Below are 57,671 nucleotides of genomic sequence, written 5' to 3'. Positions count from 1 at the left end.
TCTTTCTGTCCAAGTACACTATTGAAAAATCCGTGTTTTAAAGTTCCATAATAGTCATATAACTGCACAAGCATATCTGCGGAATATGCACGGTCTATCCATTCCGGCACTTCATCAATCGCATAGTCCACTGTCTCACCGGTGATCGCATTACAGAGAACAACACGTCCGATTGTCTCACCACCAAACAGACCGATGTTGAATTTCTTCACCGGACATACCCAGTATGGAACCCCGTCATCGTCAATTTCAAAACTTAAATCATTAAAAATATAGGTTGGATATTTAAAACGCAAATGTCTGTAAATATTTCTGTTGAAATACTCAGATGTGGAATACTTCATCCCTTCCTCTAATTTTACAAGTTCTGTTGTCTGTGTCGCCATATCAATTCGGATATATGCCGGAATTCCCTCTGACTGATTTGTCAGCCATTTGATTGGGTTCGCATAACGAAGCGGTGATACTCTCACCGGCTTATCCCGGTAGTTAATCTGGGTGTAAATATCGTCCACTTCAAACTGAGATACCATATCTACCATACTTCCCATCTTACGGTTTCCGAGAATCGTAGCAGAGTCTTTATCCAAAAGCGGAATCTGATCAAACGATAACTCTTCAATATCTTTCGTGAATTCTCCGTCTTTCACAGTTAAAAGCTTTTGATATTTCTTTGCATTGACAATCGGGGAGGACAGTAATGTTCCCACTCCATAAATCAACACAACGCCTAGCAGAACAAACAGAATTCCCTTCACAACCTTGGACTGCTTAATCTCATCTTTTCCAAGACGCCTTTTCCATATATAATACACCAAAAGCGCCACAATCAGTAAAATGATAAAAATCCAAAATTCTGATGAATGGATATTGATTGCCGGAATGGTTACGTAATAATAAATACATGCCAGCAAAATGACAATCAATATTCCGATAAGTTTCTTACTTGATTTTTTCATAATCTTCTCTCCCTTAAAATTTTCTTCTCCACAAGTTCGATGAAAACAACATTAAAAACGGGAAAATTTCCAATCTTCCGACCAGCATATCAAAACAGAATACAATTTTTGATAACACAGAAAATTTCGCAAAATTCTCAACCGGACCAACCGCAGCAATTCCTGGTCCCACATTATTCAATGTTGTGAGCACGCCGGTAAATGTTGTTGCAAAATCAAAATTGTTGATGGATACAACAAGAACAGATGCTATCACAATAAAAATGTATGCCATAAAATACACATATACCGCATGCATCGTCTCACCACTCACTCTTTTTCCATTGAGCTTTACAACACTGACTGACTTCGGATGCAGTGTTTTTTTCACTTCCTGCTTGATACTTTTTAACAAAATTAAAATTCTCGATACTTTCATACCACCACCGGTCGAACCTGCGCACGCCCCGACAATCATGACCATAAGCAGCAAACACTTCGACAGCTCCGGCCAAAGGTTATAATCTGCGGTCGCAAATCCGGTTGTTGTGATAATGGAAGCCACCTGAAATACCGCATAGCGGAATGATTTTAACGGTGTCTCATAAATGTGCATAATGTTGAACGTAATGATAATCGTCGTAGCTGCGATGATTCCCAAATAGGCCCGGACTTCTTCGTTTTTAAATACAGACTTTACATTCTTTAACAGCAACAGAAAATACATATTAAAATTGATTCCAAACAGAATCATAAATACTGTGATCACACCATCTATATATGCGCTGTCATAAAACGCAACACTGTTATTCCTGTTGTTAAACCCTCCGGTTCCAGCAGTACTGAATGCATGGATGACACTGTCATACAGATTCATTCCTCCCGCAAGCAAAAATCCAACTTCTATCAACGTCAGCGCAAGATACATTCCATATAAAATTTTTGCTGTTCCTCTCACCTTGGGAACCAGTTTGTCCGCTTCCGGTCCCGGAACCTCCGCGCGCATCAAGTGCATCGTATTCTTGTCATCTAAAGATGTCAGTACCAGCACAAAGACAAGCACTCCCATTCCGCCGATCCAATGCGTCAGACATCTCCAAAAATTCATGCCCATCGGCAAAGATGCAATATCCGTCAAAATAGTAGAACCTGTTGTTGTAAAACCGGACACAGTCTCAAACAGTGCATCGATATATTTCGGTATCGTTCCCGAAATATAAAACGGAAGTGCTCCGAATACGGACCATAGAATCCATGCCAGCGCCACAATCACAAATCCTTCCTTTGCATAGATCATCGCATTCTCCGGCTTTTTGCGCCCGAAAATCAAAAACAATACCATTAAGACAGCACTTGTGATTAAAAACGCACGCATCGTCTCTTCTCCGTATATCGCGGAAACAATCGCCGGAATCACCATCACAAGCGCCTCTACACCTAACATTCTTCCTAATATAAAACTCGTCATTCTATAGTTCATAATTGCCTCTTCCTCTAACTCAAAATATCTGTGATATCATGAATCTTTCTTTCCAAAGTTACAACTACGACACTATCCCCTACCTGAAGGCTGTCTTCACCATTCGGAATAATAATCTGTCTCTTTCTTCCAATACAGGCGATCAGATTATTCGGCTTGATCGTTATATTCTTAAGCGGTATATTCGTATAATTGTTCTCTTTTCTGATAATAAATTCTAACGCTTCCACCTGACCGTCAACCAGACGATACATCGTCTCCACGTTTGCACTGCGCAAAGAATTCTGTCTTGCACGCACATAACTTAAAATAACATCTGCTGTTGCACTTTTTGCAGATACAATACTATCGATTCCAAGACCTTCGACCATCTGCGCTCTTGTGTCCTCATTTACCTTTGCGATAATCTTATGCACGCCCTGCATCTTTGCAAACAATGCCATAATGATATTCTCCTCGTCCATACCAGTAAGTGAAATAAGTGCATCCGCCTCCCGAATACCTTCCTCGATCAAAAGATCATGATCTGCTGCATCTCCGTGAATAATGGTCGCCTTAGGCAGAGACTCACATAACGCTTCGCATTTTTTCAAATCCTGCTCAATAATCTTAACCTGCATTCCCAAAGACAGAAGCTGTTTTGCGAGGTAAAATCCTACACGTCCACCTCCGCAAATCAAAACTCTTCGGATCTTATTCTTACAATCTCCCAAAGATTTAAAGAAGAGCTCAATCTCCCGATGGGATGCTGCAATGTGAAGCTTATCGCCTTCCTGTGGAACAAACTCTCCGTCCGGAATATAAACTTTCTTTCCTCTTTGTACTGCGCAGACAAGTATCTTAATCTGATATTTCCTATAAATCTCCGCCAGACTGTGACCAATGATCGGATTCCCTGAGCGCAGCATAAATTCAACCAGTTCCACTCTTCCTTTCACAAATGTCTCAATCTTACTTGCCACCGGAAAAATCAACACTCTTGAAATCTCATTTGCAACTGCCAGTTCCGGATTGACCGCCATACTCAACCTCAAATCTTCTTTCAAAATATCTATCTGCTGATAGTAAATTGGGTTACGCACTCTGGCAATCGTATGTCTCGCTCCCAATCTTCTCGCGATCAGACAACTCAGCATATTGAGCTCATCTGTAGATGCGCATGCAATCACTAAATCTGCATGCGGTACATCTGCTTCTTTTTGCACTTCTGCACTTACACCATCCCCGGTAATACAAATGATATCCAGCTTATTAATCGCCGCCTTTAACTTTCCCGCATTATTGTCAATCAGCACTACATCATAATTGTCTTCAGAGAGTTGCTTTGCAAGTTTATATCCTACTTTTCCATCTCCAATAATTACAATCTTCATCGATATTCCCTCAACTTTTTATTTTCATTCCTCTCGGATTCCCATACAGAATCCAAACAGCATGGCAATTATAGCACCTTTATATCAAAAGTACAATACATTCCCAAAAGGTTGTCCCACACAGATAAAAAGGTAAGGACATCTAAAAATGATGCCCTTACCCGCCTTACTTATTCTTCTGCTGCACGTTTTGCAATCTCTTTTTCCTGCACATCAGAAGGAGCCTGTTCATAGCGTACAAATTCATATTCATAAGCCCCTCTTCCACCTGTCATAGACCGCAGCACGGTGCAGTATCCAAATACTCCTGTCATCGGAATATCCGCTTCGATAATCTGCGCTCCGCCCGCAACCGGCGTCATTCCAAGCACACGTCCACGACGTTTGTTCAGGTCTCCCATCACGTCTCCGGTATACTCATCCGGCACCATCACTTTAATCTTTGCGATTGGCTCCAATAACACAGGACTTGCTTCCATAAATCCTTTTTTGAACGCCTGCATTGTCGCTGTCTTAAATGCCATCTCAGAAGAATCCACCGGGTGATAAGATCCGTCATATAAAACTGCCTTCACACCTACAACCGGATATCCTGCCAAAGGTCCTTTCAGTACAGATTCCTGCAAACCTTTTTCTACTGCCGGGAAGTAATTCTTTGGAACTGCTCCGCCAACTACAATCTGTTCAAATACATATGGTGTCTCTAAATCTCCGGAAGGTTCAAATTTCATCTTTACATGACCGTATTGCCCATGCCCTCCAGATTGTTTTTTATATTTTGTATCTACATCTGAATTCTTTCGGATAGTCTCTCTGAAAGCAACTTTCGGTGTCTCCAAATCCACATCTACTTTGTAACGGCTTGCAAGCTTGCTCACAACAATCTCTAAATGTTGATCTCCCATACCATACAATAACGACTGACGATTCTCACTGTCATTTACCGCTCTCAACGTCACATCTTCTGCCATCATCTTTGCCAGTGCCTGAGATACCTTATCTTCATCTCCTTTTGCCTTTACAACATATTTCATATATGTATAAGGTGTGGAATATTCTGTCTTTCCGAACAGAACCGGCGTATTCTTTGTAGAAAGTGTATCGCCTGTCTTTACGCCAGAAAGTTTTGCGATCGCACCGATATCACCTGCGTGTAATTCTGAGACTTCCACCGGTTTATTTCCCTGCATCGTATATAATTTCCCAAGTTTCTGTTCCGTGTCATTCTCTGTGTCAAACAGTGTATCTTCGCCTTTTAAGACACCCGAACATACTTTTACAAATGAATATTTTCCAATAAACGGATCTACCATTGTCTTAAACACATATGCCGTCTTCGCTTTTGCGAAATCATAATTTGCTTCAAAAATATCATTTGTCTTGCGGTTGATCCCCACACAAGTTCTCTTATCCGGGCTAGGGAAGAAACGCACAATGTCAGACAACAAATTTGCCGCTCCCTGCGCCTCTATATTTGATCCCATCGCAACAGGTACGATATCCCCATCCATTACTTCCGTGCGCATCGCAGAACGAATCTCTTCAATTGAAAATTCTTCTCCTGCAAAATATCTTTCCATAAAGTCTTCACTCGTCTCGGCAACCGCCTCCATCAGTGAATCTCTTAAAAGCTGTAAGTTTGGCAAACAATATTCCGGAATCTCACACTCCTCTCTCTGCCCGATACCTGTATATCTTCTTCCGGCATTCTTGATGACGTTGATATACCCTACAAGCTTTTCATTCTCACGAATCGGCTGGAAATGCGGCGCAATCTTCTTTCCGTATCTTGCCGTCAAATCTTCCACAACCTGCCGGAAACTTGCATCATCCACATCCATCTCTGTCACATATACCATTCTCGGAAGATTATATTTGTCACATAACTCCCACGCTTTTTCCGTTCCTACTTCTACTCCTGCTTTTCCTGAAACAACAATTACGGCTGCATCCGCTGCACTTACCGCTTCTTCTACTTCTCCAACAAAATCAAAGTATCCCGGTGTATCCAAAATATTGATCTTTGCTTTTTCCCATTCAATCGGGATCAGACTTGTACTAATCGAAAACTCTCGTTTTTGTTCTTCTTTATCAAAATCACTAATCGTGTTATGGTCTGTTATCTTGCCCATTCGATTGGTTGCTCCTGATACATAAGCCATTGCTTCGACTAAACTAGTTTTTCCGCTGCCTCCGTGTCCTAAAAGTACCACATTTCTAATTTCGTCTGTTCTGTAAACTTTCATATTTTGCTGCCTCCTTATTTTTGTAGTTTCTCATGTGTATATTGTACTAAAATTTCCACAAAATTACAACTCTTTTATTAAATTTATACAATTTATTTGTCTTTTACTTTAGTGTACAATAATTGATAAGTGAAAATAAAGAAAGGACAGCAAATATTATGAACAAACCTTACAAAATCGGGTTTATCGGGCTTGGATTGATTGGCGGTTCCATCGCCCGTGCGATCCGTCAGTATTACCCTGATTCCGAGATTATCGCCTTTGACAAAAGCAGAGAGACACTCGCGCTCGCCACGCAGGAATCTGTAATCAACGTAGCCTGCACTTCCATCGATAACAACTTTTCCAACTGTCACTATATTTTCCTATGTGCACCGGTCTCATATAACACTGCGTATTTAAAGCAGATCAAACACTATGTTACCAAAGACTGTATTCTCACTGACGTAGGCAGTGTAAAGACTTCGATTCACGAGGAGATCATCGCTCTTGATATGGAAGAAAATTTTATCGGAGGACATCCAATGGCTGGTTCTGAGAAGTCCGGTTTTTTAAATTCCAAATCGATGCTGATTGAAAATGCGTACTTCATCCTGACTCCATCTTCGACCGTATCGCAAGATAAAGTGACTGCATACAGCACTTTTGTAGAATCGTTAAAAGCACTTCCGGTCATCTTGGATTACAAAGAGCACGATCTGATCACCGGAACAATCAGCCATCTGCCACATATCATTGCATCCACCTTAGTCAACTTTGTAAAGGATACGGATACAAAAGATGAGTTAATGAAACAGCTTGCTGCAGGAGGATTTAAGGATATCACAAGAATTGCCTCTTCTTCTCCGACAATGTGGCAGCATATCTGTCTGAAAAACGGAGACAATATTGTCAAAATTTTGGACGCTTACATTGACATGTTAAAAAATGCAAGAGATTCTGTCGCAGAAAGCTCCGAGCAAAAATTATATGATTTATTTGAGACATCTAAAAATTACCGGAATTCCATTCCGGAAGGTTCCTCCGGACCGATCAAAAAAGTGTTTGCGATCTACTGCGATATCATCGACGAAGCAGGGGGAATCGCAACAATTGCGACCATACTTGCATCAAACAATATCAGCATCAAAAATATCGGCATTATACATAACCGTGAATTTGAAGAAGGCGTTCTGCGTATTGAATTTTACGACGAATCTTCTTCCCATAATGCAACTGAATTGCTGCAAAAATACCGCTATATTGTATATGAACGTTAAAAAGACGGGATTCCCGTCTTTTTTTCTTGCACAATATACTAATCATAAAATTCCGTTAAACAGTTTTATCAATACCGGAACCGCTGCCGAACAGATAATTCCATTCAAAACTGCCATCATCACCACTTCTCCTGATGTATATTTCATCAGCATCGGAAGTGTCGTATCCTCACTCGTAGCTGCTGCCGGAGCAATCGCCGCATATCCGTTAAAATATTTTACTACAACCGGTATGATCATAAACGAGAAGATTTCCCGCAAAAGATTACATAGAAACGCAATCGTACCAATTTTTGCACCTGCAAGCTCCGTCACCAGAACTCCAGAAAGACTGTACCAGCCAAGCCCCGACACAATCATCAGACTGTCCCGTAAGCTTTCCCCTAAAAACAGACTGCACACAACACCTCCAAAAATGCTTCCCAAAATAACTCCTATTGGAATCAATAAGATTTTCACATGATGCTCTCTTAATTTCTGGAATACACCTTTGTTCGCTCCAACACTGATTCCGACAGAGAACATCAGCACATACAACACATGTTCTGAGTGTCCGGTCAGAAAATCAATTATATCCTTCGGAAGAATTCCATTTCCCAAAAGCACTCCCGCTGCCAGACAGCACACTGCGATCACAACCATCATATTTCCTTATCCTCCTTACTTTTCATAAATACTTTCGTAAGTCCATAGACGATCAAAGTAGATCCTGCCACCGCAGACAACATATAGAGCACACTCTTCCAGCCAAGTTCTGCCAGTTCATTAAAAAAGTTTTCTCTGCTTCCAAGCGAGACTCCCATAATAAAAATCAAAATCCCGGTTAAAACAATCTGAAGCACTCCATTTACCTTCAATGTTTTCTTCAAATTCAGTTTCATACCGATAATAACTCCAAGCATCATAATTACAAGTATTAACATATTTCCTCCAACTAGTAGTATTTTACGCACACCTGTTTTCCCATCTTCCTTGCCACCTCCTGAAGCTGTTCTACCAGATTCATTCGGATACTTAAGTCAAATGGAAGATTGGAATTTTGGTGCGCTTCATTCGTTGCCGTCCCCACAAATAAATGAATGTCCGTACATTCTTCGATTAACAGCCTTGCAAGTCTGGACGCTCCATTATCCGCATCCAACTCATCAAAAAATTCCACGTCAAAATCATCTCTCTCATATTTCTTGAGCAGTTTTAATGCTTTTCCAAGTGTCAGAACTCCCTCTGTCACCAAATCCAAACCTTCAATCGCAGCAGTCGGCGGCACTGATGAATCTTGATAATTCACCGATGTGACAATGTTTTTCTGCAAAACGCGCGCCATAATATTTGCGCTCGTCCCTCCTGACACAACCTTTGTTCCCTCTTCTGACATAAATTCCCGCACCATACGCTCATCATCATCTTTGCTTTTTGGCGGACCGGTAAAAATGTTCACGATTTTTCGATTGATCACACGCATGACTGCAATCGTCGTGTCATCACCCGGACGGTGGGCATACAATTCATTGCACAGATCACTCAAAAGAACGGTCAATCTCGAAGCAGAAAGTGTGTTTTTTGTGCATTTCAGCGTATATTCTGCCATCTCGTTCCACGTCCAGCTCAAATTCATAAGCTCTCCTTCCCCGGCGTAGATCACACCATCACTCATCAAAACAAAGCAATCATTGAGCTTTACCTGAAAACGATATTCACGTATTGTTTTCCCTTCGATTATACGTTCTTTGTACGGATAATCCACAATCTTTTTATCCCGGATAAAAATGCAGCTTGGATTGTCAAATTCGACAAGATACGCTTCTCCATTGTGAGCAATCTGAAGAATGCTAAACGTTGCATACGCCACTTCCCGCACTTTGCAGATCGGCAGGGTCTTTGCGATCGTCTCCACCGCAAGCTCAATGGAAGCCCCATCCCGAAACATTGTCTTTAGGATTTTTGAAGTGAGTGTTGCAAGTATGTTCGCTTTCACACCGCTTCCCATTCCATCAGCCAAAATCAAAACGTCTGCCTTATCCGTCTTCAGCACCTCCACCTTATCTCCGCAGAGTTCTTCCTGATATTTGTTCAGACTTTTCCACGCAACATCCACACTAACACTCATGCTACTCCTCCTCATCCATCAGGATTGAATCCCGTAATTTCGTAAGCGTAACCTTTGTCTCCGCCGTTGTTTCTCCTAAAAGTCCCGCAATTTCCTGCGCCACCATCATCTGCTTATCAATAACCTTCTGTGCAGCATCGATCGTCTCCATCTTTAAACGGTACCGCTTTTCCTTCGCCTTCTCCTCTTTCGTGATATCCTGATAAATGACAAGCACTGATGTAAGATTCGGAATATACACAATTTTTTCTTCCGCCTTCAAGTGAATCTGCGGTAAATCTACTTTTTTACTCATAATAGACTGTTTCGTTTCAAGCACCATCTCGATATCTTCCGTCTCGATAAACTCGAATATGTATCGCTCCAGCGCTTCTTCCCTGCTGACTCCCAAATACTGCTGCGCCATTCGGTTGCACTCTCGAATCCGCATCTCATCATCTATGATGAAAATCAGATTCGGTGTCACATCCAGCACAATATTCGACATCGATTCTGCCTGTGCAATCGCATACGGAAGACACATCCCAAGTTCTGCCTTCTTCTGAAATACCGCTGTCGCTTTCGCCCGACAGGTCGAATACCCGCATGCACCACAATTCAATTCATCCTCTTTTTTATACTTTCCGATTGCCTGCAGCAATTCTGTCAATTCCTCCTCTGTCGGAACTTGTTCGTGCTGACTGCGATCCAAAAATGTTTTTTGCATTGATATGCAATCATATGGAATATCCTCGGAAGCGGGCGCATGTTCCACCTGTGCTTCAATCTGCACCTTCGCTTTCACAAAAGAATTCTGCCACTGGTCCGATGCAGGTCCTTTAATACAGCCTCCGTCACATACATTTGCCTCGATAAAGCAGTGGCTGAGTTCCTCCTTCTCCATGCTTTTAAATAGTTCCATACAGGCATCCAGACCGTCCACGTAAAGTTTGTGATATGTATCCTTCATCTCTTTCTGTTCCATCACCGACTTTACAATTCCTCCTCCAACCGGATAAATGCGGTTGATCCTCGGATCCGGATTTCCAAACGGCTTCTCTTCGCATTCCGATATTGTGATTCCTTCTGCCTTCAGCCATCCGCCAAGCTCCTCAAATGTCAGAATTGCATCGACAGCCCCAAACACCCTGTCATCCCCAACTGCCTCTTCTTTTTTTGCAATGCAAGGCCCTAAAAAAACAACCTTCACATCCTCACCATAAATCTTTTTGATCAGTCTCCCATGCGCGATCATCGGAGATACTACCGGAGTCATATATTTTGTCAGACTTGGGTAGTATTTTTCGATCAGATCATTCACACTTGGGCAGCAGGTTGTAATCAGGTTTTTCATCGTTCCTTCTTCCAGGAGTTTCTGATATTCACGTGTGACAAGCGCCGCTCCCTCTGCCGTCTCGCGCACTTCAAAAAAACCAAGCTTTAACAGTGCATCCACAACCTGCCCCGGATTTTTATACTCCAACACACCAAGATAAGACGGCGCAATAGAAATCACGGTTTTCATCCCCTGTCTCAGATACCCTTTGACACGCTCCATATCACTCGCAAATGTTTTCGCATTCTGCGGGCAAACTTCCAGACAATGCCCACAGTGAATGCAGGCTTCCCGAATAATATGCGCCTGTTCATTCCGGACTGAAATTGCTTTTACACTGCAATTTCGAACACATTTATAGCAATGCCTGCAATTTGCATCCTGAAAATCAATCACTTTCATTTTCAATCTTCTCCCCTTTCCCAGAGTCGCATTTTCTTCTTTTTAGTATACTCAATTTCTCCGGTTCCCGCAAGGAAAACCCCTTCATACCGCTACCGATATGAAGGGGTTCTCTCATTCTTAATTATCGTCTTTTTTTCTACGTCCCAAGATATAGCCGCTCGCTAAAATCATGGATGAGAAAATGCCAAACACGCTTGTCGGATCTCCTGTTTTTACCGGTTTCTTGTTGTCTGGTTTGTTTTTATCCGGTTCTGTTGGAGTCGTCGGCTTCGTAGGTGTTGTTGGCGTTGTAGGTGTGGTAGGTGTTGTTACTTTCTTAAGTGCTCCACACATCTCATTCAACACTTTTAACGCTTGATCGACATCGTCCTGCGTTGCATTCTCATTTTTCAATACCGCATTGGCTTCTTCAAATGCTTTCGCAAATCCTTCCCAGCTTGCCTCTGTGTAATCTTTTTCATTTAGTTTGCTGCACTCATCTACCTTTGCCTGCAGCGCTGTCTTGTCTACTTCCGGCTGAGGATCCGGTGTCTCTGCCACTTCCAGCTTACCATATGCTTCTTCCAAGCTTTGAAGCATTGCATCAACCGTTTCCTGTGTTGCTTTCTCATCTGCTAATACCGCATTTGCATCTTCCAATACGTCTACAAATGCCCCCCAGCTCTCTTGTGTATAAATATCGGAATCTAACTTACTGTACTCATCCACTTTTGCCTGCAATTTACTCTTATCTACTTCCGGAGTCTCAGGCTCTGTCGGTTTTTCTTTGAGACCTGCAATCGCGTTCTTCAAAGTCTCTGTCGCCTGATCCACAGCCTCTTGTGTCGTCGCATTCTCTTTTACATTTTTCGCATTGTCATATGCTGTTTTAAACGCATCATAAGACTCTGTTGTATACTTATCTTTATCCTGTTCTTTTCCTGCTGCAATCACAAGTTGTTCATCCAATGCTTTATAATCGAGTTCTTCTGTAGGCTCACCTTGTACTACTACATTCACGCTCGCCTTTTTATTCTCTGCATTTGCAACTGCATTTAAACTCAGTGTTCCTTCCAACACATATGTATCTACTTTACCGGTATCTAGATTATCTGTATTCCATGTCACCGGAACAAGTACTTTGATTGTGTCAGTCATTTCTTCCACTGCAACCTGAATTCCATTTACAGCCGGAAGCTTCGCAGCATCAAATTCACTGTCTTTCTCAATCAGGATATCTGTATTTGCAGACACACTCTGTACAGAGGATTTCTCATATACATATCTGCCAAGCACTTCTGCCTCATTGATTCCAACGCCGTGTCCACCTGCCACATTGTTCAATTCCTTAAAGAACATTCTCACATAGCGTGCTGAAACCGGAGTTTCAAATGTAATCTCATCAGTCGGATTCACCGGACCGTTATGTTCTTTTGATAAAGTCTTCACCGTTGTCCAGTTCTCATTGTCATTGGATACCTGCACCTCATAATCTGTAGGATATACTTTATTGAAGTATGATACCTTCAAACCGTCAATCAGATTCATCTGCTCCCCAAGATCAATTGCAAACCATGCATCGCCAATGTCCTGTGCCTCATCACCTGTTCCACTCTTGATAAGATCACTGTCCCATTTTGTGGATGCATTTCCATCATTGATGGATTCCTTGACGCCATTGCTTGTACCAGATACCGTCACTGGTTTTTTCAATCCAATATTCTGCTTTTCTGTCACTTTCACTTGAAGTGCGTTTACTGCCTCCTGCAATTTTGTAGTCGCCTTTGTCACCTCGTCCTGTGTCGCACTTGCATTCTCTGCAACTTTCTTTGCCTCTGCAATGACTGCTTTTAAGCTTTCCTTGGAAGCTTTCGTATACTCTTTGGATTCTGCTTTTCCTTCTGCTTCTTTGATCGCCTCATTTAAAGCAGTCTTGTCTGTCACCTCATCCTTTTTCTCTTTTCCGTAAATCTCAAACTCTGTGATTCCGACACCATTTCCGGCTGCGGCTGAGTTCAATTCCTCAAAGAAAAGGCGAACATATCTGGCTGTCAGAGGAGTCTCTAAATCAATTGTTTCTACCGGATGTGGTGCTCCATTCGGATTTTTGGAAAGTTCTTTTACAGTTGTCCAGTTTTGAGCATCATCCGATGTCTGAAGTTCCCACTTTGTTGGGTAGATCAGATTATAGAAACGTACTACAATCTGATTCATAGTATATTCTTTTTCTGCTCCAAGATCGACGTAAATCCATGAGTTTTCTTTTGCGTTATTACCTTTGATGAAATCACTGTCCCATTTTGTTTCGGTATTCGCATCATTTACATTATTTTTATCTCCAGCAGTCGTTCCAGAAACTTCTACTTTTTTACCGATTGCAATATTCTGTTCAATTTCCTCACCATTGTCTACGATAATTGGATCTACATACTCTCCGATATCGTCAGATGCATTTTCTCCGGTTGTAATTGCCAGTTCATGAATTGAGGCTTCACTTTCTTTAGTCCATTTAATGCTAATCTCTGAAATTGGTCCCACATCTTTTGTATCAAATTTTGCAATGACATCTTTCACTGTTCCCAGTTTTTGCTCACCCTTTGGAGTTGTTACATACAAATCACCTTCACCGGCTGCACCCTGTAACACAGAAATCTGTGTAATGTTTGTATTTTCTGTCACACGATATTTAATATAGTCACCGGACTTTGTCTTTTTATTGAACAATGTACTGATGTCATTATCAATCACGGCTCCCACATCACCTGACATGTTGCTTGTGATCTGCGCCGCCGCTACGCCGCCTTCTGTCTTTTTATTAATCTGAATCTCATGTAGCTTCAATTTATCATTTCCGTTACCTGTAAAGTAAAGTCTTAGATATCTTGCTTTTGCACCTTTCGCATCACCGCGCACATAGCGATAAGGAACTTCCATAACAGAATTGTCATTTTCAACTGTCGCCACATCTGTCCAGTCTTTATTGTTTTCTGAAATCTGAATCTTTGCATTGTACAGACGCTGTAATCCGTCTGAGGTTACTGCCTCCACATCATACACTTCAATCGTTTTTCCCAAATCAAATGTAATATAAGAATCTTTCGCCGGATTTTCTTTTGTCAAAATATAAGTAGAAAGATTGCCATCAAATACATTTGTATACGTCCCTTCACTCAAACCATTTTTAATTGTTGACTGTAACAATTTTGCTTCTGGCTTCAGGCTCTTGATATCCATTCCAATCTTTGTTATATCCACTGTCACATCTTTTTCTGAATTGTTTCTCAATCTTAAATATTTTACTCCGGCAAGGTCTTTGACCTCTTTTGCCTCTGACCAATTCAATGCATCAAATGAATATTCAAATACAAGACCTTCCTCTGCCGATACTTCTTTTACGAATGATTTTGCCGCTTCCGGTGTCTCTAGTTTAATACCAACATAATTATTTGGTTTCAATGTAACACCTTTCAAATTGCGAACGCTAATCTCTGTTCCCTCAATTGTCAGAGGTGTCTTTTTCAATGCATCAACGTTAGTGTAGACTCTGTCATGTTCTTCCACTTTTTTGTTCACTGTAAATTCTCTTACATATGTCCAATAATCCGGTTTCCCATTATATCCTGCTGTCTTCAGATAATATCTCACATATCTCGCTTTCACATTGAGTCCATCTGCCGTAATACGGTCTCCATCCACTTTTGCATCAATCTTTTCCCATGTTTCTCCGTCTTCTGAATATTGTAATTCTGCATCATGGAAAATGTCATGGTGTCCGTCTTTTTGTGCCTGCAAAATAGATACATCTGTCACAGTGGTAACTCTTCCAAGGTCTAATCCATAATAATCGCCCGCCTGCTGTTTTACCTGCCATGAAACATAAGTTGTCTCATCTCCATCATACATCTTCTTCGAATCAGCAGTTTCGGTCACTTCTGCTCCGCCCATTTTCGCATATAATGTTGGTGAAATTGTAGTGTCTCCCGGGTTTAAAATCGGTGTTAACTGATTTTTTGCTGCATTGATTGCCTTTGCCACAAACGGCGCAAGTCTCTTGCTTCCTGCTTTTGCATATACATTCGGCAAATCTTCTGCTGTAAGATAGGTATACATTGTGTTGTAATATTTGCTTGCACTGCTTAGTTTTGTCCAGGCCGTTGTAGTATCTCCATTTTCTAAAGCAATCAAACTCTCCAATGCGCCTTTTCCTGCACTTGCCACATCATTTAATGATTTCAGCCAAGGCGTCAATTCTTTTACCAAATTTTTATTTGCACAATTTTTTTCAAAATCTTTGACTGCATTCAGGATATTATCAAATTCCGCTAAAATTGCTTTCGCATCTTCATTTTCTTTAATTGGCTTTCCTGCATTTACAAGCTTTTGCACTGCATCTAATTTTTCTTTCAAATACTCTGACTCATTAAATCCAGGAACTCTGGATGAGCCAGGTGCATTTGCTACGTTTCTCGCAATCGTAAGATAAGAATCTTTTACCTCAGGCTGCAAATAATTAAATGCGCTCTCCCAAATTTCATTTGCATGTTCAGAATATTTATTATTGTTCCATACCAATGACGCCAACTGATACAAGCCCACCTCATTTGAATATGCAAATCTGCTTGGGTTTGAGTGGAAACCTGCAAGTCCCGTTACATTGTCTCTCGCATAATATGTGATATCACCAAGATAAATTCCTGATTTCGCATGCTCATTTACCGGATAGTTCAACCAGAAGTCCGGATCATGATTTGTCTTTTCTTTCAAAAAGTTTACCGTTTCCTGTGTGATTGGTGAGTTTACATCATCACCGGTCCAGTAAATATGAATGTCATCATTCAAATTCTTTAAAGCTGTTAACTCCGCACCATTACCTGACCATGCCTTGTTATAACCCTGTGGACAGTATGTAATCGGCTGGCAACCTTTCTTTTTTAAATCTTCATTCAATCTATTCAGCACAGTCACAACCATGTCATTGTTTCCGCCACCAAAGTCATCATTCAATATATCAAATTTACGAACACCAATTTTATACAACTGTTCCAGCTTTGCCATTAATTTCTGATACTGTGTTTCGTACTTTGCATCTGATATACTTGAAAATGATTTAAAAAAGTTACCAAGGTGAATAGACCATACAAAATCTACTTTTGTCTCTTCGGCTTTCTTTACTAACTTTTCAAATTCTTTTATTGTTTCATCCGGATATAGCTGATCCCATTTGCTTGTATGATATGCATCTCCCTTCGGTGCATAGACATAGCTGTTCATCTTATAGTCTTTGGCAAATTCCATCAGATTTTCACGCTCATCAAAGTTCCATGCACCATAGAAACCTTCGATGTATCCTCTCGTCGCCACAGTTGCATAGTCTTCAATATGCGCATCCAAAAATTTCTTTCCTGAGAAAGAAGAGAACATCATCTGCAGAGTCGCAACACCATGAAAGGTTGCATCCGTATCTTTTCCTTCAATGACAATATCTTTCTTTTGTGCATCTGCATCAAGCACATAGGCATCCGGCTTTTTGTAAAATTCTGCATTTGGCTCGTTGATTTTATTTTCTTTCATATAACTATCAGCTGCACCGTTTGTTTGTTCCACGCCGAGGATGATATTTGTTTTTTCATCATCTACGTTCTCAGATTCTTTATATCCAACTTTATACTTGTCCAGTACTTTTTTTACAAAGTTTTTGGTAGCCTCATCCACTCCGTTCTCTGCAACAATCGTTACCTCTCCACTTTTCAGTTCAAATGACTGTGTTGTTTGTGGATACGTCACCTTCTGCGGAAGCGGGTAAATTGCATATGCATTCGGATTTTTAGAACACTCTGTCTGCTCTGTAGGCACTGTTGGCGTCGTTTCCTCATTCTTCTTTGCAGCAGCTGCCGGAAGAACAGAGGTTGCTGTCATCGCGCAAACTAACGCTGCACTTGCTACACGTAAGGATTTTCGTTTCTTTTTCATATTTTTGCTCCTCTCGTTTCTTTTTTCACATACAATTCATTATATCATATTTACAATTTCTTCCAAAGAGTTTTTTTATTTTTAGATATATTGTATAAATACGATTTTTTTTTGGTACAAACAGACAAAAGACAGATTGCCGTGTAACAATCACCATTGTCTTATCACATAGCAATCTGCCTTTTATCATTACTAGATGGAATTAATCGTTCTCTTTATATAAGATGTATGTAAAATCTCATGCGCTTTTTGGCTTCCCGGTCTTCCCAGAAATTCTTCATATAATTTCTGAATCGAAGGATTCTCATGCGATTTTCGAATTGCTTTTTTGGCATCGTTGTCATACAGTACTTTCGCACGTGCCGCTCTCACATCGGTAAAGTTTCTTACATCCGCAGAAACTTGTGGCTGTCCACCGCCATTTACACAGCCTCCCGGACATCCCATAATCTCAATGAAATGATAGTCTGCTTCTCCTGCATTGACTTTGTCAAGCAGCTCTTTTGCGTTTTGCAGTCCGGATGCGACTGCTACTTTCACATCCATTCCCGCTACATTGTAAGTCGCTTCTTTAATTCCATCTGTTCCTCGTACATCTTCAAAGTCCACTTTTGCGAGTTCTTCTCCCGTAAGCGTCTCCACCGCCGTCCGAAGTGCCGCTTCCATAACACCACCGGTTGTGCCAAAGATTACCGCTGCTCCTGTTGATTCTCCGAGCGGATCATCAAAATTCTCTTCCGGAAGTCCTGTAAAATCAAGTCCTGTACGTTTGATCAGTCTTGCAAGCTCTCTTGTTGTAATAGCAATATCCACATCCGGTACCCCCGCCGCATTCTGATCCTCGCGTCCAATTTCAAATTTCTTTGCAGTGCAAGGCATCACACTCACACACACGATATCCTTTGGATCCATCCCCGTCTTTTCCGCATAATAGGTCTTTGTAATTGCTCCAAACATCTGCTGCGGTGATTTACAGCTCGACAGATTCTCTGTCATATCCGGAAAATAATGTTCACAGTATTTGATCCATCCAGGTGAGCAGGAAGTAATAAGTGGAAGTACACCACCATTTTGTACTCTGTCTATAAATTCACGCGCTTCTTCCATAATAGTGAGATCTGCACTGAAATCCGTGTCAAACACTTTGTCAAATCCGATTCTTCGAAGTGCTGCCACCATTCTGCCCTCCACGTCAGTTCCAATCGGATATCCAAACTCTTCTCCCAATGCCGCTCTTACGGAAGGCGCTGTCTGCACTACAACATGTTTTTCCGGATCGGCAATCGCATCTAACACTTCATCTATATAATCCTTTTCTTGAAGAGCCCCAGTCGGACAGACTGCAATACACTGTCCACAAGACACACAGCTTGTATCTCCAAGCCCCATCTCAAACGCCGATCCAATACTCGTTGCAAACCCTCTGTGATTCGGTCCAATCACACCGATTCCCTGTACTTTCTCACAGACTGCCGAACATCGTCTACACAAAATACACTTATTGTTATCCCGAATCATATGTGCCGCCGTTACATCTAATTCATACCCATTTTTCTCACCATCAAAATAGTCTTCCTCTGCAACTCCAAGTTCACGGCACAACTGCTGCAATTCGCAGTTCCCACTTCTCACACAAGAGAGACATTTTCTGTCATGCGCAGACAAGATTAACTGCAGAGTCTTCCTTCTTGCCTCCAACACTTTCGGTGTATTCGTCCATATCTCCATCCCATCACCGATTGGATGTACACAGGATGCAACCAAAGTCTTTGCACCTTTTACTTCCACCACACAGATTCGACATGCCCCGATTTCATTAATCTCTTTCAAGAAACAGAGAGTAGGTATTTTGATTCCAGCCAAATGTGCTGCTTCCAAGATTGTAGACCCCACCGGCGCCGACACGGCTCTGCCATTTAATTTTATCGTTACATTTTCCATCATCTTACCTCCCCTATTACTCTTTATAAATAGCACCAAACCGGCATTTTTCCATACATGCTCCACATTTGACGCATCTAGACTGGTCAATCATATGTACTTCTTTTACCGAGCCAATAATCGCATTGTTCGGACATGTTCTTGCACAAAGTGTACAGCCTTTACATTTATCCGCATCAATTTTGTATTGCAACAACTCTTTACAGACTCCCGCAGGACATTTTTTATCTACGATATGTGCAATATATTCGTCCCGGAAATAGCGCAGAGTAGAAAGTACCGGATTTGGAGCTGTCTGTCCAAGTGCACAGAGCGAGTTATCCTTTAAGTGATAACAAAGTTCCTCCAATTTATCCAAATCTTCCATGGTTGCCTGCCCCTTTGTAATCTTATCCAAAAGTTCCAGCATACGTCTTGTGCCGATACGGCAAGGTGTACATTTCCCGCAGGACTCATCTACCGTGAATTCCAAAAAGAATTTTGCAATATCCACCATACAAGTATTCTCATCCATAACAATCAGACCACCTGATCCCATCATGGATCCAATTTCCATCAAGTTGTCGTAATCGATCGGAACATCAAGATGTTCTGCCGGAATGCATCCGCCTGACGGTCCTCCCGTCTGAGCCGCCTTGAATTTCTTTCCATTCGGAATTCCTCCGCCGATTTCTTCCACAATTTCACGAAGTGTCGTTCCCATCGGAATCTCCACAAGTCCGGTATTATGAATTTTACCACCTAACGCAAACACTTTTGTTCCTTTTGATTTTTCTGTTCCCATACCCACAAACCATTCCGCTCCCTTTAAAATAATCTGCGGAATATTTGCCCAGGTCTCCACATTATTTAAAATCGTCGGTTTTTGGAATAAACCTTTCAATGCAGGGAATGGGGGACGCGGTCTTGGCTCACCACGATTTCCTTCAATGGATGTCATCAATGCCGTCTCTTCTCCACAGACAAACGCTCCCGCTCCCAGTCTCAAATCAATATCAAAATCAAATCCGCTTCCAAAAATATCTTTGCCAAGCATTCCGTATTCTCTCGCCTGACGAATTGCGATTTCCAGACGTTCAATTGCGATCGGATATTCCGCACGCACATAGATGTACCCTTGTGACGCCCCGATTGCATACCCTGCAATTGTCATTGCCTCCAACACAACATGAGGATCCCCTTCAAGCACCGAGCGATCCATAAACGCTCCCGGATCTCCTTCATCGGCATTACAACAGACATATTTTTGTTCTGCCTGATTGCCTTTTGCAAATTTCCATTTCAACCCCGTCGGGAAACCTGCTCCTCCGCGTCCTCTCAGTCCACTGTCCAAGATAACCTGAATGACGTCATCCGGTGTCATCGTCGTCAAGACTTTTCCAAGAGCCTCGTATCCGCTCGTCCCTATGTATTCTTCAATATTTTCCGGATTGATCACGCCACAGTTGCGAAGCGCAATTCGCTTTTGTTTCTTATAAAATTCCGTCTCTTGAAGCGGCAGTATTCCATCTTCACTGACCGTCTCCTGATATAAAAGACGAGTAACAATTCTTCCGTTTAACAAATGTTCCGATACGATTTCCGGAATGTCCTCTTCTTTTACCATGGAATAAAATGCGCCCTCCGGATAAACGATCATAATCGGCCCCAACGCACACAGCCCGAAACATCCTGTTTTCACGACTCCAATCTCATTTTCCAGACTATTTTTTCGAATCTCTTCATGCAGTTTTTCAATAATTTTCTTGCTGCCGGAAGAAGTACACCCGGTACCTCCGCAGACCAACACATGCTTGCGATACGGGTTATCTTCTGTCCAGACTCCGTCTTCTGAACGAAACTCTACCTGTCCCCGCATCTTTTCTTTGATTGCTTTCAATTCTTCCAGTGACTTCATGCATATCCTCCATTTCTATTTTCATACGATCCTAATCATATTTTGCTAAAATATCATCTATGTCATCTACAGTCAAACGTCCGTAGACATCATCATTTACCATCATGACCGGCGCAAGACCGCATGCCCCGACACATCGACAGGCATCCAGTGAAAATTTACCGTCAGGTGTACATTCCCCACCCACGATTCCAAGCTTTTCCATCAGATAATTATAAATATCCCCGGAACCTTTTACATAACATGCCGTGCCAAGACAGACTGAAATGCGATATCTTCCTTTTGGATTGAGCGTAAACTGTGAATAAAACGTTGCAACTCCATATATTTTCTCCAACGGAATCTTCGTCTCATTTGAAATCATTGTCTGCACTTCTATCGGAAGATACCCATATATTTCCTGAGCCTTTTGCAAAATGGGCATCAAAGCACCTTTATCATCCTTCAATTCCGCAATCACCTGCAATAACGCCTCTTCCTGCTCTTTTGTTCCATGAAACGGAACCCCTCCTGTTTTAGAACACATCCTGAAACCTCCTTTTACTGTAGTTTTCCGTTCTGCACCTTGTGCATCTCGATATACCACTTCATATTAACACAGATTTATGCAAAAATCCATATTTAAGCACTTTTCTTTTATGTATTTTTACCATTATTTTAATTTATTTTTGATAGTTTTTGTAATTTTATACAAAATTCTGAAATTAGACAGGATTTAAAAGACAATAATAAAAAAGAAACCTTGTACAAATCTTACTAGAAGAATCTACAAAATTTCTTTTTAGATAAAAATAAATTATCATCAAACTATTCCGGATGCTATCCGCCTAAAGTTACATCTTGTTTGTCATACCACCTGATTGCTTTATCAAAATCTCTTTCTTTATAATCCGGCCAAAGATTTTCTACCACATAGAAATCTGCGTAGACTGACTGCACAGGCAGCATCCCCGACAATCTTCTCATATTTCCCCAACGAATTACCAAATCAATTCTGGAAATATCCTTCGAATGTATTTGAGTCATTACATCGTTCTCTTGCTCCATACCCTCTTTTCTTATCGCGCTCAAATCCCATTCCCAGCCGTAATTCACAAGAAAATTCACCTTGATATCAGCAATTCCGATTTCCTTTCTCTGTGTATATTTCAAAAGTTCTTCCGGAAAATGTACTGAGCTCGAATCTCCCACAACCAAGAGCGATACATTCCCTTCTTTTTGAATCAGCCGCACTGCATCTACGCACGCTTTTTTAAATGCATTTTGCTGCACTTTCGGCCGTTTACAATTGTCCACAGTAAACCCATAATACGTAATTTCCGCGACTCCATACTCCTTTGCTTTGCGCAGCACTTCAAGTCCCGGGTTCAGTCCGTGCTGATAGCCATCTTTTTTCTCCATCTGATGTTGTGTCGCCCATCTCCTATTTCCATCCGGTATAATTGCAATATGTTTTGGAATCCTCAACGCAGTCCCTCCTAAATTTTTATACAAGGACTATTCCCATAATAAACGATATTTATTCCAATCACATAGAAAAGCCCCGGAACTTCAAGTTCCGAGACTTCATTTTTCACCGTCTATTTAATAAACATCGCATCCCCAAAGCTGAAGAAACGGTATTTTTCTTTCACAGCCTCCTCATAAGCCGAGAGCACCTGTTCTCTTCCTGCCAATGCAGATACCAACATGACCAATGTAGACTCCGGCAAATGAAAGTTCGTGATCAGGCAATCTAACACCTTAAATTCATACCCCGGATAAATGAAAATCTCCGTCCAGCCATTCGTCGCATGAAGTTTTCCATTTTTATCTGCAGCAGATTCAATTGTTCGACAACTTGTTGTTCCGACACAAATTACGCGATGCCCGCTTTCTTTTGCACGATTAATCTTTTCAGCCGCCTCTTCGTCAATCTGATAAAATTCTGAGTGCATGTGATGTTCCAATATATTATCTACTTTTACAGGACGGAATGTTCCAAGTCCTACATGTAAGGTCACACGTGCAATCTGCACGCCTTTCTCTTCAATCTCTTTTAACAACTCCGGCGTAAAATGCAGTCCGGCTGTCGGAGCTGCAGCAGAGCCGGAATGTTTCGCATATACCGTCTGATATCTGTTTTTATCTTCCAATTGGTGTGTGATATACGGCGGCAGCGGCATCTGTCCTAATTGATCTAAAATTTCCTCAAAAATTCCTTCGTATTCAAAATGGATCAGACGATTGCCTTCTTCTACGATATCAACGACTTCGCCGACTAAAAGACCGTCTCCGAAACTGATTCGAGTTCCCACTTTTGCCTTTTTCCCAGGCTTTACAAGCGTCTCCCATACATCGTTTTCTTTTCGTTTTAGCAACAATACTTCTATTTTTGCATCCGTGCCGATTTTGGAACCAATCAGCCTTGCCGGAATTACTTTTGTATCATTGATAACAAGACAGTCCCCTTCCTGCAGATAGTCTATAATCTCCCAGAACACATGGTGCTCCACCTTGCCAGTCTCTTTATCCAACACCAAAAGTCTTGAGCTTGAACGGTCCTCCAATGGATCCTGTGCAATCAATTCTTCCGGTAAATCAAAATAAAAATCTTCTTTTCTCATCTTTTTGAAACTTCCTTTCTTATCCAATGCCGCCATATAAAATACCCAATATATAGACAACAATCGTCAAACCAACAAAAATATATTTTGTCATTGGCTCAAACCATTTTCCAATCTTTTTCTCGCGTCCCATCTGTACCTGCTCCCTTGCAAACCCAGGAGGGCATACCCAGAAAAACATAATTGCGGCAAGCAATGCTCCCAGTGGAATAATGTAAATTGAAACCACATCCATCCACGTACTTACGACATCACCGGATTCAATGACAACTCCAACCGCCACAGCCACAACTGCCACAATTGCGACTGCAATCTTTCTCGACACTCCAAAGCGTTCCTGAATCGCCTCCACCGGCGTCTCAAACAAATTGATCAACGAAGTGACTGCCGCAAACAGAACTGCCACAAAAAAGAGAATACAGAAAAATGTTCCGGCCGGCATCTGCTGAAATACTTTCGGCATCGTAATGAACATCAACGCCGGTCCTGCATTTGGATCTAATTGAAATGCAAACACTGCGGGTAAAATTACAAACGCTGAAAGAAGCGCTGCCAATGTATCGAAAATCGCTACGTTTCTCGCACATGCAATCACATCTTCATCTTTTTTCAGATAGCTTCCATAAACTATAGTTCCTGAACCTGCTAATGAAAGCGAAAAAAATGCCTGCCCAAGTGCATATACCCAGGTTTTTACATTTCCAAGTTCACTCCATTTTGGCTTTAGCAAAAAAGAATACCCAGATGCAGATCCTTCCAGAAAGAACACTCGCACCGCCAGTATCAGGAACAGGCAAAAAAATGCAGGCATCATAAACTTATTGACTTTTTCAATTCCTTTTGCAATCCCAAACAGCATGATTGCAAACACAATCACCAAACCAAGCAGATGCCACGGAATACTTCCAAATGAAGCAGATATCTCTCCGAAGTACTCTTCCGATTTTGTTTTCATCAGACTTCCCGTCACAGATCCGACCAAAAATTTCAAAATCCATCCCACAACAACCGAATACCCGATTGCAATTCCAAGCGAACCAAGTGTCGGCACAAGTCCGACGAACTCGCCCCATCTTCCGCCTCTCATCTTCGATGCTCCGCGAAACGCCCCGATAGAACCAGCTTTCATCGCACGTCCAAACGCCATCTCACCTGCAACACCAGCAAATCCGAGCACAAAAACAAATATAAAATACGGTATCAAAAATGCAGCACCGCCACCTTCGCCTACACGATAAGGAAACAGCCAGATATTTCCCATTCCAACAGCAGAGCCGATACATGCCAGCACAAAGCCGAACCGGTTTTGAAATGTCTCTCTTTTTTTGTTTGTCATCTTTTTCCCCTCTTCCTCATTTGCATTTTCGCATATATAATCACATTATATATGCTTTTTTCTAAAAACGCTACCCCTTTTTCAATGAAGCATCTGATTCACCAGCAGCCAGTTTGCCCGAAACGGACGCATCAAGTTCCAATACCCGACACCATGGATATCCTTTTCTGCAGCCAGCTGCAATTTTGCATAAATACTTCTCACATCTTCAAACCAGACTTCATATCTCCTTCCACCAATTTCATAATAGAAAAACGGACTTTGATAACGCTCATCGTACTGAATCTCCACACCTCGCTCTGCCGCGATGACATTCGCCTCAACATTTCCAATCAACCTTGCTTTTGTCACCCCTCGCTCATATGGGAGCGGCCAGCTATATCCATAATTCGGGACTCCCAATACAATTTTTTCTTTCGGAATTTCCGTGAGGGCATACTCCAACACCTGTCGGACATTTGGCAGCGGCGCTACCGGAAGCGGTGGTCCGTATGTATACCCCCATTCATACGTCATCAGAAACACCGTATTTGCACTTTGCCCCAACAGATGATAATCCATTGCCTCATACAACAGCCCTTTTTGATAAGAAGAGGTCTTCGGAGCAAGCGCCACCGACACCCGATATCCATTTTCATTCATCGTCTCCCGTAAACGATTCACAAAATCTGCATACCCTACCCGATCTTCCGGCCGAATATATTCAAAGTCCACATCTACACCTACATACCCCTTTTCTCGTACTGTCTCCAAAAGATTTTCAATCAAATTTTCCTGAACCGTCTCATTTTCCGATAATATTTGAATCAATCCACTGTTAAAGGTCCCCGTCTCCGCAAACGGCGTCAGCACCAGAATCGGTTCCACCTGCTGATTCCAAGCCTCCTGAATCACCCACGTCTCGTCAATCTGAGGTGGTATCAATTCTCCTTCTGCCGTAAATCCATAAGAAAAAATAAGTATTTCATCTATATAAAGAAGTACCTCACGCAAAATATACGGCTCAATAAACGGATATGCATACCCGCTGATCCTACCTTGCATAAGCGGTTCTCCCTCATAAGAAATGACCAAACTCTGCCCCTCTAACAAATGGGTCTGATTCAACAGAAACGGATTGTTTTGATATAGATTTTTGACCGTGATACTATATTCTTCCGCAATCTGCTCTACCGTCTGTCCTTCTCTCACAATATGAACCCGACTCGGCATCAGAATCAAAAGAGCTTGACCCGGAACAAGATTTTGCTGCGCTGCCAGCTCATTGTCATACACAATCCGATCAGTTGAGATATCATATAACTGAGCGATCGAATAAATTGTCTCTCCACTTTTTACAACATGTATCGGCATGGTTATTCTCCATTTTTATTTCTTTACTTTTAATATATTCATCTATCGATAACCCCAAAACCGAATTTGTCACTATAGCAAGTATTATTGTGCTGACTCTCCCTATCCCTCAACATATTTCATATATGGAACAAACATATCTATACTATGATCATCGGAATACAACTGCTCCGGAGTCAATTCAGTGCTTAATGCTGAACCACATCCCGAAAAACTAATCATAAAAAAAATACTCATACCTAAAATAGTAAATATTTTCTTCAATTCATTCACCTCCCATAACATCTATGCAAAATTCCAATTGAACAGTATCGACCTTCCCATTGCCTATGAAAACAATACCATCCTTCCGCTTGGTTGGCAAGCGGTTTTACGATTCAAATGCGCCGCCCGTGTAAAGCAGTGTTTTGATTACTACTGATTTTACATAGAGGATTTTATTATGAAAACACTTGATTTCTGTAGCTTCTGCACAGAAAATGCTGTATAATCACAGGTAAGTACAAAAAACTGCTTTTTCGTTTCCCCCATCATTGATTCTAACCTAAAGAATTTAGAAATGAGGTATTTTTATGGAATATATTAGAGTAACCAACGAGAATATAGACAAAGAGCATATATGCTGTGCCATTTCAAATAACAATGATATTCAAGTATCATCAAAAAAGGCTTGGCTACAAGAGCGATTTAACGAAGGCTTAGTTTTCCTAAAGAGCGAAGAACGAGGAAAGTGTTTTATTGAGTATATTCCTGCTGAAAATGCTTGGAATCCTATTATTGCAGATGGTTATATGTATATTAACTGTCTTTGGGTTGCTGGTTCATTCAAGGGCCATGGATACTCAACAGACTTATTAAATGCGTGCATTGAAGATAGTAAAACAAAAGGAAAACAAGGGTTATGTATTCTATCTTCCCAAAAGAAAAAAACATTTTTAGCTGACCCTAAATTCTTAAAATACAAAGGTTTCATCGTTTGCGATGAAGCAGATAATGGTATTCAATTATGGTGTTTACCATTTAATAAAAATTCCTTGTTACCTAAATTCAAGAAGTGTGCCAAGCACCCTCACATTGATGAAATGGGATATGTTTTATACTATACCAGTCAATGTCCATTTAATGCGAAATATGTGCCTATTGTAGAAGAAATCGCAAAAGAAAAGGGCGTACAGTTTAAATCTATTCGTTTGCAAAACAAAGAGCAAGCACAGAATGCACCTACGCCGATTACAACTTACGCTCTGTTCTATAACGGAGAATATTTAACAAACGAGCAGATGAATGATAAGAAATTTTTAAAGTTGTTGGCAAAATAACCCCCAGCTTATAGAACTAAGAAAACTTTCTCCTACATCCCGTTTCGTCTTACACAAAAAGTACCGCCATCTGACGGTACTTTCCTTCTTTTATTTACTGTCTTAATTCAATTCCCATTTCTTCCAATGCTTTCAAGATTTTCGTCATCGCAGAAGTCACATCTGCCTCTTCCAACGTCTTATCTTTTGCACGGAACACAATAGAATATGCAACAGATTTGAATCCTGCTTTAATCTGCGCTCCCTCATAAAGGTCGAATAATTTGTAGCTTTCTAAGTAAGCGCCGCCTTCCTTCGCAATCACTTCCTCGATCTGGCCAACCAAAATTTCTTTCGGCACAACCATACTGATATCACGAGTCACTGCCGGATATTTTGCAATTCCTTCATATTTTCTGTCAAATGTAGCAAGTTCCACTACCTCCGGCATATCAATCACTGCAACATAAGCTCTTGTCCCGATTCCGTAAATATCTGCCACTTCTGGATGTACTTCTCCCAAGTATCCTACCACTTTCCCACCGTAAATGATATTTGCCTGACGTCCCGGATGCAAGAATGTCTTTCCTGCGTTTGGATCATATGTCTCTTTTTCATGCATACCGATTTTTTCAAAGAATTCTTCTACAACGCCTTTCATGCTGAAGAAATCACCTTCTCCATACATACCAAGTGTGAACTGCATACGTTCTTCCGGAAGTTCTGTGACCGGAAGCTGTTTTGGAAGATAAATATTTCCAAGTTCATACAAACGAACATCTTTATTTCTTCTGTTATAGTTTGTCGCAAGCGATGTTAACATTCCATTCAAAGAAATTGTTCTCATAATACTGTAATCTTCTCCAAGCGGATTCATAATCTCCACCGCTTCACGGAGTTTTGAGTCCGCCGGAAGCAACAGTTTATCAAATACTTTTGGACTTTCAAAAGAATATGTCATTCCCTGACTGAATCCACAGAACTCTGCAATATTTCTGGCTACTTCCTCCACACGAAGTTTGAATGACAATTTTCCTGTTGTTGCCTCTCCCCTTGGAAGTGTTGTCGGAATATTGTCATATCCGTAAAATCTTGCAACTTCTTCTGCAAGGTCTGCAAGTCTGAATAAATCATGTCTGAATGTCGGTGTGATCACTTCTTTTGCCTCTGCATCATATTCCAAGCCGATTTTTTCAAAATATCCAAGCATTTCTTCTTCTGAAATATCTGTTCCAAGCATCACATTGATTTTCTCTGCATCAAATGGAACGCGAACCGGTTCTTTTTCTTTTCCATATACATCAACGGTTCCTCCGACAACTTCACCTGCACCTAATTCTTCAATCAACTGGCAGGCTCTGTCGATTGCCGCTTTCGCATTGTTCGGGTCAAGTCCCTTTTCAAATTTTCCGGAAGCATCTGTACGAAGTCCGACTTTTTTGCTTGATTTACGGATATTTGTTCCATCAAAGCATGCCGCCTCAAACAATACGTTCTGCACATCATCTGTAATCATAGAGTTTTCTCCACCCATGATACCCGCAATACCAACTGATTTTTCTCCGTCGCAGATCATTAGGACAGATTCGTCCATCTCTCTTTCCTGTCCGTCTAATGTCACGAATTTTTCTCCTGCTTTTGCTGTCTTTACAACAATCTCATTTCCGGCAATCGTAGAAAGGTCGTAAGCATGCATTGGCTGCCCATACTCTTCCATCACATAGTTTGTGATATCAACAAGATTGTTGATCGGACGGATTCCAACAGAAGCCAGTCTTCTTTGCATCCATCTCGGAGATGGTCCAATTTTTACATTTTTCACAACTCTTGCACAGTAGCGTGGGCAAAGCTCTGTGTTCTCCACAGTTACTTTAATATAATCATTGACATCTTCGTCATTTCCAGTCTCTGCCACAACCGGAGGACAGAATTCTTTTCTAAAAGTTGCCGCTGCTTCTCTCGCAATTCCCACTACACTAAAGCAGTCCACACGGTTTGATGTCACCTCGTATTCAAATACAACATCATTTCTTCCAAGTGCTTCAATCGCGCTGCTTCCAACTACTGCATCTTCCTCGAAAATATAGATTCCGTTCTCCGGAGCCTCCGGGTACATATCTGTTGTAGATCCAAGTTCTTCGATGGAACACATCATACCAAAACTTTCCACTCCACGAAGCTTTCCTTTTTTGATTTTGATTCCGCCTTCTACAACTTTCCCGTCATGACTTCCTGCTACACGTCCACCGTCTAATACAACCGGCACCTTTGCTCCTTCAAATACATTCTTCGCTCCGGTTACAATCTGAACAGTCTCTGTTCCAACATTCACCTGGCAGACAACCAGTTTATCCGCATCCGGATGTTTCTCAATTTTATCAATCTGACCAATTACAATTTTTTCAAGGTCTGCATCCAACACCTCAAATCCCTCTACTTTTGTTCCGGAAAGCGTCATCGCATCTGTGTATTCCTGCGCTGTGACATCAAGGTCCGGCACATATGCTTTTATCCATGATAATGATGTATTCATTTTCTAAATCCTCCTAAAAATTTCTACTCTTTGGCATATTCTGTCGCGCCGCTCATTTTACTCTTTGGCACATCTTCTTGAATCCCTTCGCGATTCAAGAAGCCCGTTCGCAGCACTTTGTGCTTACATCTTGCTTCGCAATCTGTATCTGCTGTCGCAGACTGCGAACTAGAATTGCTTTAAGAATCTAATATCGTTTTCGTATAATAATCTCATATCGTCGATTTCGTATTTCAACAGTGCAATACGTTCCAATCCTACACCGAATGCGAATCCGTTGTATTCTTCCGGATCAATTCCGCACATTTCCAGTACATGTGGATGAACCATACCGCAGCCTAAAATTTCAATCCATCCGGAGCCTTTACAGAAACGGCATCCTTTTCCGCCACATTTAAAGCATGTCACATCCACTTCAGCGCTTGGCTCTGTAAATGGGAAGTGATGTGGTCTGAATTTTGTCTTTGTCTCTGGTCCGAACAATTCTTTTGCAAATACTTCCAGTGTTCCTTTCAAATCTGCAAATGAAATATTTTTGTCAATCACAAGTCCTTCAATCTGATGGAATGAAGGTGAATGTGTCGCATCCACTTCATCCGAACGGAACACTCTTCCCGGTGCGATCATACGAATTGGAAGTTTTCCCTGTTCCATCACACGTGCCTGCACCGGAGAAGTCTGTGTACGAAGTACGATGTCTTTGTTGATATAGAATGTGTCCTGCTCATCTTTTGCCGGATGATCTGCCGGAATATTCAATTTTTCAAAGTTGTATTCGTCATACTCTACTTCCGGTCCTTCCACCACTTCATAGCCCATGCCGATAAAAATTCTTTCAACTTCTTCCAGCGCAATTGTATTCGGATGACGATGCCCAACCATGTTTTTCTTAGATGGAAGTGTAACGTCAATAACCTCTTCTTTCAATTTTGCTTCACGGATCGCTTTTTCCATTGCTGTCTTTGCATTGTTAAGAGCTGTCTCAATCTCTTCGCGAGCTTCATTGACAAGCTGACCAACCTTCGGTCTGTCCTCAGCCGCTACATCTTTCATTCCTTTTAAAACAGCTGTAAGCTCTCCTTTTTTCCCAAGGAATCTTACTTTTACATCATTCAATTTTTCCGGCGCATCCGCTGCCTGAATCTGTGCCAATGCTTCTTCTTTGATGCTTTGTAATTTTTCTTTCATCGTTTTTATCTCCTTTAATTTTTTTACTTATAAAAAGAACCCCGCCCCCAAAAAAGGGACGAGGCTATATCGCGGTACCACCCTACTTCTCACAGAAATCTCCATGAGCACTCGGACTGCGTAACGTGCAGATACGTTATCTTCTACTTTTCTTTATATCGTTCAAAGATACAGCTCCCGTGCGAAATTCGATTCCCATTTGAACTAAAGGAAACTTCCAGCCGATGATTTCCTCTCTCTGTTAGAAAATAGTGCTCTACTAAACACGTTCCATGCCTTTTTGTATTCAAAATTCCTTTTCATTTTAACACATTAATTCGTAATGTCAAGATGTTCCTCGACCAAAACATTAATTTCTCCGCCCAAAAGCATGACATACATACAGAAATATAGCCACAGCATAATCAATACAATCGTCGTCAAACTTCCATACATATTGGAAAATCCTTTGAAAATATCCATGTAAACCGAGAAAATGAAAGATGCCAGCGTCCAACCAAACGCTGTAAACACAGCCCCTGGAAACTGATACTTTATCTTTCCCTTATGATTTGGGAGAAAACGATAAATACAGGTAGAAAATACAATCAGCACTAACAGCGTCGTAACCGTTCGAATTTCAATGATAAAATCCGTCACATACCGGAAAATCGGAACATGTTCGTTGACAAACATACTAATACTGTTACCAAATCCAAGCAGGACAAGAGACAACACAATCGCAATGATAAAAAGTACCGTGTAGAAAGCTGCCCGGATTCTCAAAAAAATATAGTTTCTTGTCTCAATTTCCTCATGAATGCAGTTCAGTCCGTTTGTGATTGCAAGCACCCCGCGCCCCGCAGACCACATCGTCATAAGTGCTGTCAAAGGGATCACCGCACGTGATTGGTTATACACTTCATTCACAATAGAAATCATTGTCGCACGAATTGTCTTCGGGAACACTTCATAAACCGCCGTCATCACATCCGCTTTTGTTACCGGCGTATATCGCACCAAAGTCAGCAAAAGCAAAATGATCGGAATTAAAGAAAGTACAAGAAAAAACGCAGACTGTGCTGCATATGCCCCTACATGGTCTCTTCCTACTTTTTCTAAAAACTCATTTACTTTTTTCACCAAGACTCTCATAAAACGATTCCTTCTCTTTTTTATCTTACGCAATCATATCACGAAACATTCTTTTCGTAAAGTATCTTTCACTCCACGGTCACTCCCTGATAAAACAATTGTAAGATCTCTATGTATGTTTTTCCGCATTTTGCCATCTCATTTGCTCCATTCTGGCTCATCCCGATTCCGTGTCCGTATCCGCCTCCATTTATAATATAATTTCCTTCACTTTTCTCTATTTGGAAAAACGCGCTGGGCAATAAATTTTGACTGTCCACCACTGTCCCATCTTGTTTTTCAATTTGATATCCTTTTCCTCCCAAGGCTCTTCGTATCTTATTTTCAGTATCAACAGTCACGCTTCCACCATCTCCCTGTGCCACTATCTGAAGTGCCACGCCTCCTGCTCCCCGCTTTGTGACCGATACATTTTGAAGTGTTCCGATTTCCGTTGCTGTGTTTAGCTCAATCAGATTAGACAATACCCTTTCCGGCACCACCGCCTTCCATCTATACCACGGAAGTTCTGCTTCATATGAATTTCCATCTTCCTTGCAAATCTCCACACTTTGCAGATACTGATTTTGTTCATCCGGCGTCGTCCCCCACGCCTCAATCCCAGTTGTTTTTCCGCAGGAAGTAGAATAATAATAAGCCATCACAACCTGATTCTGATACCATAATTTTTGTCCCCGTGTCTCATCCACCGCTCGAACAGCCGACTCCTGCTCCTTAGAATTCCCATACACCTGAAAAGAAGTGCTGTCATCTACATGTGCATTATACTCCGGATAAGATAGTCCTTGTGTCTGATTATAAGCATAGCTTCTCGCACAGACCGCCTGTGCTTTGAGCGCTTCTAACTCGTAAGATGCAGGCATCTCACTTGGAACGACCGCATACAGATATTCCTCCAAAGGAAGTTCATTTACAAGTATCATTCCTTCCGCACTGGAAAACAGCTCAAAACTCCCCAGATACGACGGCGTCCCATACCCTCTATTGAGACTTGAAACCGTAATCTTATCGCCGGAAACCACAGATTCCACTTTAATCGTTCCCTTCTGAAACATCGCGTCATCAGGTGTGACAGCAAACACTTCACCTTGACCATACTCCCTCTTTTCATCTCCTGCAGTCGCAATAAGTCCCCCTTCTGCCTGAAATTTTATTTCTGCATGTGCAATTTCTTGAAATCCATTCGTTTTGATCACTACCCGAATCATTTGCTCCTCCGTCTGCGCCTTTGATTGCGTCTCCTCTTGTTGTATCTTCGGAAGCTTCGACTCAATATCAAGTTCTGTTTCTCTTTTTTTTCTTTCCGAAAACATAATTACAAGAAAAATCGCAACAACAAAAAGCATTATCCCATAATACACATATTTTTCATTTAATTTTCGTTTCACAAGCTACCTCTTGTCCACTCTTTTTTCTATAGTATATACAAAAATATCTTTTTTTATGAAACTAGAATCTTTACACTAAAATAAGCAGCTACTTTCGTAGCTGCTTTTCTCTTTTGTAGTCCCCCAAAATGCCGTTTTCCATATTTTGACTCCTAGCAAACGCTAGGTGGGCAACCGCATCTGCTTTTCTGCCTTCCTCTGCAAAAACCGGAGGCTTGACATATTACAGAGATATAAGAATCCCGTTTAAAGTACTGTAGGTTCAAAATAATGGAAGTATCGCACATCCCAGGTTCTTTCTAAACATATTATAAGACATTGTGTAGTATTTTTCAACTATATTATCACATTTCTACAAAGAAATTCCGTTCCAGTATTTCCACCAGATTTTTTTCCACCACACAACATCCACAGACACTTCTCTTTTTATCTGACAGTATAGCTTTCGGCACATCTGATATTCTTCTTTTTCAATTTTTTCATTTCCAAAATTTGCCTGATAGACAATCTTCACCACCTGGTCTACATCTTCTTCCCTGATATTCGGATATGCCTTGCAAAGTTTCTGAGTAAACTCTCCATCAACTTCTTCGCTTTTTTCTACCTTCCCAGCAAGAACAAGCAATTCAAACATCCTATGGAACAACTCTTTGACGTATTCGGTATAGCCGTGGTTTCTGCTGATTCGTCTTTTCTTCAAAATCCAAACTCGCCTTCCAAAAAGCACCGTAAATGCAATCAAAAACATTCCCATGAAAATCCCTACAATCATATGCAGCGGATTATCCGATCGTTTTTCATTTTCTTCTGCCGACAATTTATCTTTTCCTTCTCCAGACTGATTGTTTTCTTCATCCGTTTCTTCCTGTTTATCCTGCAGCTCATTTTGCTGCGTCTCATCTTTCTTTGATTCACTCTTCTGCAACTGTGACTCTGTCTGTTCCTGCAAAGTGTTCATCTCATCTGGTATGACGGTCATGGTATTTCCTGAATATCCGGGAGTTGTCTCCACCGGAATCCAGCCGATGCCCTGTACATAAGCTTCCGCCCACGCATGTGCAGACGCTCCTGTTACCACGGCTTCATACTCACCCTCTTCATTCAGCTTAAATGCACTTGGCAGCACTGCATATCCGGCAACATATCTTGCCGGAATTCCTTTCATACGAAGCATCAAAGTCGCAACTGTGGCAAAATGCTCACAATATCCTTTTTTATTTTTAAAATAAAAATATTCTGCGACATCTTCCCCTACAGGAGTCTTTCCGGGTTCCAGACTATATTCCGCCTGCCCATCCAGCACTTGTGCGATTTCATCCATCACGCTCCACACATCTGTCGCAGGTACACGTTTTTCTACTTCCTCTAAAAAACTTTTCTCAACCTTTGCCGGCACTTCTGTATCATATTTCGATACATATTTAAAATATGCATTTTCCAAGGGACTTTTCGTGTTTTCCAGCGCTGCAAAGCCAAAGGCTCCAAGCGGGCAGTATTGGATATCATATTTCTTTGCATCTCCCTTCACATACGAATCGGATACAATCTCATCTTTCTCTGTATAATATCCCCCGTAAGGAATATATTTATACTTTGTATTTGCCCCTACATTTTCAATATAGAGTGTCTCTTGCGAACTGACTGTTTTTAGTTTTTCATACAAAAGATTCCGCACTTCCTCCGTCTGTGCATTTCGCTGACGAATCCAGCTTTGAAATTCTTTCCTTCTTCCCTCTTTCCATTTATTATCCTCATATATCGTTCCAATATACCCTTGCAGATAAATTTTTTCCTGTGGCTTTGTCTGCGAAGTGATGACCAATTGCTTTTCATCATCTTTTGCGAACTCTCCTGCTCCGCCAATCACTCCATCATTCACTCCTCCCTTTGCTTTTCCAAAAAAATCCAATGATTTTTCTTTCAAAAGCTCAGAGATCTGTTTTGTAACATCCTTTCTATCCCCGAACGCTTTCTGCACCTGCATTCCAGAAAACATGCTCCCAACGGCAAGTGCCGCAGCAACAAGAATCACTCCCGCAAATCCTGACTGTCTCTGCACCTGAAATCCTCTTTCCGTTTTTGCCGCCACAATTCCCCCAACAGAAAGCATGCAAAGAACAACCTCTGCCATCTTTGGCACCTTTCCCACTGTAAACGGTATCAAAATACCGACTCCGAGCAAAATAACCGGCATCCACGAGTGTTTCATACACACAATCCCATACGATAGCAGCATTCCTATCAGTATCCCCAGCACAACCATTCCGGAATCTACAGATGCATCTACATTAAAGTAGGAGCCTAGATAAATCTGAAAATACTCTTCAGCTGTTTCCAGCACGCTTCTTTTGATACACAACAATGACTCCCGCAGAGTTTCCCCCCCCTTAACAGATACAAAAGCAAAACACTTCCAATCGAAACACCCCACACAAGAATCTTTCCACTCTTCTTTTCCATCAACAAAAGAAGAGTCTCTATTGCGCAAAAAAGTAATGTGATAGAAAATACTTCCGCCTTTTGATATTTCAATTGGAATGCGTTTGTAATCGCAAGCAGTATTCCCGCTGTTCCCATGCAGACATAGAGCAGCATTATACAATGATATCCCCATTTTTTCATACGCATCCTCCTCTATACCACAATTTCAACAGAGTGAAAAAAGAGTTCTAATCCATCTTGAACCATATCCATTTTTTCATTTCCATTAATCTGCAGCTTCATTCCCGTATCTATTTTCACCATTGTTGCATAGATATCGTTCTTATATGTGTAGCGATACTGCTCCTCCATATTCTGTTCGAGACAGTTTGGGGAAAATTCCAGCACTTCCATAATGCATTCATATAAATCCTCTTCCGTTCGGACAAGAATCCTCATAATTCCATCCTCATTTTTCTTCTTCCAGACTACATAATGGGCACACTCCCGTTCAAGCAATGCTGCTGAAAGCGATACTACCGCTTCCATAAACAAATTTCCCACACGACTTCCCTTTGTATCCTCTTCCATCAGCAATACAACCGTTGCTCCCAATGGATAACTGAATTCCTTGATATACAAAGTGTTTTCTCTGGCGCTTAATTTCCAATGCACTTTCTGCATACGATCACCTACCCGATATTCCCGTACATCGTAGATTTCCGCGCTGTCCTCTCCGCCTCTGTCCTGCGCATAGGATTCACCATCCACCGGAAACCATTTTGTTCGATTGCTCACAATCAGGTTCACCGGATATACTTTCGGCATCACAGTCGCAAACAGCTTTTCTTTTGGTCTTTTTGTAATTCCTAAAATGCCAAGTGCATCATAGCAAACAATCTTTCTCATCTGAATTTCTACTTTCCCACAATATTTTGGAATCATTTCGCACGTCAAATTTTGTTCCTGCCTGCCATTCAAATACACTTTATATTTTCGTTTTTCCTCTTTTCCGTCTGCCACATACCGATAACAAAACTGTACTTTAACCGGAACCGCCTTCTTTCCATTCATACAGCAGATTCAGATAAATCGTGACTATCACTATCAGTAAATAGATCCACTTTTTCATCCGACACGCTCCTTCATCGTTCCTTTGGGTTTGGAGCTTGTACACCGTTCAAAATCTCCTCTATAATCTCCTGTACCTTCACACGGTTGAGCCGCGCTTTTGCATTCAGCTGAATGCGATGCCTTGCCACATTTTCAAAAATTTCCTGCACGTCTTTCGGGACACAATAGTTTCTTCCATTCAGATACGCAATCGCCTTTGTCATCTTTGCAAGCGCCACAGTCCCACGTGGACTGATTCCAAGTTCAATCATCGGATGCTTTCTCGTCTCTGTAACTAATTCGCCAATATAGTTATAAATCACATCGTGAATATAAATATTCTCCACCTCTTTTTGCAAAAGCACAAGCTGATCCGCTCTCAAAATCGGTCGTATTGAGTCGGTTATATTTCCTCTTTGATTGCCTTTTACAATTTCAATTTCCTGCGCCATATCCGGATATCCGATTGTAATACATATAAAAAATCGGTCTAACTGCGCTTCCGGAAGCATCTGCGTTCCCGCCGATCCAATCGGATTCTCCGTTGCGATCACAATAAACGGATGCGGAACTTCCCTCGTCACTTTGTCAATTGTAACCGTTCCTTCCTCCATAACTTCCAAAAGCGCAGACTGTGTCTTCGACGATGTCCGATTAATCTCATCAGCCAAAAGAAGATTGCACATCACCGCCCCCGGTTCATAATAGAATTCTCCGCTTTTCTTATCATACATGGAAAATCCTGTGATATCCGCCGGAAGTACATCCGGTGTGAACTGCACCCTGTTCTGTATAAGAGTCATGCTTTTGGCAAAGGCAACCGCCATCGTTGTCTTCCCTACTCCCGGTATATCTTCGATTAAAATATGTCCGCCCGCTAAAATCGCAGCCAGAATTTTTTTCACACATTCGTCTTTTCCAATCACTGCCTTTTTCACTTCTTCTATAATTTTCCGTGCTACCTCTACATATTGCGCCATTTTCCGACCTCCTTCATACAACTATGAAACCTTATCCTTATCTTATCATGTTTCCCCCATGTATTCTATAGTAGTACACAAAAAACCGAGTGCGTATTACACACTCGGCATTTTCTATCTTATAATATTTCTTATAACTGTGGACCAGCAGAAACAAGCGCTTTACCAGCCTCGTTGCTTTCATATTTTGCGAAGTTCTTAATGAATCTTCCTGCAAGGTCTTTTGCTTTTTCTTCCCACTCTGCTGCATCTGCGTATGTATCACGTGGGTCAAGAATATTTGTATCAACTCCTGGAAGTTCTGTAGGTACTTCAATGTTGAAGTATGGAATCTTCTTTGTAGGAGCTTTCTGAATATCTCCGTTCAAGATTGCATCAATGATACCACGTGTATCTTTGATAGAGATACGTTTTCCTGTACCATTCCATCCTGTGTTTACAAGATATGCTTTTGCACCGTTTGCTTTCATCTTCTTAACAAGCTCTTCTGCATATTTTGTTGGGTGCAGTTCCAAGAATGCCTGTCCGAAGCAAGCTGAGAATGTTGGTGTAGGTTCTGTGATTCCACGTTCTGTACCTGCAAGTTTTGCTGTAAATCCAGATAAGAAGTAGTATTCTGTCTGCTCTGGTGTCAATACAGATACCGGTGGAAGTACTCCAAATGCATCTGCTGACAAGAAGATTACATTCTTTGCTGCCGGTGCTGCTGATACCGGACGTACAATTTTTTCAATATGATCTATTGGGTAAGATACACGAGTGTTCTCTGTTACACTCTTATCGTCAAAATCAATCTTTCCGTTTTCATCTAATGTTACGTTCTCAAGAAGTGCATTTCTCTTGATTGCGTTGTAAATGTCTGGCTCAGATTCTTTGTCAAGGTTAATAACTTTCGCGTAGCATCCACCTTCAAAGTTGAACACACCATTGTCATCCCATCCGTGCTCATCATCACCGATCAGAAGACGTTTTGGATCTGTAGACAATGTTGTCTTACCTGTTCCTGAAAGTCCGAAGAAGATTGCTGTATTTTCTCCGTTCATATCTGTGTTAGCTGAGCAGTGCATAGAAGCAATACCTTTCAATGGGAGGTAGTAGTTCATCATAGAGAACATACCTTTTTTCATCTCTCCACCGTACCATGTGTTCAAGATAACCTGTTCACGGCTTGTGATATTGAACATAACTGCTGTCTCAGAATTCAAACCAAGTTCTTTATAGTTTTCAACTTTTGCTTTAGATGCATTATAAACAACGAAGTCTGGTTCGAAGTTCTCAAGCTCTGCTTCTGTTGGCTGGATGAACATGTTCTTAACAAAGTGTGCCTGCCATGCCACTTCCACGATAAAACGAATTGCCATACGTGTATCTGCATTTGCTCCGCAGAATGCATCTACTACAAATAATCTTTTGTTAGAAAGTTCTTTAATTGCAAGTTCTTTACATGTATCCCAAGCTTCCTGAGATGCTGGATGGTTGTCATTTTTATATTCATCTGAAGTCCACCATACAGTATCTTTTGAGTTCTCGTCCATAACGATGAATTTATCTTTAGGAGAACGTCCTGTATAGATACCTGTCATAACGTTGACTGCACCAAGTTCACTTTCCTGTCCTTTTTCAAAACCTTCAAGTTCTGCTTTTGTTTCTTCTTCAAATAACACTTCATAAGAAGGGTTGTAAACTACTTCTGTAGTTCCAGTGATACCATATTTGCTTAAATCAATTTTTGCCATCTTAATAAACCTCATTTCTTAATATAGTAGTTTGAATTTTTCCAAGTTTCACTGATTTTAATTATACACACTTCACTAATAAAGTCAATACTTTTTTGAAAGATATGACATACATCTAATTCATTTCTTCCTGTAATTTCATTAAAATTCTATAAAATAAATATTAAAAATGCAAGTTTAAAGCTTGAATCCTGCATTTTTTACGCATTTTTCATATATTTTTAATTATATTCACTCATTTCACACTGAATTTTGCAATTCGCTTGTCAAAAATTTCACGTTCATATTCTTCTAAAAAAATCTTTCTTGTATTCCGGTTTTTATTCAAAAAAATCTCAGAAGTACAGCATCTGCCTGCACCTCTGAGACCTTCTTTGAATTGTTAATGCAATTTATTTTTCAGAAAAATGCAGACTTTTACACGTTCAGTATCTCTTTTACTGTCTCCTCCATCTTGTCCGCATCACATTCTCTTGTATGAACAATCTTGGCATCTCGAATTTCTTCAATTGCTTTTGGAATCTTGACACATGAAATCTTTTCCAGTTCCGCTATCAAGTCAAATTCTTCCAACGTATCATACTTTTCATCAATGGAAGTCATCACACTTCTTGCAAATTTATACGGACTTGCAGTAGATGCAATCACTGTCTTTCTCTCATCTTTGTTTTCCTCAAGATATGCTTTCCCAACCGATGCCGCAACTGCTGTATGCGTATCGATCACATATCCTGTAGATTTATAAATCTCAGAGATTGTCTTCTTCACTTGGTCTTCCGTTGCATATCCTGCCGCAAAATCATCCAAGTTCTCCTTCATCTCTTTTGAAATCTCATAAACACCCTGTGATTTTAATGCGCGCATCAAATCCTGATTCTTTACAGCATCCTGACCTGCAATGAGATAAATCAGGCGCTCTAAATTGCTTGAAATCAAAATATCCATTGATGGTGATGTTGTCAAAATAAATTCTCGATTTTTATCATACACACCTGTTTGGAAGAAATCGAACAAAACTTTGTTCTCGTTCGATGCACATACAAGTTTTGCGATTGGAACTCCCATCTGTTTTGCATAATATGCCGCCAAAATATTTCCGAAATTCCCAGTAGGAACAACTACATTAATCTGCTCTCTCTCTGCAATTTCTTCATTTTTAAGCAATTTTGCATATGCATACACATAATATACAATCTGTGGCACAAGCCGACCGATATTGATAGAATTAGCAGAAGAAAATTGATAACCCGCAGCATCCATCTCTTTTGCAAGCTCTTTATTTTCAAAAATTGCTTTCACACCACTTTGCGCATTATCAAAATTCCCATGGATTGCAACAACCGATGTATTGTCACCTTTTTGTGTCACCATCTGAAGTTCCTGCACCTTGCTCACACCGTCTTTTGGATAGAATACAATAATCCTTGTCCCTTTTACATCCGCAAATCCTGCAAGCGCTGCCTTCCCGGTATCTCCGGAAGTCGCTGTCAGAATCACGATCTCATTCTTTACATTGTTTTTCTTCGCAGAAGTCGTCAATAAATGTGGTAAAATGGACAATGCCATATCTTTAAAGGCAATGGTTGCTCCATGAAATAACTCTAAGTAATACATACCATCTGCTTTCACAAGAGGCGCAATCTCTTCAGTATCAAATTTTGAATCATATGCCTTTGTGATACAGCTTTTTAATTCTTCTTCCGTAAAATCGGTAAAAAACTGTTTCATCACCGCATATGCAGTCTCTTGATAAGACATCTCTTTCAGTGTCCCCATATCGACATTCAGCTTTGGAATCGTCACTGGAACAAAAAGCCCTCCGTCATCTGCAAGACCTTTTAAAATTGCCTCGGAAGCTGTCACTGTTTTTTCTGCGTTTCTTGTACTTTTATACAATAAATTCATCTCAACCACCCTTTTTCACATTTTTTCACTATAGATATAAATATATCACAAAACTTGCGACTTCGCAATTTCGTTTTTTACTGTGACGGACATTTGTCACTCTGCTACATACGTTTTCGTTCTTTTCGGAACAAAATAAAGCAGATTGCACTAATCGCCATCAGAATCGGATAATACAGATATGGTATAATTTCAAACGGTGTAAGTGCTGTTAACGTCGCTGCTGAAAGGAGTTGTGCCCCATAAGGGATCAGCCCCTGTCCCACGGATGTAAAAATATCCAAAAGAGAAGCTGACCGTTTCGGATCAATGTCAAATTCTTCGCAGATTTCCTTTGCGATCGGTCCCGCCATGACAATTGCAACCGTATTATTTGCCGTACATGCGTCCACTAAAAGAGACAGTCCGGCAATTCCAAGTTCTCCCCCTCTTCTGCCACTGATTCTTGATTTGATTAAGTTTAAAATAAACTGGATTCCACCGTACTCCTTCACAAGCGAAACAATACATGCCACAACAATCGATATTACCGTAATATCATACATTCCTGTCACGCCTTCTCCAATTACACTAAACATCTCAGATGCTGCAAGTGTTCCCGTTGCCACACCTACAATCAGTGAAAGAATTGTTCCACTGATCAGCATGATAAATACATTGATTCCTATCAACGCTCCGACTAAAACCAAAACATATGGTACTACCTGCCACAAGTTGTACGTAAGCGCCTCTGTAATCTCATAGCTTCCATTTCTTGTAATCATAAAGAAAATAATAATGGTGATAACTGCCGCCGGAAGCACAATCAAAAAGTTCGCTTTAAACTTATCTTTCATCTCACAGCCCTGTGTCTTTACAGCTGCAATCGTAGTATCTGAAATCATAGATAAGTTGTCACCAAACATTGCGCCACACACAACTGCTCCAATGCAAATCGCCATCTCATATCCCGTCTTTTCACTGATTCCCACAGCAATCGGTGCGAGTGCCGCAATCGTCCCCATAGATGTTCCCATAGAAACTGAAATAAAGCAGCCGATGACAAAAAGACCTGCAACTGCAACATTAGACGGAAGCACAGAAAGGCCAAAATTAACCGTACTTTCCACTCCGCCTGCTGCCGTCACGGCTCCGGAAAATCCACCGGCGCATAGAAAAATAAGACTCATCGTAATAATATTCTCATCCCCTACGCCTTTTGAAATCACTGACAATTTCTCAGCAAATGACAACTGTTTGTTCTGCATAAACGCTACTGCCAACGCGATCAAAAAAGCTACGATTGCAGGCATCGCATAAAAATCTCCTGTTACAATACCGGAACCCAAAAAGATTACCAGAAATACTCCAATAGGGAGCAGGGCAATTGCCCTTCCTTTGTTCTCTACTTGATTCATTCTTTTCCTCCTCATTTTCGTAAAGTTGCCTTATTGTATCATATATTTCTCCTGCAATCAAATACCCCGGCACAAAAAAACTATGCCGGGGTATCTTTTCTGTTATTTTTTCTTGCTATTTGTATAATTCACCAATCCGCCTGCTGCGATTAGTTTCTGCATAAATTCCGGAAACGGTTGTCCCTGAAACTCTGTTCCCTTTGTTCGGTTATAAATCTTTCCGCTGTCAAAATCCACTTCTACTTCGTCTCCTGCTTCAATACCATTCGCTGCTTCGGGACATTCGATAATCGGGAGTCCGATATTGATTGCATTTCGATAAAAGATTCTGGCAAATGTCTCTGCAATCACACAGCTTACGCCCGCTTCTTTCAGGCAAAGCGGTGCATGTTCTCTTGAAGAACCACATCCAAAATTTTTATTTGCAACAATCATATCACCCGGTTTTACTTTTTTTGCAAATTCCGGATCGATATCTACCATCGCATGGCTTGCTAATTCTTTTCCGTCAAAAGAATTCAAGTATCTTGCCGGAATGATTACATCGGTATCTACGTTGTCTCCATATTTGAATACGTGTCCTAATGCTTTCATTACTTATCACCTACTTTCTCTGGATTGGCAATGCATCCCGCAATCGCACTTGCCGCCGCAACTTCCGGAGATGCCAGATAAATAAGTGAATCTACATGTCCCATTCTTCCCACGAAGTTACGGTTCGTTGTAGATACACATTTCTCACCTGCTGCCATAACTCCCATATGACCTCCCATACAAGGTCCGCAGCTCGGAGTATTAAATGCACAGCCCGACTCAATAAATGTTGTCACAAGCCCTTCCTCAATACATTGTAAATAAATCTTTTGTGTTGCCGGAATTACCATCACACGCACATCCGGATGTACTTTATGTCCCTTCAAAACCGCTGCCGCTCTGCGCATATCTTCCATTCTTCCGTTCGTACAAGAGCCGATCACTACCTGATCGATCTTAATCGGTTCCATCTCCTCTACTTCGTCAATTGTCTTTGCATTGCCCGGCAAATGCGGAAATGCTACTGTTGGTCTCACCTTTGACAAATCAATCTCCACCACTTCGTCATATTCGGCATCCTCATCAGCAGTATAAACCTTATACTCTTTCTCGGAATGTTCTTTCATGTAAGCTTCCGCTTTTTCATCTACGATGAAAATACCATTTTTAGCACCGGCTTCAATCGCCATATTTGCCATTGTAAAACGGTCATCCATAGAAAGATTCGCAATACCATCTCCTACAAATTCCATCGATTTGTACAGTGCTCCATCAACTCCGATTTTTCCTATAATATGTAAGATAATATCTTTTCCGCTGACATATTTCCCCGGCTTTCCGGTGAGCACAAACTTGATTGCACTTGGCACTTTAAACCACAATTCTCCTGTTGCCATACCGGTTGCAATATCCGTCGTACCTACTCCTGTAGAAAACGCTCCAAGTGCGCCATATGTGCAGGTATGAGAATCCGCACCGATGATACATTCACCTGCAACTACAATTCCTTTTTCTGGCAAAATCGCATGTTCAATCCCCATTTGCCCGATTTCAAAATAATGTGTCAGGCACTGACATTTTGAAAACTCACGGATTGATTTTGAATTTTCTGCTGATTTAATATCTTTATTCGGCGTAAAATGATCCGGTACCAGCACTACCTTATCTTTGTCAAACACTTTATCTGCCATCTGATAAAACACCGGAACCGCCATCGGTCCTGTAATATCATTTGCCATAACCACATCTAATTTGGCTTCAATCAATTGTCCTGCAGTTACAGATTCCAGTCCTGCATGCGCGGCAAGAATCTTCTGCGTCATCGTCATTCCCATTTGGATGCCCTCCTTTTCCTGTTCTGTCTGATATTCTATCATATTCAAAAAGGATGTGACAAGGTGCGATATTAACCTATTTTTGTTTTTTCCAAATGTTCTGCATGCATAAAATCACTACGATTCCCAAAGATAATAAACCTATACCATACCAAGTTTTTTGCATTGCATCTCCTGTTTCAACCGGCTTTGCTTCCTGCTTTTCCACAATCGGGATATGTTTTGGGATCACTTCGACTTCATATGACATTTCTCTGCTTTCCGCATTCCACGTCGGCAGCGCAATCAGAAACGGAGTAATCCGATCATACTCTTTTGGCTCTTCCGCCACAAATAAATATACTCCCGTCTCTAAATTCTTTAGCTCTATTTCACCGTTTTTGTCTGCCCTGACCTTTGCACTTCTTTTACCGGAGAATGCTTTTAATTTTTCAGCTGCCTCTTCTAACTGCTCAGCTGTTTCAATTTGATTCAAATCCACTTTAGATGCCTCAAACTGCTCTGTCAATTCATAACTTCCATCCTTCCAGTCTGCTACTTTTATATAGGAAAATTCTACTCCTTCTTTTTTCGTTCCCTTTTTCCCATCTGTTAAGCTGATATGAATATTTCCATATTTCCCTAACTCTTTTTTATACTCTTCTTCCGGAATGAAAGGACTTTCTCCTCTCGCTGCTTCTACATTCTTCCATGCTCCCACTGTCAAAAAACTAATCATCAGGAACAACATTACTATTTCCTTTGTCTTAAACATCTCTTCCTCCTGTTTCGTTTTTTCGGTACAAAAACAGACACAAGAAATGCGGCCGGAAGTCCGTCAAAGAACAGTTCTCGTATAGACGGAACCTTCTTTGGCAAGTTCTTCCTTTCACTCTCCCGATAAGGCACTCTTTTTCCGGTTACTACCAGACGATGTGTGTTTAACCCATATGGAGTGCACGTAATCAGAGACACTAAATCTTCTCCTTTTTCCGGTTCCAAAACCTCTGTGATTTCTGGTTCGATTACTTCTATTTTCGACACCTCATAAGCAAGTGTTCTTCCACAAACATCCAAAAAGAATAAATCTTCTTTCTTCAATTCATCCAGCCTTGTAAACAACTTTGAATTTGGAAGTCCCCTATGCCCCGTAATCACACATCTTGTATTCTCTCCTCCAACCGGAAGTGCACTACCTTCCATATGACCTGCCCCAACAGCCAGAACATCTTCCTCCGTCCCATGATAAATCGGTAACTTCACACTGATTTTTGGTATTACAATAACTCCCATCACTCCGGTCTTCGACACATTCAAAAGTGTTTCATAATGTTCCTCACGAAGTGTCTTCTCCATCATTCCAGCCACTATTTTCCCATGTATCTGCTGTAACATCTCATTATATTTTTGTGCTTCTCGCCACACGGATTCCATATCTTTCGTTTTCTCCAACCCATTTTCATAAGTGGTGATCACCTTTTGCTGCCTCTCTTGCTCAATACGATTACTCACAAGCGGATATGTGCACAATAGAAATCCGGTTATAAAGCAAAGTATGGTCATTACTTTTCGCTTCATATTTCATCTCCTGAATCTGCTACTTTTTTTGTCCTCCATATTTTCTGTGCAGGCAAACTGTAAAACCACTCAAAAGAAGACTTCCGGCTCCAACCAAAAGAAGCATAGCTGATGATCCTGTCACCGGCAATTTCTTTCCTACTGTATTAATGACATTTAAATTTGCAGATCCACTTTCACTATCCGTTACAAGTTCTATATTACGCTCTTCAAAGTCACCATTTAAAAATTCCTTCATATATACATTTGCCTCTAATTTCTGCAAAATTTTATCCGTACCTCCCTCTCCTTTGATATAGCTGTTTCTTTCTTCCGTAAAAACAGCCTTAAGCTTCAGTACAATCGGATCTAAGATCGGACGGTACCCCGTAGGCGCTGATGTCTCTTTCAGATAATATGTGCCGCTATCCAAACCAAAAATTATAAAATTACCATTTGAATCTGATTCCATCTCAACAGCCTCTTCCGGAACAGAATTTCCCGAAAAATCACGGTTAATCACGCAATACCCATCTTCTATTTTCTTTATATACACCTCATTTTTTAAGTCCTTATCTGAATATAATCGAAATTTTGCTCCTTCCAATTTTGCTCCGTGATTATTGGTTTTCAATCCATTTAATTTGTATGTAAAACAGACAACCGTATCCCACGGTGTATATCCGGTACTTCCCTCGCCATTCGAATCCGGATTGTTTGAAAATTCCAGACGCACATCATTTTCAAATCCAGGTCGCCCGGTATCTTGTGCTGCTTTTTCATTCAAAGTAGCCTCATACGTCAAAACCACTTTCTGCCCATACACATTTTCATCCACTTCATTTTTTCGATCAAATTCTCTGTCTACGATCGCTTTCAAATCATTGATTGCCACTCGAAATGTCTCATCATCTCCCAGATTTGTGGACACTTGAAATTCATCTTTTCTCAGAGTATAATACTTTGACTGTGAACCGGATGTTTCATAAATTGTAATTGCGACAGAATCCTCATGAAATGTCAATGCTTCATCCATACAGTCATGCCATGCATAGTAATAGGTGTCGTACCCATTGATGTTTGGAACCCGGGACTCGTATTTATATGGAACAGTCTGTCCGATTTCATAATCGGCAATATCATTCCAACCGTCATTTCCAATCATCTCTTTATAATCATCTTCCTGTATCTTTTTCGTCACACTTGGATAGTCTGACTTCACATTCATATCCGTATCCGGATTCGCTGTTGTCACAATACAAAGCGAAGACGATGCATGGGTTCCATCTACATTACTCACTTCATCCGTCACATAATATCCATAATCCAGACCTCCAATTACAATCGAATTGTCCTTCCTTGTCTCTGTTACCCTAACCACATCAGGCTCTACCTGATCTTTTGCGATTTGATCTCGCAATTTTTCCACAAAATACCGATAGGAACTATAACTGCCTTCCAATGGCTGCTCTTCATTTGCCCCTTCTACCTGATTTTGATTTAGCGATTGGATATGATCAATCACCTCATACTCTGTCACCTGTTCTGCGTCTTTGCCAATTGCTTCGCCGACCACTTTCTTTACCGGCTTCTCATAGTTTGGATTGAGTGTATATTGTATGGATTCTCCGCCTGCTGCATTTTCCGCATGGAAAATCTGATATACATGAAATTTCTTTCCCCGGAGAGGCTGACCGCTGTTTCCTCGAATTGTAATACTCGCATCTCCTCTTTTAAAATCTGCCATTCCACCTGGTGTTTCGACTGGATTCAGGTTCTTGGTTTCTGTCTCCCATGCTGCCGACACTTCCGCCAATGCCGCCTGTTCAGACATCAATAATATTGCCGCGCAAACCGATACACACACCGTTTTCATCATTCTATTTTTCATCGTCTTATTCTCCTTATCTTTTTTCTTTTCTGTTGTCTGCCTGCAATTAAGCATAAGATTCCTCCTGCTGCCAGCATTGGAAGCATCCATTTAGATCCTGTATCCGGAAGTTTCATACCCGTTTCATTGATTACCGTGACATGTGTCTCCCTGTCCGCTTTTGTTCCGCCTACCGAAAACATACCGTCCGAATCAGATGTATCATAGGCTTTTCCATTTACATAAAACAGAAACGTATCTTTTGCCGGAATACTCTCTACCCACAGTTCATACACCAGTGGATTTCCAAACAGATCAACTGGGATACGATATCCTTCCGGCGCCTTGGTCTCCTTCATATAGTATCGTTTTCCAACTTCCAAATTTCTTAACTCCAATACCCCATCAGTACCTGTCTCTCCTCTCATCACAACATTTTCACACTTCTTCTCTGCATACAGTGTAAACTCTGCTCCTTCGAGACGTTTCCCTTTCTGATTCTCTTTGTGGATTAAAAGTCGAAACGGTGCCAGAGGATCTTCCATGGTCACAATTATATTTCCTTTATCTGTCACCTGAATCTCTGCTTTTCCCAGCGTATCATCTATCTTGGATGTGATACTGATCTGATTGTCTTGTGCAACATAGAATTCAATTACATTTCCATTTAGCAGATAGCCCTCCATTACAGATATCTCTTGAATTTTATGCGTTCCATACTGTAGTCCTTTCAGTGTCAATTCTCCATTTTGATCCGTCTCTATCGTTTCCTTCTTCCTATCTGGACTTTCATGTTCAAATTTCACTCCCGGAATCGGGACGTCTAAGCCTTCCTGTCTTTTGATCAAATCCAGTTTTAAAATGCGCTCCGGTACACCCAGTGTATTGTAAGTATCCACGGATTCTGTATTTCCTTTTGCCGTAATCTGTCTTACAAACAGTTCCGGATTGAGCAAATATCCTTCCGGCGCTTTTGTCTCCTGAATCGTAATCGTCCCAATCGGCACAGCCGGTCGACCATTCAGATCCACATATAACGCATCTCCTGATACGAGATGTTTCTTTCCATAAGAACATTGTCCGTCTTCATCCGTCTCAAATACCCATGTCCGTTTTGCTGTCTTACCTAACTTTTCCGGATCTGTATCTTCTTCCCATAGTCCGTCATAATATTTTACAGTGAATCTTGCTCCACGAAATGTGGCTGCTCCCTGCGGCTTATTTTCTCCAGTGTCCGCATCCGTTTTTCTCAGTAATATCTCAATTGGACAAAGTTGTGGAACATCTTCAAACATTACCTTACTTTCACGCCCGGAAGATATTGTCACTGTTTTCGTCTCCGGATTTAGCGCGTACCCTTTTGGCGCCTTGATTTCTTTCACAAAATAGGTTCCCGCCTGCAAAGAAAGTACATTTGAGTCCCCTTTTGCATCTGTTTTAAGCACACCTACTCTGGATGATCCGGAAAGCGATGCCTCTTTATACACTCCAAATTCTGCTCCTTCAAGTGAATAATTTCCATTCTGAGTTGTCACAGAAGGATTCGCAGACTCTTTTTTTAATCGAACCGTGCCGAACGGCTTGTACGTGCCTCCCCACTTACTCAGCGGTTGTCCTGCACCCTCATACATTATTCCGTATGCATCCTGAAAATACTGATAATTTTTTCTGGCCCATGCCATTCCATTTGCCATATACTCACTTTTGTGTGTTGCAAGCCAGTGTCCCAGATTACACTTCACATTATTTCCGGTCTCTATCACCACGTTTCCATACCAATGATGTGCCTCATTCAACACCCACCAGACCGCGCACTGCTTAAACAGATAATCGTAGTTACTGTTAATTCCACTGCATGCATAATGATCATAGTAATAAAACATTGCCGCAATCATCTGAATCGTGGCTTTGTTATAATATTTTGCGGCATCGACCGCCGTTTTGTAGCCTGCCCGAAAGGAAACTGTCGGATTCGCGCAATATAATTCTTCTCCACTGCTTGTTCCCAATCTCCCCTCGTTCCAGTGCTCTAAAATCACCCACGGAGTGCCATCCGGCGCAGTCTGATTGTAATCCACAATATCAATTGCGCCTACATTCGCCTCCAATACCTGCGCATAAATAGTGCTTTTAGCCGCAAATTCTGCTCTTGGAATTTCCTCGTATCCTTCCACGGTACCAACTCCTACTTCCCGCAAAATTTCCCGTATCTCCTCTGCCATCTGAAGTTTTTCTCCCACAGAAGGAGGATCTTTCGGCTCCTGTGCATAAACACTCAGCGTGCCAAGAACCGTCGCGCAGATTAAGACGAACGAAAAAAGCTGTTTTATTTTTTTCAAACTTTTTCCTCCAATCTTGAATTTTTCTGTTAATATAGTTTCCCTTACACGATCCTCCTTCCTATATGCAAATTGTTCTCGTTTTGGATACTTGGGATGATCATCCCTTTTGAATAATTGAATTGCTCTTAGACGAGTGCCTTTATCATAGTCTCATTCCACTCATTTGTCAACAGAAAAAAACAAATAATACAACAAAAGCTAGAAACGTTTCTTATTCTCTGATAAAATAAATGTATTTCAAAAAGAAAGAAGGATTTTTATTATGGCTATACAGTCTTCTGCAGCCTTGCAGACTTTATTAAATCGAATACACCGCAAAAGCTATCCAGCTTACAAAGAAACAAAAGGTATCTATCAGTTTGACCGCTATGTGCTCTCAATCGACCACGTGCAGGGAGACCCTTTTGCCTCCCCATCCAAAGTGAGCATCCGTGTTCTCGGAAAAGATGCTCGTTTTCCTTCTATACTGTATGACAGTTACGAAAAAAGGATCGCTCTTCAAGATTATCTGACCCGCAAATTTCACCAGGGAATTGACCGTTATAATTTTAAGGCGAAGGGTTCCGGAAAAAGTGGATTATTGTCCATCAGCCAATGCAGGCAGGAAATTTTAGAGCGTACCGCCTGCACAATCCATCCCAAAAACGGAGAGATTGTACTTCGAATGGAAATTGGATTTCCGGCAAACGGACGAACGATCAATGCACAGGAACTCATTCGGATTTTATTTGATTTTCTTCCTGACTGCGTGTATAACACCTTATTTTATGCAAAATTGAACCACCAGAAATTACAGCAGATCCATGATCTCGCAGAAGATCAGGCATACATTCGTCACGAGCTAAAAAGACGAAACCTCGTAGCTTTTGTCGCAAACGGATCGGTTCTTCCAAGAGAATCCGGCATTTCACCACGTCCGCTGAAAGATGCCGTGCCTTTTTCTTCTCCTGCTTCTCTTGAAGTTACGATGTCTCTTCCACATAAGGGTGAGCTTATCGGAATGGGGATTCCAAAAGGAATCACATTGATTGTAGGTGGCGGGTATCATGGAAAATCAACATTGCTCAACGCTTTAGAACTCGGTGTCTATAATCATATTGCAGGTGACGGCAGAGAGTACGTTATCACAGATGACACTGCCGTAAAACTCCGTGCAGAAGACGGTCGCAGTATCAAACACACAGATATTTCCATGTTTATCAACAATCTGCCAAATGGTAAAGATACTGTCTCTTTTTATACTGAAGACGCCAGTGGAAGTACTTCCCAAGCTGCCAATGTCATCGAAGCGATGGAGACCGGTTCGTCGCTGTTTCTGATTGATGAGGACACCAGTGCGACAAACTTTATGATCCGCGATGAATTGATGCAGCGCGTTGTCAATCGAAACAAAGAGCCGATTACACCGTTTATTGAGCGTGCCCGAATGCTCTTTGAACAATATGGTATTTCATCCATCATCGTAGCGGGAAGCTCTGGATCCTATTTTCATATTGCCGATTTGATTTTACAGATGGATCAATATGTGCCATTTGACATCACGGACTTTGCCAAGCAGGAAGCAAAAGCCTTCCCATTGCCAGATTATGACCATTTGGCTGTTCCTGATATTCCGGATTATAAACGTATTCCAAAACCAAATTCTGCATTTCGGTCGCAGGGAAAATGCAAGGTTAAGACACTTGGAAAAGATGCTGTACAGATCAACCGGGAAACGATTGATCTCCGCTACGTGGAGCAGCTTGCCGACTCCGAACAGACAACCGCGCTCGGATACATCATCAAGCATTTAGAGAGTAATGCAATTGACGGAAAAAAGAACTTGCAGACATTAGTAGATACTCTGTATCAAACATTTGACCAAAACGGATTTTCCAGCATTGCACCGAACACAAACATGGCACTTCCGCGCAGACAAGAAATATTTGCGGCATTGAATCGTTATCGAAAACTAAATTTATAGATTTGTTTGTTTTTAACTAGTTTCCTTTTATTTTTCGACATTTTTTTTATTAAATGACTAGTAATTGTGAAAATTCTGTGATAAAATTATAAAAAATTTTTCCAAAAATAAGGAGGATAACTTATGAAAAAATTTAAAAATGTGATTGTAGCTTTATTGGTACTGATTATGGGAACTCTTTCCGGATGTGCTGCTTTTCAAAAATTTGACGCATCTGGATACACAAAGGCCTGTTTGGACGCAACGTACAAAGGTGAGTTTGATGAATATATAAAACTCACAAAGCAGACAAAAGAAGATGCCGAAAAGACCTATAACCAAAACTTAGAGCTTGCCACACAACAGTTAACAGCTGTTGGTGTTTCAGAAGAATTATCTGAAAAATATATGCAACTTTTCATTGACTTGTTTAAAAATACAAAATACACTGTAAAAGAGGCAAAAGAAGGCAAAGATAAAAATTACACAGTAGAAGTTGAGATTGAACCTGCTCAGGTATTTGAAGGTGTGTTAGAAGCTACACAGGCTGAAGTTGAAACACTTGTTACTGCACAGGCTGAAAGCGGTACAATTCCTTCTCAAGATGAAATTATTGAACAGACTTTCCAAATCTTATATGACAAAGTTTCTGCTAACATGAAGAATATAACTTACGGTGAAAAACAGGTTATCGAAATCAGTGTAACAAAAGATTCTAATAATGTATATTCTATTTCACAAGAAGACTATTTAAAATTAGATGCAGCAATGTATGACAAAAATAATTTATCTCTATAATATAACTTATCTCTATAACAATAACAGGGACGGGAAATTTTCCCGTCCTCATTCATTACATTCTTAAATTCTAATTGCAGATATCTTCCAAATCCTTCAACCAAATATTCGCGCATGCGTCACTTGGCATTCGAAGATCCCCACGCGGTGACAGTGCAACACTTCCTGTCTTCGGTCCATCCGGCAGGCAGGAACGTTTGAACTGCTGTGAAAAGAATCGTCGATAAAATGTATTGAGCCATTTTAAAATCGTATCCTTGTCATACATTCCTTCAAATGTCTGTCTTGCAAGACGATAAATTTTAGAAGGTGCATATCCAAATCGCATCATATAATACAGATAAAAATCATGCAGTTCATATGGTCCCACAAGATCTTCTGTCTTCTGTGCGATTTCCCCTTCTTTTGGCGGAAGGAGCTCCGGACTTACCGGCGTGTCTAAAATATCCACTAACACTTCCTGTAACTCTTTGTCTTCACAAGTATCTGCACAATATTGCACAAGGTGTCGAACCAGTGTCTTCGGCACAGAAGAATTTACCCCGTACATCGACATATGGTCTCCATTGTAAGTTGCCCATCCAAGCGCAAGTTCAGACATATCCCCTGTGCCAATCACCATTCCGCCTGTCTGATTAGCAATGTCCATCAGCACCTGTGTTCGCTCACGTGCCTGCGCATTTTCATACGTCACATCATGTTTCTCTTCAGAATGACCGATATCTCGGAAATGTACCCTCACTGCATCCTGAATATTCACTTCATGAAGTGTTGCCCCAAGCTTTTTCGTCAAGACACATGCATTTTGGTATGTTCTGTCAGTTGTTCCAAAGCAAGGCATTGTGACAGCTTCTATGCAGCTTCTGTCTATTCCCTGCAAATCAAACGCCTTTGCCGTCACAAGCAACGCCAACGTAGAATCCAATCCTCCTGAAATCCCAACGACTGCACTCTTACAATTAGTATGATTCAGACGTTTTTTTAGTCCCATCGCCTGAATCATCAAAGATTCTTCACAGCATCTATTTCTCAGACTTTCATTCTCCGGCACAAATGGCAATTTTTCAAAAGTTCTTGTAAGTTTCGTATCTTCCACCTCAATTGAAAATGGAACACGAATAAATCGATCTAAGTCTTCCTCCATCTGGAAAGTCGTATTTTTTCTTCTTTCACTGACGATTCGATCCACATCGATCTCACTGTAAATAGTCTGATTCATAAAGCGTTCTGATTCGCTTAAGATGCTTCCATTTTCAGCGATAATATTGTGTCCACCGAACACTACATCTGTGGTTGACTCTCCATCTCCTGCATTTGCATACACATATCCCGCAATAAGTCTTGCAGACTGTCCGGAAATCAGCTGCTTGCGATACGCATCTTTCCCAACTGTCTCATCGCTTGCAGAGCAGTTTACCACAATTGTTGCACCGGCAAGTGCCGCCTGAATACTCGGCGGAACCGGAGACCACACATCCTCGCAAACCTCAGCTGATACAACTAAATTCGGAAGTTCTTCACACGCAAATAAAATCTGCGGTCCAAATGGAATCTCTTCCTCCCCATACGGAATCCAATCTGCCTTTTTAGGTCCCGGCTGGAATTGCCGCATTTCATAAAATTCACTGTAGTTTGGAAGGAATGTCTTCGTTACCATCCCAATCACTTCACCATCACATACTGCTGCCGCAACATTATACAACTTATTGCACACGACATATGGGAGACCGACAAAAAATAATCCGTCTTTTCCTGTTGTGTAAGCGGCAATCTCTTCCAGTGCCTTTGCTGACTGACTCAGCAAAATGTCCTGTGAAAATAAGTCTCCACAGGTGTATCCGGTAATACAAAGCTCCGGAAACACTACAATCTTTGCTCCATTTTCAATTGTCTCGTCAATCAGACGAAAGATCTCCCACTTATTGTGTTCCACATCTGCAACTTTCGTGTTCAATGTTGCCGCAGCGACTTTTACAAATCCATCTCTCATCTCAACGGACCTCCTCTCTCATTACCTGCTTCTTTTTATAATCTCTTTCAGTTCATCTACTGTAAATTTATAATTCGTATTGCAGAAATGGCAGTTGACTTCAATCTCTTTTCCGTCATCGATCATCTCCTGAATATCTTTTTTCCCGATACTCACAATCGCTTTTTCTACTCTTTCTTTTGTACAGTTACAGTAAAATCTAGTTGGAACCGTATCTGTAAATTCTACATCCATCCCCTCAAGAACCGTCTCTAAAATCTGTTCCGGTGTGTAACCTTTATCCAGCATTGCTGTCACAGAATCAATTTTTTTAATATTTTCTTCCAATTTATCAAGCACCGCATCTTCGACAAAAGGCATGACCTGAATGATAAAACCACCTGCCTGTTTGACAGTATTATCTTTTTCCATCAGTACACCAAGTCCAACAGACGACGGAACCTGCTCTGATGTCGCAAAGTAATAAGTCAAATCCTCCGCAATCTCACTCGTCTGCAGAATTGTCTGCCCTACATATGGCTCTTTCAATCCCATATCTTTGATGACACTCAAAACTCCCAGATCAAGCGCTGCCGCCACATCAAGCTTTCCGGCTTTGCTTGGCGGAAGCATTACATCCGGATTCTCCACATAGCCTTTTACATTTCCATTTACATCGGCAGTCACAGTAAGACCTTTGATCGGTCCTTCACATTTAATCTGGATCGTCAGCAGATCCTTTTCGTTTTTCATCATGGTTCCCATCATGGCTCCCCCGGTCAACAGTCGTCCGAGTGCCGCCGTTGCAACCGGGCTTGTATTGTGGGCCTGTCTTGCAGTCTCCACAACATCTCTTGTTGTCGCAGCAAACGCTCTGATCTGGTTATTTGCCGCTGTTGCTCTTACAATATAATCTTTCATCGTTATTTCCCTCTTTCTCTTGCAATCACATAGATTCGTTCACTCACTCTTGTCGGCGCTTCTTTTGTAAACGCATCATATGCTGTAATATATTCTAATCCAGACTGTGTAATCAGCCTTTTCATTGTCTCCAGGTCATACGCCTTTTGAAAATGTGTCTCTTGGTATTTGCGATATAACTCAGAATCTCCTTCCCGAATAAACAGACTGAGTTCATATTCATTTATTCTTTCCTCTTCGTAATAATAATTATCCCAGATAAAACTGCATTCCTCACGGTTCTCTGCAATCGTCTGATCACCTAATATTTCCCTGTATTTATAAACCGTGTTGAAATCAAAGATAAACACTCCGCCAGGATCAAGATAATTATTAACGAGCCGAAATACCTCCTCCAGCTCTTCTTCCTCTAATATATAATTGACAGAATCACAGACACTGACAATTGCTTTCACTGTTCCATACAGTTCAAATTCTCGCATATCCTGCTGAAGATATAAAATATCAAGCCCAGATTTCATCCTTTTTTCTATCGCAATCTCAAGCATCTCTTCTGCATTGTCCACCCCGATCATATCGTAGCCGGATTGTGCCAGAATCTCTGTCATATTCCCGGTTCCACAGCCAAGTTCTAATACAAGTCCCTCACGCACACCGTATTCGTATAACAGACTTTTCAAATATTTTTCCCACTCTTCATATGGAATATTATCCATAAAAGTATCGTAGACAGCCGCAAAACTTGTATACGCCTCCACAGAGCATCCCTCCTATTTTTTACATAAGCTGATATATTATAGCATATTTTTAGTTTTGGAGCAAATTTTGAATAAAACTATTGACAAGTTCTGTTTCTGTGTATTAGACTAACAAAAAAGAATAAGATTCGGTAGGTGAGGCTACCACAGGGATTTGGATTTTCCTAAGATTGCTGCCGCAACAACGTGGAGACACGATTCGCTGGTTAGCAGGATATGTCGCAGATAAGGCATATCTTAATGCAATTTATATGCCCTGTGATGCTAAAGCTTGAACGATGTTGTCACGGAATGATTCCCGCCATTGTTTTTGCTTTGGCGGGATTTTTTATTGCGTAGAAATTGCATTGCACTGCTGCGGACAGGTAT

The 57,671-nt window shown here is 41.1% G+C and carries 40 protein-coding genes, 1 other RNA gene, 1 riboswitch and 1 other annotated feature (1 of these 43 only partly in view); of the genes, 4 read left to right on the top strand and 37 right to left on the bottom strand.

Annotated elements, in window-relative coordinates; all coding sequences use genetic code 11:
- The 4 genes from BQ5364_RS05835 to BQ5364_RS05820 form a co-directional block, all read right to left on the bottom strand.
- Window positions 1–959: the 5' portion of a hypothetical protein gene (locus BQ5364_RS05835; protein WP_022250853.1), read on the bottom strand. The gene continues 640 nt to the left of window position 1, outside the view; the window shows 959 of its 1,599 coding nt (coding positions 1–959); its start codon is at window positions 957–959; its stop codon lies beyond the left edge, outside the window.
- Between the two features lie 13 nt (window positions 960–972).
- A complete protein-coding gene (locus BQ5364_RS05830) occupies window positions 973–2,418 on the bottom strand; it encodes a TrkH family potassium uptake protein (RefSeq protein ID WP_071143834.1) in 1,446 nt (481 codons plus the stop codon).
- Window positions 2,419–2,432: 14 nt separating this feature from the next.
- Window positions 2,433–3,791: a Trk system potassium transporter TrkA gene (trkA, locus tag BQ5364_RS05825; RefSeq protein ID WP_004614039.1), complete on the bottom strand. Its 1,359-nt coding sequence runs from the start codon at window positions 3,789–3,791 to the stop codon at window positions 2,433–2,435.
- A gap of 170 nt (window positions 3,792–3,961) precedes the next feature.
- A complete protein-coding gene (locus BQ5364_RS05820) occupies window positions 3,962–6,037 on the bottom strand; it encodes an elongation factor G (protein WP_071143833.1) in 2,076 nt (691 codons plus the stop codon).
- A 158-nt stretch (window positions 6,038–6,195) separates the two neighbouring features.
- On the opposite strand from BQ5364_RS05820, the gene BQ5364_RS05815 reads away from it, so the two are divergent.
- The gene (locus BQ5364_RS05815) at window positions 6,196–7,296 is read left to right on the top strand and encodes a prephenate dehydrogenase (protein ID WP_022250850.1); all 1,101 of its coding nucleotides are present in this window, start codon (window positions 6,196–6,198) and stop codon (window positions 7,294–7,296) included.
- A gap of 42 nt (window positions 7,297–7,338) precedes the next feature.
- On the opposite strand, the gene BQ5364_RS05810 is transcribed toward BQ5364_RS05815, so the two are convergent.
- The 12 genes from BQ5364_RS05810 to BQ5364_RS05755 form a co-directional block, all read right to left on the bottom strand.
- The gene (locus BQ5364_RS05810) at window positions 7,339–7,941 is read right to left on the bottom strand and encodes a LysO family transporter (protein ID WP_022250849.1); all 603 of its coding nucleotides are present in this window, start codon (window positions 7,939–7,941) and stop codon (window positions 7,339–7,341) included.
- Window positions 7,938–8,219 carry a LysO family transporter gene (locus BQ5364_RS05805; RefSeq protein ID WP_022250848.1) on the bottom strand — a complete coding sequence of 94 codons (282 nt, stop codon included), beginning with the start codon at window positions 8,217–8,219 and terminating at the stop codon, window positions 7,938–7,940. The genes BQ5364_RS05810 and BQ5364_RS05805 overlap by 4 nt, the downstream gene beginning before the upstream one ends.
- An 11-nt stretch (window positions 8,220–8,230) precedes the next feature.
- On the bottom strand, window positions 8,231–9,403 hold the full coding sequence (locus tag BQ5364_RS05800) for a SpoIIE family protein phosphatase (protein ID WP_022250847.1): 1,173 nt from the start codon (window positions 9,401–9,403) through the stop codon (window positions 8,231–8,233).
- Between the two features lies 1 nt (window position 9,404).
- Window positions 9,405–11,120, bottom strand: coding sequence for a [Fe-Fe] hydrogenase large subunit C-terminal domain-containing protein (locus BQ5364_RS05795; RefSeq protein ID WP_022250846.1), 1,716 nt, complete (start codon window positions 11,118–11,120; stop codon window positions 9,405–9,407).
- A gap of 120 nt (window positions 11,121–11,240) precedes the next feature.
- Window positions 11,241–17,072 carry a glycoside hydrolase family 84 protein gene (locus tag BQ5364_RS05790; RefSeq protein ID WP_071143832.1) on the bottom strand — a complete coding sequence of 1,944 codons (5,832 nt, stop codon included), beginning with the start codon at window positions 17,070–17,072 and terminating at the stop codon, window positions 11,241–11,243.
- A gap of 192 nt (window positions 17,073–17,264) precedes the next feature.
- Complete coding sequence (locus tag BQ5364_RS05785; RefSeq protein ID WP_071143831.1) at window positions 17,265–19,013, bottom strand: NADH-dependent [FeFe] hydrogenase, group A6; 1,749 nt, start codon at window positions 19,011–19,013, stop codon at window positions 17,265–17,267.
- 16 nt (window positions 19,014–19,029) lie between these two features.
- Window positions 19,030–20,871, bottom strand: coding sequence for an NADH-quinone oxidoreductase subunit NuoF (gene nuoF / locus BQ5364_RS05780; RefSeq protein ID WP_071144710.1), 1,842 nt, complete (start codon window positions 20,869–20,871; stop codon window positions 19,030–19,032).
- A gap of 70 nt (window positions 20,872–20,941) precedes the next feature.
- Complete coding sequence (locus BQ5364_RS05775) at window positions 20,942–21,436, bottom strand: NADH-quinone oxidoreductase subunit NuoE family protein (RefSeq protein ID WP_022250842.1); 495 nt, start codon at window positions 21,434–21,436, stop codon at window positions 20,942–20,944.
- 293 nt (window positions 21,437–21,729) lie between these two features.
- A complete protein-coding gene (gene uppS, locus BQ5364_RS05770) occupies window positions 21,730–22,377 on the bottom strand; it encodes a polyprenyl diphosphate synthase (protein WP_044987778.1) in 648 nt (215 codons plus the stop codon).
- A 113-nt stretch (window positions 22,378–22,490) separates the two neighbouring features.
- Window positions 22,491–23,516, bottom strand: a complete 1,026-nt coding sequence (queA, locus tag BQ5364_RS05765) for a tRNA preQ1(34) S-adenosylmethionine ribosyltransferase-isomerase QueA (protein WP_071144709.1) — start codon at window positions 23,514–23,516, stop codon at window positions 22,491–22,493.
- 19 nt (window positions 23,517–23,535) lie between these two features.
- Window positions 23,536–24,852 (bottom strand): sodium-dependent transporter, encoded by a 1,317-nt coding sequence (locus tag BQ5364_RS05760; protein ID WP_071143830.1) that lies wholly within the window; start codon window positions 24,850–24,852, stop codon window positions 23,536–23,538.
- An 81-nt stretch (window positions 24,853–24,933) separates the two neighbouring features.
- Window positions 24,934–26,205: a glycosyl hydrolase family 18 protein gene (locus BQ5364_RS05755; protein WP_083382701.1), complete on the bottom strand. Its 1,272-nt coding sequence runs from the start codon at window positions 26,203–26,205 to the stop codon at window positions 24,934–24,936.
- Window positions 26,206–26,777: 572 nt separating this feature from the next.
- Here BQ5364_RS05755 and BQ5364_RS05745 point away from each other — a divergent pair.
- Window positions 26,778–27,524, top strand: a complete 747-nt coding sequence (locus tag BQ5364_RS05745; protein WP_071143828.1) for an N-acetyltransferase — start codon at window positions 26,778–26,780, stop codon at window positions 27,522–27,524.
- A 94-nt stretch (window positions 27,525–27,618) separates the two neighbouring features.
- On the opposite strand, the gene pheT is transcribed toward BQ5364_RS05745, so the two are convergent.
- The 18 genes from pheT to BQ5364_RS05655 all read right to left on the bottom strand — a co-directional run bounded on the left by pheT (window position 27,619) and on the right by BQ5364_RS05655 (window position 50,911).
- Complete coding sequence (gene pheT, locus BQ5364_RS05740) at window positions 27,619–30,036, bottom strand: phenylalanine--tRNA ligase subunit beta (protein ID WP_071143827.1); 2,418 nt, start codon at window positions 30,034–30,036, stop codon at window positions 27,619–27,621.
- Window positions 30,037–30,204: 168 nt separating this feature from the next.
- A complete protein-coding gene (pheS, locus tag BQ5364_RS05735) occupies window positions 30,205–31,224 on the bottom strand; it encodes a phenylalanine--tRNA ligase subunit alpha (protein WP_004614060.1) in 1,020 nt (339 codons plus the stop codon).
- A gap of 51 nt (window positions 31,225–31,275) precedes the next feature.
- Window positions 31,276–31,506: a binding site (T-box leader), on the bottom strand.
- A gap of 30 nt (window positions 31,507–31,536) precedes the next feature.
- Window positions 31,537–32,358 carry a YihY/virulence factor BrkB family protein gene (locus BQ5364_RS05730; RefSeq protein WP_004614061.1) on the bottom strand — a complete coding sequence of 274 codons (822 nt, stop codon included), beginning with the start codon at window positions 32,356–32,358 and terminating at the stop codon, window positions 31,537–31,539.
- Window positions 32,359–32,426: 68 nt separating this feature from the next.
- Entirely contained in the window at window positions 32,427–33,746 is a 1,320-nt protein-coding gene (locus BQ5364_RS05725; RefSeq protein WP_235837126.1) for a SpoIID/LytB domain-containing protein, read from the bottom strand.
- A 116-nt stretch (window positions 33,747–33,862) separates the two neighbouring features.
- Window positions 33,863–34,044, bottom strand: a non-coding RNA gene (gene ssrS / locus BQ5364_RS05720) — 6S RNA.
- Window positions 34,045–34,098: 54 nt separating this feature from the next.
- Complete coding sequence (locus BQ5364_RS05715) at window positions 34,099–36,105, bottom strand: transglutaminase-like domain-containing protein (RefSeq protein WP_071143826.1); 2,007 nt, start codon at window positions 36,103–36,105, stop codon at window positions 34,099–34,101.
- Window positions 36,048–36,368, bottom strand: coding sequence for a hypothetical protein (locus BQ5364_RS17900; RefSeq protein WP_071143825.1), 321 nt, complete (start codon window positions 36,366–36,368; stop codon window positions 36,048–36,050). The genes BQ5364_RS05715 and BQ5364_RS17900 overlap by 58 nt, the downstream gene beginning before the upstream one ends.
- A 12-nt stretch (window positions 36,369–36,380) precedes the next feature.
- A complete protein-coding gene (locus BQ5364_RS05705; RefSeq protein ID WP_071143824.1) occupies window positions 36,381–37,241 on the bottom strand; it encodes a DUF58 domain-containing protein in 861 nt (286 codons plus the stop codon).
- A 71-nt stretch (window positions 37,242–37,312) separates the two neighbouring features.
- Window positions 37,313–38,260, bottom strand: a complete 948-nt coding sequence (locus BQ5364_RS05700) for an AAA family ATPase (RefSeq protein WP_022250835.1) — start codon at window positions 38,258–38,260, stop codon at window positions 37,313–37,315.
- A 131-nt stretch (window positions 38,261–38,391) separates the two neighbouring features.
- Window positions 38,392–39,996: a phosphoenolpyruvate carboxykinase (ATP) gene (pckA, locus tag BQ5364_RS05695; protein WP_022250834.1), complete on the bottom strand. Its 1,605-nt coding sequence runs from the start codon at window positions 39,994–39,996 to the stop codon at window positions 38,392–38,394.
- A 417-nt stretch (window positions 39,997–40,413) separates the two neighbouring features.
- A complete protein-coding gene (gene thrC / locus BQ5364_RS05690) occupies window positions 40,414–41,901 on the bottom strand; it encodes a threonine synthase (RefSeq protein ID WP_071143823.1) in 1,488 nt (495 codons plus the stop codon).
- A 104-nt stretch (window positions 41,902–42,005) separates the two neighbouring features.
- Window positions 42,006–43,298, bottom strand: coding sequence for a Na+/H+ antiporter NhaC family protein (locus BQ5364_RS05685; RefSeq protein WP_044987780.1), 1,293 nt, complete (start codon window positions 43,296–43,298; stop codon window positions 42,006–42,008).
- Between the two features lie 102 nt (window positions 43,299–43,400).
- A complete protein-coding gene (gene leuD / locus BQ5364_RS05680; RefSeq protein ID WP_004614071.1) occupies window positions 43,401–43,892 on the bottom strand; it encodes a 3-isopropylmalate dehydratase small subunit in 492 nt (163 codons plus the stop codon).
- Window positions 43,892–45,166, bottom strand: coding sequence for a 3-isopropylmalate dehydratase large subunit (gene leuC, locus BQ5364_RS05675; RefSeq protein ID WP_044987782.1), 1,275 nt, complete (start codon window positions 45,164–45,166; stop codon window positions 43,892–43,894). The genes leuD and leuC overlap by 1 nt, the downstream gene beginning before the upstream one ends.
- Window positions 45,167–45,242: 76 nt before the next feature.
- On the bottom strand, window positions 45,243–45,920 hold the full coding sequence (locus tag BQ5364_RS05670) for a pilin N-terminal domain-containing protein (protein WP_022250830.1): 678 nt from the start codon (window positions 45,918–45,920) through the stop codon (window positions 45,243–45,245).
- On the bottom strand, window positions 45,899–46,723 hold the full coding sequence (locus BQ5364_RS05665; RefSeq protein WP_071143821.1) for a class C sortase: 825 nt from the start codon (window positions 46,721–46,723) through the stop codon (window positions 45,899–45,901). The genes BQ5364_RS05670 and BQ5364_RS05665 overlap by 22 nt, the downstream gene beginning before the upstream one ends.
- Before the next feature lie 19 nt (window positions 46,724–46,742).
- Window positions 46,743–48,647: an isopeptide-forming domain-containing fimbrial protein gene (locus tag BQ5364_RS05660; protein ID WP_083382696.1), complete on the bottom strand. Its 1,905-nt coding sequence runs from the start codon at window positions 48,645–48,647 to the stop codon at window positions 46,743–46,745.
- Window positions 48,590–50,911, bottom strand: coding sequence for an MSCRAMM family protein (locus BQ5364_RS05655; protein ID WP_071143820.1), 2,322 nt, complete (start codon window positions 50,909–50,911; stop codon window positions 48,590–48,592). Before BQ5364_RS05655 ends, BQ5364_RS05660 begins: the two co-directional genes overlap by 58 nt.
- A 271-nt stretch (window positions 50,912–51,182) precedes the next feature.
- On the opposite strand from BQ5364_RS05655, the gene BQ5364_RS05650 reads away from it, so the two are divergent.
- Entirely contained in the window at window positions 51,183–52,877 is a 1,695-nt protein-coding gene (locus tag BQ5364_RS05650; RefSeq protein ID WP_071144705.1) for an ABC-ATPase domain-containing protein, read from the top strand.
- A 123-nt stretch (window positions 52,878–53,000) separates the two neighbouring features.
- Window positions 53,001–53,654, top strand: coding sequence for a hypothetical protein (locus tag BQ5364_RS05645; RefSeq protein ID WP_004614078.1), 654 nt, complete (start codon window positions 53,001–53,003; stop codon window positions 53,652–53,654).
- A 70-nt stretch (window positions 53,655–53,724) separates the two neighbouring features.
- Here BQ5364_RS05645 and BQ5364_RS05640 read toward each other — a convergent pair whose 3' ends face one another.
- The 3 genes from BQ5364_RS05640 to BQ5364_RS05630 are packed head-to-tail and all read right to left on the bottom strand — an operon-like array spanning window position 53,725 to window position 57,302.
- A complete protein-coding gene (locus BQ5364_RS05640) occupies window positions 53,725–55,644 on the bottom strand; it encodes an NAD(+) synthase (protein ID WP_071143819.1) in 1,920 nt (639 codons plus the stop codon).
- A 21-nt stretch (window positions 55,645–55,665) separates the two neighbouring features.
- The gene (gene hslO, locus BQ5364_RS05635) at window positions 55,666–56,544 is read right to left on the bottom strand and encodes an Hsp33 family molecular chaperone HslO (protein ID WP_004614080.1); all 879 of its coding nucleotides are present in this window, start codon (window positions 56,542–56,544) and stop codon (window positions 55,666–55,668) included.
- 2 nt (window positions 56,545–56,546) lie between these two features.
- A complete protein-coding gene (locus BQ5364_RS05630) occupies window positions 56,547–57,302 on the bottom strand; it encodes a class I SAM-dependent DNA methyltransferase (protein ID WP_022250823.1) in 756 nt (251 codons plus the stop codon).
- 120 nt (window positions 57,303–57,422) lie between these two features.
- A riboswitch (M-box (ykoK) riboswitch) is annotated at window positions 57,423–57,593 on the top strand.
- Window positions 57,594–57,671: the final 78 nt, after the last annotated feature.

The organism is Coprococcus phoceensis (genome assembly GCF_900104635.1).
GTDB classification, from domain to species: Bacteria; Bacillota; Clostridia; order Lachnospirales; family Lachnospiraceae; genus Faecalimonas; species Faecalimonas phoceensis.
This window is presented reverse-complemented; position numbering and strand designations above follow the sequence as displayed.

Coding starts and splice junctions, on each gene's coding strand:
- BQ5364_RS05830 (WP_071143834.1), bottom strand. CDS start 2,418: ATGAACTATAGAATGACGAGTTTTATATTAGGAAGAATGTTAGGTGTA.
- BQ5364_RS05790 (WP_071143832.1), bottom strand. CDS start 17,072: ATGAAAAAGAAACGAAAATCCTTACGTGTAGCAAGTGCAGCGTTAGTT.
- pheT (WP_071143827.1), bottom strand. CDS start 30,036: ATGAATACATCATTATCATGGATAAAAGCATATGTGCCGGACCTTGAT.
- BQ5364_RS05730 (WP_004614061.1), bottom strand. CDS start 32,358: ATGAGAGTCTTGGTGAAAAAAGTAAATGAGTTTTTAGAAAAAGTAGGA.
- pckA (WP_022250834.1), bottom strand. CDS start 39,996: ATGGCAAAAATTGATTTAAGCAAATATGGTATCACTGGAACTACAGAA.
- BQ5364_RS05805 (WP_022250848.1), bottom strand. CDS start 8,219: ATGTTAATACTTGTAATTATGATGCTTGGAGTTATTATCGGTATGAAA.
- BQ5364_RS05670 (WP_022250830.1), bottom strand. CDS start 45,920: ATGTTTAAGACAAAGGAAATAGTAATGTTGTTCCTGATGATTAGTTTT.
- BQ5364_RS05800 (WP_022250847.1), bottom strand. CDS start 9,403: ATGAGTGTTAGTGTGGATGTTGCGTGGAAAAGTCTGAACAAATATCAG.
- thrC (WP_071143823.1), bottom strand. CDS start 41,901: ATGAATTTATTGTATAAAAGTACAAGAAACGCAGAAAAAACAGTGACA.
- pheS (WP_004614060.1), bottom strand. CDS start 31,224: ATGAAAGAAAAATTACAAAGCATCAAAGAAGAAGCATTGGCACAGATT.
- BQ5364_RS17900 (WP_071143825.1), bottom strand. CDS start 36,368: ATGAAAAAATGGGGATATCATTGTATAATGCTGCTCTATGTCTGCATG.
- BQ5364_RS05685 (WP_044987780.1), bottom strand. CDS start 43,298: ATGAATCAAGTAGAGAACAAAGGAAGGGCAATTGCCCTGCTCCCTATT.
- BQ5364_RS05660 (WP_083382696.1), bottom strand. CDS start 48,647: ATGCTTAATTGCAGGCAGACAACAGAAAAGAAAAAAGATAAGGAGAAT.
- BQ5364_RS05760 (WP_071143830.1), bottom strand. CDS start 24,852: ATGACAAACAAAAAAAGAGAGACATTTCAAAACCGGTTCGGCTTTGTG.
- BQ5364_RS05665 (WP_071143821.1), bottom strand. CDS start 46,723: ATGAAGCGAAAAGTAATGACCATACTTTGCTTTATAACCGGATTTCTA.
- BQ5364_RS05700 (WP_022250835.1), bottom strand. CDS start 38,260: ATGGCGCAATATGTAGAGGTAGCACGGAAAATTATAGAAGAAGTGAAA.
- BQ5364_RS05645 (WP_004614078.1), top strand. CDS start 53,001: ATGAAAAAATTTAAAAATGTGATTGTAGCTTTATTGGTACTGATTATG.
- BQ5364_RS05755 (WP_083382701.1), bottom strand. CDS start 26,205: ATGCCGATACATGTTGTAAAAAGTGGAGAGACAATTTATTCGATCGCT.
- BQ5364_RS05820 (WP_071143833.1), bottom strand. CDS start 6,037: ATGAAAGTTTACAGAACAGACGAAATTAGAAATGTGGTACTTTTAGGA.
- trkA (WP_004614039.1), bottom strand. CDS start 3,791: ATGAAGATTGTAATTATTGGAGATGGAAAAGTAGGATATAAACTTGCA.
- BQ5364_RS05795 (WP_022250846.1), bottom strand. CDS start 11,120: ATGAAAGTGATTGATTTTCAGGATGCAAATTGCAGGCATTGCTATAAA.
- BQ5364_RS05775 (WP_022250842.1), bottom strand. CDS start 21,436: ATGTGTTCTAAAACAGGAGGGGTTCCGTTTCATGGAACAAAAGAGCAG.
- BQ5364_RS05640 (WP_071143819.1), bottom strand. CDS start 55,644: ATGAGAGATGGATTTGTAAAAGTCGCTGCGGCAACATTGAACACGAAA.
- BQ5364_RS05705 (WP_071143824.1), bottom strand. CDS start 37,241: ATGAATGGAAAGAAGGCGGTTCCGGTTAAAGTACAGTTTTGTTATCGG.
- BQ5364_RS05785 (WP_071143831.1), bottom strand. CDS start 19,013: ATGGAAAATGTAACGATAAAATTAAATGGCAGAGCCGTGTCGGCGCCG.
- queA (WP_071144709.1), bottom strand. CDS start 23,516: ATGAGAAAAGAAGATTTTTATTTTGATTTACCGGAAGAATTGATTGCA.
- BQ5364_RS05810 (WP_022250849.1), bottom strand. CDS start 7,941: ATGATGGTTGTGATCGCAGTGTGCTGTCTGGCAGCGGGAGTGCTTTTG.
- leuD (WP_004614071.1), bottom strand. CDS start 43,892: ATGAAAGCATTAGGACACGTATTCAAATATGGAGACAACGTAGATACC.
- nuoF (WP_071144710.1), bottom strand. CDS start 20,871: ATGCGGGGACAGGTAGAGTTTCGTTCAGAAGACGGAGTCTGGACAGAA.
- leuC (WP_044987782.1), bottom strand. CDS start 45,166: ATGGGAATGACGATGACGCAGAAGATTCTTGCCGCGCATGCAGGACTG.
- BQ5364_RS05745 (WP_071143828.1), top strand. CDS start 26,778: ATGGAATATATTAGAGTAACCAACGAGAATATAGACAAAGAGCATATA.
- BQ5364_RS05815 (WP_022250850.1), top strand. CDS start 6,196: ATGAACAAACCTTACAAAATCGGGTTTATCGGGCTTGGATTGATTGGC.
- hslO (WP_004614080.1), bottom strand. CDS start 56,544: ATGAAAGATTATATTGTAAGAGCAACAGCGGCAAATAACCAGATCAGA.